We start from the raw sequence: 56049 nt of genomic DNA on the forward strand, positions 1-56049 counted from the left end.
GCGTTCGTCTTCGCTCAGCACCAGTTCCACCTTCGGTCGTCCCATCGCCATGCTGATGTCTCCCGTTCCGTTGACGTCAACATGCTACGTGAACATAGATCAGTTAACAACGGAACGGGATACTAGCTCATGACACAAGGTCACTATACGAGAACCGGGCGTTCGTTCGCCTTGCCCCATGCACCGACTTTGTTGTCGGCTACCTTGCGCAGCTGATTGTTGAGGCCACAGAAGAGGGCCGTCGGTTCAGAAAGTACGAATGCCTCCGCAACATTCGGCAGATAGTTCGCAACGCTCGAGAGATGACCGAACTATCGCCAAGCACCATGGAGTTGCTGTTTCGGCTCTACAAGTACTATATCTTCTCGGACAGGGAAGAAATTCAGTGGTGTGTGAGTACGTATCTGAAAGATCGAATGCTTGAGCCAGACCAAGTTGCATGGCTGATTTCAAATGCGTCCAGCTCAACACACCTAGTTAACCGGTTGCTTCGATACCCCAAACCGAATTCTGCGATTGTCGACTGGGCACAACGTGCGTTGGAACTAGAATTATTCCCCGAAAGAGCGGCAGAGTTGCTCAGTCTGCTGATTAACAATGATCTACCAGAGTCCGCCGGACACTTATCAGCGGAGACCGTTTTGTGGGCAATCTACTACTCTCGCGCCAACCTCTCTGATAAGTCCCGCCTCCTGCGGCACACTGTCACCCAGGCAAGCGCCGATGCGGCATTAACGATCGCCATGCGCTTGAGCCTGCCTGAGGTCGTCCGTCATATTGGCAGCATTGTGCCCCCGGACGCAGCGCGATAGACTCGCGCCTCCAGCCCTTGACGAATCGCGATGTACCTGACTGGTCGCCAACACCTGCCTGAATGAGTGCACGAAGAAGTTTGGCTCGTTCCCACAAGACGTTTTGCCTCCTGCGATAATCCGCTGATCAAGCAACGACGCCTACCCAATGAAATGGCCTTCCTTGGCACCAGGCGGACACCAATCGCGCGATGAACACGGAGAGTAACGCCCGCGATCCTGGAGCGTTCGTTTGGCGGCGCGATGAGCTCGGCATTCGCGGGCTTCTAAGTGCGGTTGCTACCACCACGGCGACAACCCTGGATGCTATCCGTGCGCTCGCTTGCGGACCCAAAGCGGTCGTTCATCTGGCGACGTGGTCAAGGACGGCAATGGGTCGATTGCCCACATTCGCATTGGCGATAACCGCACACGATTGGCATTCAAACTGAGCCCTTAAGGATGCGGCCACAAGTGGCCGTTCGTCGTCCGCGCGTAGAGCGCTAACGACCGTGTGCCATACAGCTTAAGAAAAGTTGCGGTCGGGGTATTTCCCACAATTGAAATAGTTCGGGATCGACCGGCCTTAGCGATTCGTAGGGTACAAATCGTCCAAATTACCGACCTGGAGCATCAGGCAAGGGCACGCACGTCCCTATACCTAACGGCCAATCCCCGACAATCCCCATTTCTGAGATGCCAGCCCGACTACACTGGTCTTGAAGCCTTGCTTCTCGTCATCGGGAGTAGAGCACAGTCCCCTTCGTACCGGTGGTCGAACGTGAGTCGTCTTGCCCAACAAGACACAGCGAAGGGGAGAAAGACGAGAAACCCAAGGCATCAAAGAAGCGCGGGCCGCATGGGCGGCAACCCATACGACCCGCTGACCACCACCAACTCAACACAGGAGTCGGCAATGGCTAACGCCAATAGTAAGTCACGTCCCAAGAAGCTCAAACAGTATCCCGAGGTTGAACTGATCCTCGACAACAAGCCTGACCTTCCGCAGCAGGGCCAGCCGTACATGCCATGGATGCGCGCGATCGACGCGCATTTCGAGATGTTCGGATTCCAACCGGGCGATCGCGTATATCTCGTGTTCAATTTCGATCTTCGGATCGTCACCATCAAACCTGATCGTGGCGCGCTGGACTGGCGAGAGCAGCCCTACGGCGCGGCCGCCCAAAAAAAGGAACAGGCATAAGCAGCAAGGGCCGCTTCGCGCGGCCCTTGCTGCTGGATTACTGTTTCCGCGCGAACACAACCGAGAGCAGGGGCTAATGCGAGCACAGCGTCCGTGTAGATGCTCACCTTTAACGATTGTCACGACCGCTGTACGCAGAGGAATCCGCACAACCGCAAACCCTAACCCGCCCGCACCTTCACGATCTTCCCCCGCTGCAACACAAATTCAACGCGCTCCCCCTGACCGGCAACCACCTCAATATCCTCAAGCGGATTCCCATCCAGCACGACCAGATCCGCGATCGCTCCCGCCGCAACCATCCCGAGCTGCCCCTGCATGTTGACGATCTCCGCCGCTACGGTCGTCGCCGACCTGAGCGCTTCCAGATTCCCGAGCACCTCCGCCCGGATCCTGAACTCCCCACACTGAAACGCGTGCATTTCCCCGAGCAGATCCGACCCGAACCCCATCTTCACGCCGGCGTTCGCATAGATTTCCAGCGACTCACGTCCCTTCTGTTGAACAGAAGCCACCTTTGCCACCGATTCGGGCGGCATCCCGAACTCCGCGCCGTGTTTGGCAAGCGCGTCATAAGTGACAAGCGTGGGCACTACAAACGCGCCATGCTCGTGCATCAGTCTCGCCGCCGCCTCATCCACGAGATTCCCATGCTCGATCGTCCTCACCCCACAGCGCACCGCCCGCGCAATCGCCCGCCCCGTATACGCATGCGCCATCACATAAGTATTCGCGGCCTCGGCTTCATCGACGATCGCCCGGATCTCATCCTCCGAATACTGCGTGTTTGCAATCGGATCGGTCGGCGAAGCCACACCACCTGACGCCATGATCTTGATCTGCGTCGCGCCTTTCTGAATTTCTTCTCGCACGGCAAGCCGCACACCTTCGACCCCGTCCACCACCCGAGCAATCGCCCCTGTCCTGAAACAGCACGAACAAGGCTCCAGCAAGTCCCCGCGAGGCCGAAAGTCCCCATGCCCGCCGGTCTGCGACAACGCCTTTCCCGACGGAAAAATCCGCGGCCCCGACACCAGCCCGGTTTCGACCGCCTGCATCAAACTCCAGTCCGCGCCGCCTGCATCGCGCACGCTGGTGAACCCGCGCGACAACATCGCATCGAGAATCGGCAACGACCGAATCGCGGCAAGAATATTCGGCTGCGTCGCATTCGCGCCGAGATTCGCATTCGAAGCCAGCACATGCACATGGCAATCGATGAACCCCGGCATCACGGTCTTGCCGCGCACGTCGATCACATGCGCATTCGGAAAATCCACCGGCCGATCGGTGACTTCGACAATCCTGTCGCCGTCGATCACGACATGATGATGGTCGAGCAGCACGCCCCGTTCGAGATCGAGTACGTTGCCGCCTTGAAGCACGGTAATGGTCATGGAGAGAGGTCCTTAGCGATTGACGGAAGCGGCCCGCTTTGCGTCCTTCACGAAGCGCGTTCCGATGAAGCTGACGGCCGCCGCGAGGGTCACGTAGAAGGCAGGGGCCATGTTGCTGCCGGTGCGGGCGATGAGCCACGTGATCAGGAACGGCGCGAAGCCGCCGAAGATCGTGACCGCGAAGTTGTAGGCGACGGACAGCCCGGTCGACAGCACCTTGGTCGGGAACAGTTCGGCGAACGCCGCGAGGATCGGCCCCGTGTAGGTCGCGATCAGCACGCCGAACACGGCCTGGAACACGATCAGCGACGTGAACCCGGGCGCATGGTTGATCCACGCGAACATCGGCCACGCGAGCACGAGGATGGCAAGCGCCGATCCGGACAGGAACACGCGCCGTCCCCACACGTCGGCAAGCCGGCCGACGATCGGCGAGCAGCACATGATCATCAGCCCGCCGACCATGCCGGCCGCGAAACCGGTCGATTGCGGCAGATGCAGCGTGCGCACGGAATAAGTCGGCATGTAGAAGAGCAGCACGTAGGTGCAGACGGTCCACAGAATGACCATCGAAAAGCTCGCGAACGTCTCACGCGGGTAGGTGGACAGCACTTCCTTCAGCGGCGAGCTCTCTTTCGCCTGCGCTTCGACGGCACTGAATGCGGGCGTCTCGTCGATATGGCTGCGGATGAAGTAGCCGACGGGCCCGACGATGATCCCGAGCAGGAACGGCAGTCGCCAGCCCCAGCTATGCAGCGCCTGCGCGTCGAGCGACGTCGTGACGAAGGTGCCGGTCGCGGCGCCGAGCAGCACGGCGAAGCCGATGCTCGACTGGATCCAGCTCGAGTAGTACGCGCGCTTCTCCGGCGGCGCGTATTCGGTGAGGAACGCGGTGGCGCCGCCCATCTCGCCGCCGGCCGAGAAACCTTGCAGCAGCCGCGCGACGACGATCAGCAGCGGCGCGGCGATACCGGCCTGTTCGTAGGTCGGCGCGAGCCCGATGAGCGCGGTGCCGGCTGCCATCATGAGGATGGTGAGCGACAGCGCGGCCTTGCGCCCGACCTTGTCGGCGTAGATGCCGAGCACGATGCCGCCGACGGGCCGCATGAAGAAGCCGACGCCGAACGTCGCGACGGTCAGCAGCACGGACGTCAGTTCGTTGCCGGTCGGAAAGAACAGTTTCGCGATGATGACCGCGAAGAAGCTGTAGACGGTGAAATCGAACCACTCGAGACCGTTGCCGATCACGGTCGCGACGATGGCGCGGCGACGCTGCTGCACGGCCGCATCGACGGCAGGCGCGGCGCGCGGGGAAAGCGTTCCTTGCATGGTCTCTTCCTTTGCCAGAAGACGGGACGGGTGCCCCGCGTGAACCCCATGCTAAGGACAGCGCGATTTTTTTCTGAAACGAAAGATTTGCATGCACGCATGCGCTGGACGCATGCGTCGCGTTCAGGGTAGGTCAGGGCGCCGTCTGCCGCTCCGCCTGTTCGAACAACCAGCGTGTGAACAGGCGTGCGGCCTGGTTCTGCGCGCGGTCGTTGGGCGAGATCACGTAGTAGCCGCCGCCGTGGCTCGCGGATGCGTCGGTCACGCGCACGAGCAGCCCGGCCTCGATGCATGCGTCGATCATGTAGCGCCAGCCGAGCGACACGCCCTGGCCGAGAATCGTCATCTGCACGATCTGCGGATACGAGTTGATCATGATGTCCTGCGGCTGCGCCTTTTGCCGGTCGACGTCGTTCTGGTCGAACCATTCGGACCACGACATCCACTGACGCTGCCCATCCTCGAGGCGCAGCAGCGTCTCGTTCGCGAGATCGGCCGCGTCGAGCGTGCGGCCGGCCAGGTACCCCGGTGCGCAGACGGGAAACACCTCCTCGTCGAACAGACGGCGCGCGGTGTATTCGGCGGGCGCCTGCTGGCGCACGTAGTAGACGCCCACGTCGAACTCCGCCGGCGACATCGACGCGAGCCCGTCGCGCACGATCAGCCGCAGCTTGATGTTCGGATACGCGGCGCGAAACGCGGGCAGGCGCGGCGTGAGCCACAGCAGCGCCACGCCGGACGAGCACGCGATCGTCAGTTCGAGATCGCCGTAGGGCTTCATCACGTCGTGGGTGGCTTCCGCGCATTGCGTGAGGAGATGGTGCACCTGCGCCGCGTATTGCTCGCCGGCGATCGTCAGCCGCAGCGAACGATGTTCGCGCACGAACAGCGAGCGGCCGAGGAATTCCTCGAGCTGCTGGATCTGCCGGCTGATCGCGCTTTGGGTCAGGTGCAACTCGGCGGCCGCGCGCGTGAAGCTCGCGTGCCGCACCGCGGCTTCGAACGCGACGAGGCACTGGAGGGGCGGCAGGGGCGTGATGCGCATGGCGGGCGTGGGGGTCGTGTGGCTCGCGACATCATAAGCGGGGATCGCGAGCGAATCGCAAACTCGCGCATGGGTGAAAGCCCGACCCTCGGGTTGTCGCCTGCCGCTTCAACGCGGGCTTTCGTCGAGCGTCTCGCTATCGTCGATGCGAAAAACGATCGGCCCTCGCGGATAGTTCTTGATATCCGGAGAGAAGTCGTACTTCCCCTCGCCGCAATAATATAAAAACGAAACGATCCAGATCGCGAAGGAGAAGATCAGGGAGAGGCGCCCCCAGATGAAGAAGGCCAGCAGGCCGAGCGCGGTAAGAATGGCGAAAAAGACGACGGCCTTGCGCCACGGCGTTCTGAGTTTCTGCCAGGTCTCCGGGTGAATGCCGGCGGCAATGAAGGTATTGCGATTGAAGCGCAGCCCCTGATGCGCGAGGCCGCACAGAATGGCGACGAGCAGGTCGTGACGATTCTTGAAGCCCGCGCAGCGAATGGCATCGTCGGCGTCGGTCGGGATGAGGTTCATGCGCAGCGTATAGGCCGCGACGGGTTCGCGCGTGGCGCGTCGCCAGAACTGGAAGTTCGCGGGGCTCCTGGTGACGCCGGACGCCGTGTTGTATTCGACGTCATAGGGTCGGTCGGGGTTGGCAACGGCTTCGCGCCATTCGACGCACCGTTCTTTCGGGATGGCAGCCGGTTCCGGGCGCGTGCCGAGGCCATAGCGAAAGCCGGTCGAGTCGACCTCGAACCAGGCGCCGGCATGTCTCGCGCCACGAATGAAAATCTTCAAGGCCCACGCGAGCACGCCCAGCAGCACGAGCCACAGGACGAACACGATGAAGCCTTTGTTGAAAAAGGAGCCGTCGTAAAACGGACTGACGAGCAACCCCGTGAACATCGTGCCGAACATCAGCGTCAGGCCGATATTGATCAGGTAGGTGGTGAACAGGTCGGGAACGCCTTCGCAGGCAGGGATGCTGCGCAGGTGCGCCGGCAGCGAGATGACGCGCGGCTGCGATTCCGCGTCCCCATCCGGTCGAGCCGATGCGCTGTCGAGTTCGGGCGAGGCGGAGTCGTCGGAAGGTGTCGTCATGGTGCGCGGATGAGGCGGTCGAGACCGGTTGGATTGGTCATATGGTAGTCGATCTGGCGGGCGTGTCTGCCCACTACCCGGAGGCCGGTAGACGGTAAAAAGCGATACGGCCGGCGCGGACTGAAAGGCGATCACAAGCCGAAAGGGCACTGTCGCGCTGCCGTATTCATGCGAAGATTGACCGCACAACACACTCGCCCGAGAACGACGTGACCCTATTCAATCCTGAGAGCAAACCGGACGCCGCCCATCCGCCGTGGATGCCCGTCGCGATGGCCGAACTCGGCATCCGCCGCCACCCACCCGGCAGCATCAACCCGCGCATCGTCGAATACAACAACCAGACGAACCTGGTCGGCTACGACGACAAGATTTCCTGGTGTTCGTCGTTCGTCAACTGGTGCATGAAGCACGCCGGCATTCGCGGCACGGGCTCCGCGCTCGCGCGTTCGTGGCTCGAATGGGGCCGCCCGTTGGAACGCCCCGTCTACGGCTGCATCGCGATCCTGACCCGCGACGACCCCACGAGCTGGAAAGGGCATGTCGGTTTCTACCTGCGTCACGACGATGAACAGGTGTATCTCTTCGGCGGCAACCAGCTGGAAGAAGTCCGTGAACTCGCGTACCCGTTGAACGAAGTGATCGGCTACCGCTGGCCCGACGCCGGATGATCACATCGCTGCAGCACACCCAACAACATTGGGTCCAAGCATTTGGCAACGCCATCTTGAAAGACTCGGCGCTAAAACTCACGAAGCCACGTGTTCCGTCGTTTCGGGAGGTTACCCCGTGCTCGCTTGTCACGCATGTCGGAACGATGCTCGCGATGACCATGTTTTGGTCAGGTCTTGCAAGCGCAGCACCGCAGTCCACTCTACGCCTTGCATTGCCTGGGGGAGCAGCAGTGATCTATAGCAATGCTGCGAACCCTCAGGCACCTTTGTCCAACCGATCTTGGAAGCGCGCGGTATTTGTGTTCCCGGATGGAACGACGTTCGGTCTGTTGCCGCGTACCGGCCAAACGAATACGGAAGGTACCGAGATTGAGCCGCCGAAGACCGCTGACATTTCGCCGTCCGGGCAATATGTTGTCATCGGGCGAGTGGAGACTGGAACAGTATGGCAAGGGCAAGGGAAACCCGAATCTGTCCTGAGCCGGGAATATTGCCCAGTCGTCGAGGTACGCACAGGGTGCATTACCTCAGATCAAACGGGTGAAATTTGCGGGCAAGGTTGGACTGCTGGTCAGCCTGCCCAATGGGGAACGGACGAGCAAACTTCCACGATGCTGAAGAGCGATCGTCCATCGGCAAGTAACGTCCTCCGCTACATCGAAGCAGGGCATCCGGCGGATTGGGTTCTTCGCGACGATTCTGGGGCCGACAATGTGCTTCGTTGTGACCCGTTATCGTCGAGTAACCGTGCATCCTATCGAAAGATAGCAGCAGCTTTGCGCACGAAAAGTGCAACGAGTGATGCACGTTTGATCGAAGCGGCGCTTTCGAAAGGCCTCGGCGGCTCTCTTGATACGCGAGAGTCGAAAGACGCGGATGCCGAACGCCGGACCGCTATCGTATCGGTCGCAAAAGCGACTCTGTTCACAGCCCCCGACGACGCGACCGCCAGTCGAGCCTATCTCGTCCAGAATGATGTCGTAACCGTACTGAAGCAATCTCCGGCTGGGTGTGCCTATGTGGACTACGTTAGCGCATCCGGTAAGCATGTGCTTCGTTGGATCAAAGCCGATCAGATCTCGATCAAGCAATGATGCAAGTTGCCACGCCCCGCTCGAGAATATGAGCTTCATTCAAGACTGTCGAAGTGAAATTTCGAACGGGTTGGAGCATTGAGCAGTTTCGGGAGCAGGTGTATCGCCTCAGTGGCAATCAACGGGAAGAAATACGCGAACTCGGCTACCCGTTGAACGAAGTGATCGGCTATCGTTGGCCCGACGCCGCATGACCACATAGCAACAGCACACGCAATACCACAAACATGACGAAACCAGCCGCTGCTAACCTGTCACACAACCGCATCAACCAGCAGCCGCGAGCATCCGCACCCACAAGGAGCCTGCAGTGCAAACCGGTCATCTCCGCCTCTACGCCGATACGCAATACGCGAGCCCTTACGCAATGTCGGTCTTCGTCGCGCTCGAGGAAAAAGCGCTGCCTTACGAACTGGTGACCGTCGATCTCGGCAACCGCGCGCATTTCGCGCCCGACTACGCGGCGACGTCGCTGACGCAACGCGTGCCGACGCTCGTGCACGACGATTTCGCGCTGTCGGAATCGTCGGCGATTACCGAGTATCTCGACGAGACCTTCCCGGGCACGCGGCTCTATCCGGTCGAGCCGCGCCAGCGCGCACGCGCACGACAGGTGCAGGCGTGGCTGCGCAGCGACCTGATGCCGGTTCGGACGGAGCGGTCGACCGAAGTGCTGTTCTACGGGCCGTCGAGCGAGCCGCTGTCGAGCTTGGCGCAGGCCGCCGCACAGAAGCTGTTCGCGGCTGCCGACAAGCTGCTCGCGCCGGGCGCGGCCAACCTGTTCGGCGAGTGGAGCATTGCCGATGTCGATCTGGCGGTGATGCTGAACCGTCTGGTGCTGAATGACGATCCGGTGCCGCAGCGCCTCGCCGACTATGCGCGTGCGCAGTGGGAGCGGGCGTCGGTGCAGCGCTGGGTGAAGCTGAAGCGGCCGCCGCTGTAAATCGCGGGGGCAGGGGGCGGCGGCGCGGTCGTTTGCGCCGCACGCCGATGCGTCGTATCGCGGTCCGCCCAGCCCACGTCGGGAGGCAGCATACCCGCGTGATGTCATTCCGCCCACCGACTCTGAGTGGGAGTGATTCCCGATGAAGAAAATATGTTTGGCTGTCGTGGTCATGGCCGCTTACAGCATCGGATGGGCGGCATCTCCGGGTGAGAGCTTGGTTAAAAGCTGCCTTCTGGCGCAGTCCGTTTCTCAGTCCGTCGCGATCGAGGGCATCAACACGCACGAGGTGTCACAAGAGGACGCCTACGCAGCCGGCTATAACGCAAGCTATCTCGTCAAACATGACCGTGTCGACGTCGGCTACGCGGAAGGGAAGTCGACGCAGGCGTTGATCTATTCTGGAAAACTCTACCGATTGCCCACTGCCATGCCCATTGGAAATAATGGCGGAATCAAGCCAGCGGCATTCAATCCCGCGCTGGCAGAGTGGAGCATCGCAAGAGAAGGCCGTCAGCGTTATCTATGTGTGAGCTTCAATTTTGACGGGCTTGGGAGAAGTGGGTCATTCCAGAATGTTCGTGGTGGATATCTCCTGGATTCGGTGAGTAGAGTGTTGTATTTCTTTGTTCGCAATGTGGATGGGTAATTTTTGTATTTTCCTTGGAGGAGAGATGAGGTTTTTGATTGTTTTTATTCTTTTCTTCGGGATTGGAAAGGTTTTTGCAGAGGATAAGTCGTCTTCCCAGTCTCTATCGGTTGTGTCGGGCGGAAAGACGCTTGTCTTTGTTTGTGATCGTGCACGATCGGAAGTCATGGTGTTTGATGGTGATGGAGCGGGAAAAGCGAGCGATTTGGTAGCGAATCAAAAATTGGATGATTCGGATAGTTGCAGTGGCGGTCTGTGGCTTGTGAACGAGCTAACCGGCACTGATACGAAGTTGGTCATGGTAAATCTCGGTAGGTCGGGGGTTAACGCCAAAATGAACGTTTATGCGGTTCGAGGCGGGGACGTGAAGTTTTCAGGGTATTTGCCGGTGGGAGCAGATTATGTGGGAGGGAGCCGGTATTCCTACGATTTTGACCAGGCAGATGGTCGGTGGCGGGATTTTTATGAGGTGTCTGACGGAAAAATCCGCTTGTCGAAAGAAATCTGGCTTGTGCAGTCTGGTGGGGTGTGTGTTGACAAAGCAGGAGGCGTAATGGATGGAGCGGAGTGTAAGGGGAAGACGATGCACGCCAGCGAAAATAGGCCGTTATGTGTCCTTTATGAAGGGCGAAATGGAAAAATTGCTCCAATTGAAGCGTGTTCACAGTTGATCGATCGCCCATGAGCGTGCCATTCCGCATGCACCCATAATTGGCATGCTAGAGTAGATCGGCTTTCCCCCTTTACCCCAATCCTCTCGAACCGCCATGAGCTATCTTCCCCAACTCGCCGCAGTCGGCGGCGTGATGTTGCTGGCGTGCGTCAGCCCCGGCCCCGACCTGATCGCCGTTTCGTCCCACGCACTCGGCAATCGCCGAGCGGGCCTACTGGCCGCGCTGGGCATCGCGTCGTCGCATGCGGTCTGGGCAGCGATGGCGATTTTCGGGCTCGGGCTGATCGTCGCGAAGCTTGCGTGGCTGTACGAGGCGATTCGCATCGCCGGTGCCGCGTACCTGATCTATCTGGGCATCAAGACGCTGTCGGGCCTGCGCCAGTCGGCACAGCAGGCTGAAGCCGCGAGCCAGCCGGTCATTCGCGGCGGCGTGCACGCCTACCGGAAAGGGCTGCTGGTCGGCCTGACCAACCCGAAAGCCGCGGCGTTCTTCGGCAGCCTGTTCGTCACGCTGCTGCCCGCGCATGCGCCGGCATGGGTGCATGGCGCGACGCTGGCCGTGGTCGTCGCCGTATCGGTGACGTGGTTCTGCACGATCGCCGTGCTGTTCTCGACGAACCGTGTGCAGACGGGCTACGCGAAACTGCGCAAGCCGATCGACGCGGTGATGGGGACGATCCTGCTGGGGCTCGGCGCAAAGCTGGCACTCGACCGATAACGCTGTAATGAATGTGCTTGGCCCGATCCTCATCGGGCTCCTGCTGGCTGCCGGCGTGTTCGTTTCGATCCGGTTCTGGCACAAGCCGATCACGCGTATCGCCACCGTTATCGCAGGGCTGGGCATTGCGTGGGCGGCGGTTTATCTGATCGCGTTGTCGTCGGTTCAATGTCTGGGATCGTGTGGGTGAAGAGCGGGGCGCCGGCAAGTGTGAACAGCCGACCGGCCCAGCCAATGACGATCACTCCCCAGCCGCTGCCTCGATCGCGTCCGTGTCCCACTTCCCGCGTCGCGTGGCCTCGGCCAGCATACCCAGCGTCAGCGGGTAGCGCTTTGGCGGTCGGAGCCGCTTCACGAATAGCCCAATGAGTGACGACAGCAGTTCCTGACCTTCCGGGCCAAAGTAGCGTCGGTACGGGAACCCTTCGGCGTCGACGTTGAATGTCTCGGCCCACTTGTCGATGAACTCGACCCCGTCGAGGCCAGTGACGCCGAGATCCTCCTCAAGCCGTGATTCGGGCTGAAGGTTCAGCTTGCCGCCGAACAACGGCCGGCCAAGCTCCTGACGGGTAAAGGCTTCGAAACGTTCCCAGGTATCGTCTTTCATGGCTCAGAGCACTCGATCTTCGGGCTTCACGAGCCGGTTGCAGGTCGTCACGGTGTTGCGCATGATCAGGAAGGCATCGCGAGCCAGAAACACCTCGCCTACGACGGGAATCGTCCGGCCGACCCATGCGCCGAGGCGGTGGGTGAAGGCGATCCGAATACCGGACAACCCCACGCCCATGATCATCGGCAGGCGAAACGGTCGTGTCTGCGGGAACGGCTTGCGGGCCGCAAGCGAGGCGACGGAGGTGCCCGGTGTAGCCCCGGCGGACTTGCCGGGGACAGGGACGTCAGCCTGACCGAGCAGCATTGCCGACGCGGCTGCCAGATCGTCCAGGCCCAGCTGCTTGCGCGTCTCGTCGAACGTCACCAGGGCAAAGACGTCGACGGGCCGTAGATTCTGCTAAGTGCCGTAGGTGTACCGGTTTTCACTCATTCATTGTTCTCCTGATCCGGCAAGGGCGCTGCTCTCTCAGCGTGTGCCTCTTGCGAGGGCGATACTTTAACGCATCGCCTGCAACAGCCCGGCCGGCGCCATATCGTGATCCCGCTCAGTTCTTCGCCACAGCCTCCACCTCCGGCCCACCCGCCGCCTCATTCCTGCTCCACCCACCCCCAAGCGACCGATACAGCGCCACCGCCGCCAGCGCATGCTCGCGCTTGACCTGATTCAGCGAATCCGAATCCCGCAGATACACCTCCTGCGCGGACAGCACATCCAGAAAATCCGTCGCGCCACCCTTGTAGAGCTGATTCGCCAACCCGAGCGCCTTGTCCGACGCAGCAAGCGCGCTACCCAGCTTCCGCGTCGCCTCATCGGAACTGACGAGATTCGCGCGCGCGTCCTCGACTTCGCGCAGCGCTTGCAGCATCGTCTGCCGTAACCCGAGTTCCGACTCCCGCATCCGGCTTTCGCTCTGCGAGATATCGGCGGTAATTCGCCCCGCGTTGAAGATCGGGCTCGTCGCACTCAACGCCGCGCTGAACAGGTTATCGGTCAACGTCGGCAACCCAAGATACGAAGCCGCCAGAATCCCGTCCGTCAGGTTCAACGAGAACTTCGGATACCGCTCGGCCTTCGCCACGCCCACTTGCGCCGCACGCCGCTCGACTTGCGCATAAGCCGTCAGCACATCGGGCCGCCGTAACAACGCCTGCGAGGGCAGTGTTCCCGGCGCGCCAACCGGCGGCGCCGGAATCTCCCCGGCCTGCGCCAGCAAGAGCCGATCGACCGATTCCGGCGTGCGCCCCGAATACACGGCGATCAGATTGAGCTGATGCGCAATCTGCGCCTGCGTCGGCGGAATCCGCGCTTCGAGCGCGTCGAGCTGGTTCTGCGCACGCGTGACGTCAAGCTCAGTCGACAGCCCGAACGCCTGCCGCTTGCGCGTGAGTTCGAGCGCATGCTGCCGGATCTTGGCGTTGTCCTGCAGGATCTTCAATTCCTGCTGCGCCCAGCGCAGATCGACATACGCGGAAGCCGCATCCGCCGCGAGCGCGAGACGCATCGCATCTTCCGCATGCTTCTGCCCGACGAGCTCGGCCTGCGCGGCGAGCAGATCGAGCCGTTCGCCGCCGAACACGTCGGGCGACCAGCTCAGCGCGAGTCCCGCACCGGCCTGTCGCACATAGCCAAGCGGTGGCGGCGTGTTCTGGCGCGCGTCGGCCGCATGCGCGGTCGCGTCGAGTTCGGGCAGCAGCACCGCGCGCTTCTGCACGGTCAGCGCCTGCGCCTGCTTCACGCGTTCGGCGGCTGCCTGCAGATCGAGGTTGCCGTCGAGCACGGTGGCGATCAGCCGGTCGAGCACGGGATCGTGGAATTGCGCCCACCACGCGGCGGCGTCGATGTCCGCGCGCGGCACATCGGTATCCCAACCATCCGGCGCGAGCGTGCGAACCGAATCCTGAAGCGCCGGATGCTGCGCGGGCTGCACCGCGCATCCTGCGGCGAGTGCGCTGACGGCGAGGGCGACGAGAAATTTTTTCATGATGGCGATGACCTCAACCTCAGTGCGCGTCCGGCGGCGGCGCGTTCAGGGAAATGGGTTTGGAGAAGACGACAGCGAGCAGCGCGACGACGAAGCACAGCGACAACGCGTAGTACGCATCCGCATAGGTAAGCGTCAACGCTTCGCGATAGATCAGGTGGTGCAGGTTCGCGAGCCCGGCTTGCGCGGTATCCAGCGTATTGCCGGCCACCGACGACCAGTACGCGGCCTGGCGATCGAGCAGCGATGCGATCTGCGGCTGGCCGGCGCTCACGTGCTCGTTCAGACGCAGGTAATGAAAATTCAGCCGGTCGTTGAGCATCGTCGCGCTCACCGCGATGCCGATTGCCCCGCCGAGATTGCGCATCAGGTTGAACAGGCCGCTGGCCGATTTCAGGCGCGACTGCGGCAGCGAGCCGAGCGCCATCGTCACGATCGGCGGCACGCTGAACTGCTGGCCGATGCCACGCAGCGCCTGCGGCAGCAGCAGTTCGCGCCAGCCCCAGTCGTGCGTGATGGGCGTGTACAGGTAGCAGCCGAGGCCGAAGCAGATCAGCCCGAACACGAGCAGCGCGCGCAGGCTGAAATAGCGCGCGGCGAACGCATACGCACCGAGCGCGACCAGCTGGAACGCGCCGACCGACAGCAGCGCCATGCCGATCTGCAGCGAGCTGAACGCGCGCACCTGCGCAAGAAACAGCGGCGTCAGGAACACGGTCACGAAGATCCCGATGCCGGTCACGAACGACAGCAGGCTGCCGATCCCGAAGTTGCGCACGGCGAGCGCGCGCAGGTCGACGACCGGATCCTTCGCGGTCAGCGCATGCACGATGAACAGGAAACCGCAGATGCCGGATATCCACGCGCAGATCACGATCACGTCGTCGCCGAACCAGTTCTTGCGCGGGCCTTCCTCCAGCACGTATTCGAGGCAGCCGAGGAAGCCCGACATCAGCACGATGCCGAGATAGTCGCCGCGCTTGATGAGGCTGAGGTCGGGTTCGTCGATGTGCACGTAGCGCGGCACGAGTGCGGCCACCGCGATGCCCGGCACGAGGTTCAGGTAGAACAGCCAGTGCCACGACCATTGATCGGTGATCCAGCCGCCGATCACGGGGCCGATCGCCGGCGCGAGCGATGCGAGCGCGCCGATAGTCGTCGACGCGATCAGCCGCTGCTTGCCGGGGAACAGCACGAACGCGGTGGTGAACACGGTCGGGATCATCGCGGCGCCGAGCGCGCCCTGCAGCCCGCGAAACAGGATCATCGAGTTGATGTCCCACGCGAGCCCGCACAGCATGCTCGTGATCGTGAAGCCGACGGCCGACGCGACGAACAGCCAGCGCGTCGACATCACCTTCGACAGCCAGCCGGACATCGGGATCACGATGATCTCGGCGATCAGGTAGGCGGTCTGCACCCACGACAATTCATCCTGGCTGGCAGAGAGGCCGCCGCCGATGTCGCGCAGCGACGACGCGACGATCTGGATGTCGAGCGTCGCCATGAAGAAGCCGACGCACATCAGCGCGAACGCGAATACGCGCTGCTTCGTCGGTTGCGACGCCGGGTCGCCGGAAAACGCGGTGGTCATCGTCGTCTCCCGTTCAGCTCGCGCGGCCGGTATGCACGGTCACGACGGCGGACAGGCCGGGGCGCAGCACATGGTCGAGGCCCGGCTGCGGATCGAGATGCACACGCACGGGCACGCGCTGGACGATCTTCGTGAAGTTGCCGGTCGCGTTCTCGGGCGGCAGCACGCTGAAGGTCGCGCCCGTGGCGGGCGCGAGGCTGTCGACGCGACCGTGCAGGCGCGTGCTCGACGCATCGAGCGACACGTCGACGCGATCGCCCGCGTGCATCTTGCGCAACTGGTCTTCCTTGAAGTTCGCGTCGATCCATAGCCCGGAAGCCGGCACGACCGTCAGCAGCGGCACGCCGACGTTCGCGAGCATCCCGACGCGGCCCGTGCGGTTGCCGACGTAGCCGTCGACCGGCGAGCGGATCGTCGTGTATTCGACGTTGAGCGCGGCGACGCGCTGCGCGGCAAGTGCGGTGTTCACGCGGGCTTGCGCATCGGCGAGCTGCGCGCCGAGCACGTCGAGCTGCCGCTTCGACGCGAGCAGCGCGGCGTCGCTGCGCTCGACGGCGGCGCCGGCCTTCGAGTAATCGGCGTCCGCGCGTTCGACGATCTGGTTCGACACGGCGTCGGATTTCACGAGCTCGCGGTAGCGCACGCGATCCGATGCGGCACGCGTGAGCTCGGCCGACGACGCGTTCTTGTCGGCTGCCTGCTGGCCGATCACCGCGTATTGCAACTGCTGCTTCGCCGCGAGTTCGGTCACGGCGGAGCGCGCGCTGTCGACTTCGGCGCTGGCCTGCGCGAGCTTCGCGTCGTAGTCGCGCGCATCGACCTGCACGAGCACGTCGCCGGCCTTCACGCGCTGGTTGTCGGTCACGAGGATCTTGTCGACGAAGCCGTTGACCTTCGGCGCGAGCACCGTCACGTCGCCGCCGACATACGCATCGTCGGTGCTCTCCTGGAAACGCAGCACGAACAGCCAGTCAAGCGCGGCGGCGGCAACGACGATGACGACGGCACCCACCGCGATGCGCATCCACGGCACGCGGCGCTGTTGCTTCGCGGGCCGGTCGAGTGTGGCTGCTTCACGGGATGAGGCAGCGGCTTGGGTCGTTTCCATCGATTCACCTATGTATATGCACTTATCAAGTCGATCGACGAAGTGTCGTCGATCGGGGAAGGGGCTAGCGTTCCGGCAGGTTGTGCGTGATCCGAAACAATTCGTCTCTCAGGCGGGCCGCCTGCGTCGGCCCGAACCGCTGCTCGAACGCTTCCTGCGCGGCGAGCCAGTGCACCTGCGCGTCGGCGACCTTCGTTTCACCGTGCGCGGTCAGCGCGAACGTCTGGCGGCGGCACGGCGGCTCGATCCGGCCCGCCACCAGCGCCGCGCCGACGAGCGGCTTGAGCGCGCGCAGCAGCGCGGTGCGTTCGATCACCAGCACGGCCGACAGCGTCGCCATCGTCAGGCCCGGCCGGTCGCGCAGCAGCGCGAGAATGCTGTATTGCGACGGCGTCACGCCCGCCCGCGACAGATACCGCTCGTAGAACTGCGAGATCCGGCGGGCGGCTTGCCGGACCGCGAAGCAATCGTCATCGGTGAGCGTCGTCTTGTGCATGTACACATGTTAGGGGGCAATACGGCGCGAAGCGAGCGGCGGGGCGGGATCAGATTGTTGTCATGGCTGTACCAATCGGCGTCAGGCCGCCGCCGGCACGATCCAGCCTTCGCGGTCGCAGTAGGCGGCCGTGTAGTCGATGAACGCCTTGACCTTCGCGGGCAGCAGCACGCGGTTCGCGTAGGCGAGCTTGATCTCGACGAACGCGTCGACGAGATCGGCGTTCGGCAGCAACTGCACGAGCGCGCCCGATGCGAGTTCGGCCTGAACGAGCGTTTTCGGCACGACGCCGATCCCGAAGTCGTGCATCACCATCTCGCGATTGAAGACGGGGCTGTTCGACGAGATGTCGAAGCGAAACGGCACGGTCAGCAGGTCGCCATCGACGCGGAACGACAGCGCGGGCCGGCGCAGCGACGGCGACATCGGCACGAACGGATGGTCGGCGAGATCGGCTGGCGCGGCCGGGTGCGGATGGGTGCGCAGGTAGGCGGGCGTCGCGACGATCACGAGCGGGATCCGCTCGACCAGCCGCACGACGGTCGATTCGTTCGTCAGCATGTACGGCACGACGATGGCGATGTCGTAGCCTTCGCCGACGAGATCGATGGGCCGCTCGGTCAGCGTCACGTCGAGGCGCACCTTCGGGTGCGCGGCCTTGAAGCCGGCGATCAGCGGCACCAGCCGGTTCAGCGTGGCCGTCGTGTGCGCGACGAGCCGCAGCAGGCCTTCGGGCTCGCGTGTCGGCGCCTGCGCTTCCGCTTCGAGCGAGTCGAGTTCGTCGAGCACGGCCGCGCAGCGCTCGTAGATGCGCTCGGCCGTTTCGGTCAACGACACCTGGCGCGTGGTCCGGTGCAGCAGCCGGCTGCCGAAACGCGCTTCCAGATCCGCGACCGCACGCGACACGACAGGCCGCGCGAGGCCGTGCATGTCGGCGGCGCGCGTGAAGCTGCGCATCTCCACCACCGACCGGAAAATCCGCAGCTTGTCGATGTAGTCCATGTCCGTCTCCTTGACGCGAGGGCCGGCCACCGGCCTTGTTACGGCGGAGTGTACATTGACTTTATGCATATGCACATATAAATTGCCAAGCATGAACGACACTTCGATTGCCCAGGCGTGCAACTGCCTCGCGCTGCGTCAGGCGGCGCGCTTCGTCACGCAACTGTACGAACGCCATCTGGCTCCGGTTGGCGTCACGCCCGCCCAGTTCTCGATCATGGCGAACCTGACGCGCACGCCCGGCCTGCTGATGAGCGAACTCGCCGATGCGCTCGTGATGGATCGCACGACGCTGCTGCGCGCACTGAAGCCGCTGCAGCGCGACGGCTTCGTCGCGACGGCCGCGTCCGAGCATGATGCGCGCGCGCATGCGCTGAGCCTCACGAAGCTGGGCGAGCGCACGTTCGCGCAGGCGTTGGTCGCATGGCAGGCCGCGCAGGACGAATTCGAGACGCAGTTCGGCCGCGACCGCGCGAAGGCGTTGCGCGACGAACTGTTCAGTGTGACCGCGGAACGCTAGACGGCGCGGCGGCAAACTGGAGCGGAATTCGAGCCATTGCCCACTTCGGTGGCGCTCAAGAGCGGAAATTGGTTTTTGAAAATGTCCGGATCGATGGCGATCTGGACAGTTTTTATTTCCAGTTGTAGAGTCCCCTGACGGATTTCACGGGCCGGCGCCGCCGGCACGCGTCAGAGGAGCCACCGATGCTGCAGTTGAGTGACCGCGACAGCGCGATGCTGCGCGGGGATTTCGGCGAGGGCGTCGCGCGCGCGATGCGGATCGTCGCGCGCACGGCGCAAGTGATGTCCGCGCCGCACCTGATCGACATCACGTCCGCGCATATCGACGGCTGTCTGTACCACGGCCAGACCAGCCTCGACTTCGTCGAGTATTTCGTCGACACCGGCGCGAAGGTCGCGGTACCGACCACGCTGAACGTCGGGTCGCTCGACCTGATCCATCCCGAGCTGTACCACGGCGACCGCACGATCCAGCGCGACGCGCAGCGCCTGATGGATGCGCATCTGCAGCTCGGCTGCGAATCGAGCTTCACGTGCGCGCCGTACCAGCTGAAGAACCGTCCCGCGAAAGGCGAGCAGATCGCCTGGGCCGAATCGAACGCGATCGTGTTCGCGAACTCGGTGCTCGGCGCGCGGACGAGCCGGTACGGCGATTTTCTTGACCTGGCCGCGGCGATCACCGGGCGTGCACCGTATGCGGGGCTGCATGTCGAAGCGAACCGTGCCGCACGGATTGTGTTCAACGCGCCGGACTTCAGCCACCTGCCGTCGCGCGACATCTATTTCGCCGCGCTTGGGCTGCTGATCGGCAGGATCGCGGGCGCGGTCGTGCCGGCGATCGTCGGGCTGCCGGCGGACACCACCGAAGACGAACTCAAGGCGCTGGGCGCGGCCGCCGCGTCGAGCGGTGCCGTCGCGTTGTTCCATGCGGTCGGCGTGACCCCCGAGGCGCCCACGCTCGATGCCGCGTTGCACGGGCAAGCGGCGCAACGCACGGTCGACGTCACGATGGCCGATCTCGACGCGATTCGTCACACGCTGAACCACGGCGCGGCCGGCGACGCGCTCGTCGCGGTGGCGCTCGGCACGCCGCATTTCTCGCTGGCCGAATTTCGCACGCTCGATACCTTGCTCGATGCATTCGACGGCAAGCCGGCCTGCGATTTCTACGTGAACACGAGCCGGTTCATCCTGTGGGAACTGGAGGAGGCCGGCCTCGCGGAGAAATTCGCTGCGCGCGGCATTCAGATCGTCGTCGATACCTGTACGTACATCACGCCGGTGATGAAGCAACTGTCGGGGCTCGTGATGACCAATTCGGGGAAATGGGCGTCGTATGCGCCCGCGAACATCGGCGTGACGGTCGCGTACGGCAGCATGCGCGAATGCGTGCGTTCGGCATATGAAGGAAAGGTGCGATTCGATGACTGAAGCGACGGGCAAGCTGTTGACGGGCGATACGCTCGTGCCGGGCAGCGCATGCGCGCGGCCGTTCGTGCTCGACAAGCCGCTCAGCTTCTGGGGCGGTTACGACTCCGGCGCGGGAAAGATCGTCGATCGCGGACATCCGCAGGCCGGCGCGAGCCTCGCCGGCAAGGTGATGGTGATGCCGCACGCGAAGGGCTCGAGCTCGAGCAGCAGCGTGCTTGCGGAAGCCGTGCGCAACGGCACGGGGCCGGTCGGGATCGTGCTGAAGGAGCGCGACCTGATCATCTCGATCGGCGCGATCGTGGCCGCCGAACTGTATGCGATCGCGGTGCCGGTGGTGTGCGTGACCGATGACGTGTACGACGCGATCGTCGCCGCGGCCGGCGACGTGCGGATCGAAGCGGCCGAGGGTGACGGCGGTGCGAGGATTTGCGTCGGCCACTGACGCGTTGCGTGCTTGTCGAGTCAGATGATGTGAACGTGCGGTGTATCTTCGTTCGCGAGCGACAGCGCGTGTCTTGCGGCATTCATTTCGCGCTTGCCGCCGGGCTGCCTGAGTCGCCGGATCTCGGGCCATATGACGATGCCGAACACGGTACGCAGGATCGTGCTCAGCGCGAAGAAACTGACCCCGGCCACACCGAACCACACGGACGCGTCCAGCGCCCCCTCCGTGCTACGTCTCAACGCGGACACCATGACGATCGTGAGGGGCATGGCGATCATCGAGACGACATCGATGCGGGCTGCGGCACCTTTCGCTGTGCGAACGAGATACACCGAGCCGTCGGTTACGTTCCGGATACCGAAGATGGCACGGCGATCCTGACTTTGGGCGTACGCGACATCCAGCCGGTCGCCCGCGACGACGAACAGGCTGTGCGTGCTGTTCGTCCTGAGCGTGAGCGGCGCGTCGAACGTGTCGAGCTGCAGCGTGATTTCCTGGACGCTTTGCGTGGACGGGCCCAGGTTGACGCTCCAGAACTTCGTACCGATCCTCTTCTGGCTCACGGACGTCACGCAGCCGGATGCGATCTGCATGGTGCGATCGCTCATGCGTTGCTCCGTTATGGGGCGGGAGAGTGCGCCGGTGGGCGCCGCTTGGGCGTGGGAATGATCATACCGATGAAGTCGCGGGCGGGGGCGTCGTGCCGTTCGCGGTTTCCCCATTACTCGCGTGCGGCACCCGCGGCGGCCTCCCGGTAAGCGCTCGGCGTCTGCCCGGCCCAGCGCCGGAACGCGCGCGTGAAATTCGCCGGATCGGTGAATTGCAGCCGCTCGGCGATGGTTTTCAGGTCGAGATCCGACGCGGCGAGCAACTGCTTCGCGTCGCGAAACCGCGCTTCGTCGAGCAATTGCCGATAGCCCGAACCGGCTTCCTCCAGCCGGCGCCGCAGCGTGCGCGTCGACACGAGCAGCGCATCGGCGAGCGTCTCCGGCCCCGGGTAGGCGCCGGCCCCGCGTGCCAGCTCCGCGCGCACGCGTTCGACGAGATCGCCTTCCTCCTGGCGCACCTGCGCATACTCGCGCTCCACCTGCACGAGCGCCTGCCGGTGCGCGACTTCGTCGGCGAGCGGCAGCGGCCAATCGAGCACGTCGCGCGCGATCCACAGCGCGTTGGCGGCGCAGCCGAATTCGACCGGCGGCAACTGGCCGCGATAGCGGGCGAAATAGGGCGGCTCCGGCCACGCGAATTGCAGCTTGATCGGCGGCGACGCGCGCCCGGCCCATTGCGAGATGTTCTGCGCGAGCCCGGTCAACACGAACTCGAACATCACGTGATGCTGCAGCACGGGGCTGGCCTGCACGCCGTGCAGTTCGAGCGTCGCGCCGCGTGCGTCTTCCTCGTAGGTCAGCCGATATTGGCGGTTGCGCATCCGGAAGTAGCGCTGCGTGACGGACAGCGCCTCGCGGATGTCCCGCGCGGTCAGCGTCGCGTAGCCGAGAAAGCCGTGCACGGTCGGCTTCAACAGCAGCCCGAACGCGAGCCCGATGCCCGGATCGCCGCCGATCTCGATCGCATTGAGCACGAGCCGCCCCCATTGCGAAGGCGCGACGCGCGCGTCCGGTTCGGCCAGCACCGCGTCGCGCAGGCCCGTGCCGGCGCGCACGGCGGCCAGGTCGACGCCGCGCGCGGCCAGCGCCTGCAGCAGCAGGCGCGTATAGGCGACCGGAATCGTCGGCCGGCGCAGCCCGAGGCGGTCCTTGGCGAGAGGGGAAGTCATGTCGTTTTGGCCGGAAATGACAAGCATTATGGCTGTTTGCCCCCTCACGTTCAAGGCGGCGCGCGCCTACGATGTCACGCATCGCTCATTGGCACGCATTGGCACGAACATCATGACCACGACCTTTCCCCATCTGCTCGCCCCGCTCGATCTCGGCTTCACGACGCTGAAGAACCGCGTGCTGATGGGCTCGATGCACACGGGCCTCGAGGACAGCCGCAAGACGCTGCCGCGGCTCGCCGAATATTTCGCCGAACGCGCCCGCGGCGGCGTCGGCCTGATCGTGACGGGCGGCTTCGCGCCGAACGTGGCCGGCTGGACCAAGCCGTTCGGCGGCACGCTGATGACGTCGGCCGCCGCGCGGCGGCATCGTCAGATCACGGAGGCCGTGCACGCGGAAGACGGCAAGATCGCGCTGCAGATCCTGCATACGGGCCGCTACGGTTATCACCCGTTCGCGGTCGCGCCGTCGAAGATCAAGTCGCCGATCTCGCCGTTCGCGCCGCACGAACTGAGCGCGGGCGGCGTCGAGCGGCAGATCCGCGCGTTCGTCCGCTGCGCGAAGCTCGCGCGTGAGGCCGGGTATGACGGCGTCGAGATCATGGGCTCCGAGGGCTACCTGATCAACCAGTTCATCTCGATGCATACGAACAAGCGCACCGACCAGTGGGGCGGTTCGTACGAGAACCGCATCCGGCTGCCGATCGAGATCATCGAGCGCACGCGCGAAGCGGTCGGCCGCGACTTCATCCTGATCTACCGGCTGTCGATGCTCGACCTGATTCCGGACGGCAGCGACTGGAGCGAAACCGTGCAGCTCGCGAAGGCCGTCGAGCGCGCGGGCGCAACGATCATCAACACGGGGATCGGCTGGCACGAGGCGCGCGTGCCGACGATCGCGACGTCGGTGCCGCGCGGCGCGTTCGCGTGGGTGACGAAGAAGATGAAGGGCGAGGTCGGCATTCCGCTCGTGACCACCAACCGGATCAACCGTCCCGAAGTGGCCGAGCAGATCCTCGCGGACGGCTGCGCGGACATGGTGTCGATGGCGCGCCCGCTGCTCGCGGATGCGGAGTTCGTGGTCAAGGCCGCGCAGGGCCGTGCCGACGAGATCAATACCTGTATCGGCTGCAACCAGGCGTGTCTCGATCATGCGTTCAAGAACAAGATCGCGTCGTGCCTGCTGAATCCGCGCGCATGCCACGAGACGGAGCTGAAATACACGCCCGCCGCGCAACCGAAGCGCATCGCGGTGGTCGGCGCGGGGCCGGCCGGGCTCGCATGCTCGACCGTGCTCGCGCAGCGCGGCCATCAGGTCGACCTGTTCGACGGTGCGGCCGAGATCGGCGGCCAGTTCAACATGGCGAAGCGGATTCCGGGCAAGGAAGAGTTTCACGAAGCGCTGAGCTACTTCGGCCGCCAGGTCGAGCTGACCGGCGTGAACCTGCACCTGAACCGCCGCGTCGACGCGAGCGACCTGATCGCGGGCAGCTACGACGAGATCGTGCTCGCGACCGGCGTCGCGCCGCGCGACCCGAAGATTCCGGGGCAGGACGGGCCGAACGTGCTCAGCTACATCGACGTGCTCGCGGGCAGGCAGCCGGTCGGCCGGCGTGTCGTGGTGGTCGGCGCGGGCGGGATCGGCTTCGATGTCGCCGAGTATCTGGTGCAGGAGGGTGAATCGCCGGCGCTCGATCTGGACGAGTGGAAGGCCGAGTGGGGCGTGACCGACCCGGCCGCGACGCGTGGCGGCGTGACGCGTGCGCAGGTGACGGCGCCGGCGCGAGACGTGACGCTGCTGCAGCGCAAGGCCGCGCCGCTCGGCAAGGGGCTCGGCAAGACGACCGGCTGGATTCACCGCGCGACGCTGAAGATGAAGCAGGTGAAGATGATCGGCGGCGTGAACTATGAACTGATCGACGCGCGCGGCTTGCACGTGTCGTACGGCGAGCAGCGTACCGATCACGAGCTGATCGAGGCCGACACGATCGTGCTCTGCACGGGGCAGGAGCCGCAGCGCGCGCTGCTCGCGCCGCTGCAGGCGGCCGGGCGCTCGGTGCACCTGATCGGCGGCGCGGAACTGGCCGCCGAACTCGACGCGAAGCGCGCGATCGATCAGGGCTCACGGCTCGCGGCGCGGTTGTAACGGGTGGCTGCTGCGGCGTTCGTGACGATGTTCGTCGCTTGACGGCGCGACGAACCACAATTTGCCATCTGATCCGCCGGTCCGCCGGTCCGCCGGTCCGCCGATACGCCGATACGCCGATACGCCGATACGCCGATACGCCGATACGCCGATACGCCGATACGCCGATACGCCGATACGCCGATACGCCGATACGCCGATACGCCGATGCGCCGATGCGCCGATACGCCGATACGCGCGCGCATGTGGCCAATGTAGCGGGTGTCCCGCGCCACCACGCAACGTGGCGGCACGATCCCGGCAAGCGCGAGCGGCCGGCGTCGGCGCCGTTCAGGCCGCTTCGGCCCGTTCTTCCTCTTCCGCGTCGAGCATTGCCTTGACGATCAGGTAGATGGCCGGCAGGTCGTCATCGTCGCGGCGCCAGTCGACCGGCTCCTCGACGTCCGCGGCGACCAGGCGGCTGTCGCGCAGCCGGATGAACGCGTCGACGACGGCCGGCTCGTTGCGGTTCAGGAAGCCGGCATTCGAGAATGCCAGCTCTTCGACGTTCAGCAGCGCCTGCCAGCTCATCGTGCGGACGGCCGCAGGATGGGTGCGGCGCCGCAGGCCGAGCGCCCGCTGCGCGGGGCCGCCGGCGACACGCTGCAGATCGACGACCGCCCGCTGTGCGGCGCGTTCGAAGTGGACGGGGTTGAAGCCGGGTTGCTCGGGATCGAATGCGGATGCCTGGAACATGGTCGCCTCACAAAGGTCCGTCCGTCTGTGATGACGGAATTCGGGTCAAATGGTGCAAAAGCACTGTAAATATATACAGTGTTTGGCGCGGTTTCAAGCCCCGGATGAAGGATTTTGTGCGATGGCCATCGACGCGGGCGGCCGCACCGGGCGGGCGAGCGATCTACACCGCTGCCGCGATCGTCTCCCGCAACCACCGGTGGGCCGGATCGCGATGCACGCGTTCGTGCCACAGCATCGACATTTCGTAGCCGGGCACGTCGACGGGCGCTTCCACGACCCGCAACGCGGGCACGTCGCGCACCAGCCGCTCGGGCACCATCGCGACGAGATCGGTGCTGGCGACGGCCGACATCACGAACAGGAAGTGTGGCACCGACAGCACGACGCGCCGCGTGGCACCCACCTTTGCGAGCGCTTCGTCCGTCACGCCGAAGAAGCCGGCGCCGTCGGGCGACGTGATCACGTGCTCGAGCGTACCGAACTGCGCGAGCGTGGGGCGCCGCTTCAGCTTCGGGTGACCGGCGCGGCCGATGAGCACATAACGCTCGACGAACAGCGGCAGCCGCCGCATGCCGGCCGGCGATTCGTCGGTCGTGTGAAAGGCGAGGTCGATGCCGTTTCGTTCGGTATCCTGCTCGATTCTCGGCGGGACGAGCTCGACGATCGCGAGCCGCGTACCGGGGGCGGTCGAACGCAGCGCGTTTAGCGCGGGCAGGACGATCGTTGATTCGCCGTAGTCGGTCGCCGCCACGCGCCACGTGTTCTGCGCGGTGGCGGGATCGAACGGCGTGGCGGGGATCACCGCGCGTTCGATCGCTTCGATGGCGTCCCGCAACGGCTCGCGCAGCGCCTCCGCGCGCGCAGTCGGCCGCATCCCGCGCGGCCCCGGCAGCAGCAGCGGATCGCCGAACAGGTCGCGCAGCTTCTGCAACTGCACGCTTACCGACGGCTGCGACAAGTTCAGCTTCTCGGCCGTGCGCGTGACGTTGTGCTCGGCGAGCAGCACGTCCAGCGTGACGAGCAGATTGAGATCGAGTCGCCTGAGATTATTCATGGCTATACCTGGAATATCAGGAATTCATTTCGAATATACCTTCGATCGCGGCATCCTGCAGTCATTCAATCAACGGAGTACCGAACATGAATGTGCTGATCGTCTATGCCCATCCCGAACCGCGTTCGCTGACCGGCTCGTTGCGCGACTTCACCGTCGAGCATCTCGAAGCGGCCGGCCATACGGTGCAGGTGAGCGACCTGTATGCGATGAACTGGAAGGCGGCATTCGACGCGGACGACATGACCGGGCGTGAGCCGGACGCGCGTTTCGATCCGTCGAACGACTCGAAGCACGCGTTCGCAACCGGCACGCAGCGCGACGACATCGTGCGCGAGCAGGACAAGCTGAGGTGGGCCGATGCGGTGATCCTGCAGTTCCCGCTGTGGTGGTTCTCGATGCCGGCGATCATGAAGGGCTGGTTCGAGCGCGTGTATGCGTGCGGCTTTGCCTACGGGGTGGGCGAGCATTCCGACACGCATTGGGGCAATCGTTATGGCGAGGGTTCGTTCGTCGGCAAGCGCGCGATGGTGATCGTCGCGGCAGGCGGATGGCAGTCGCATTACAGCCCGCGTGGCATCAACGGACCGATCGACGACGTGCTGTTCCCGATCCAGCACGGGATGCTGTATTACCCGGGCTTCTCCGTGCTGCCGCCGTTCGTGATCTACCGGTCGGGGAAGATGAACGAAGCACGCTTCGACGAAACGCGTGCGGCGCTCGGCCAGCGTCTGGATGAGCTTTGGACCACGCAGCCGATCCCGTTCCGGCGCCAGAACATGGGCGATTACGAGATTCCGGCGTTGACGCTGAAGGACGAAATCGCACCGGGGAAGGTGGGGTATGCGGCGCATCTGACACACGAGGCTTGATGTCGGATGGCAGGCCCGCGCGCGCACGCGCACGCGCACGCGACGCGCGGGCATATCGACACATGCGCTCGAATCAAGTAGTTTCCGGGGATCGACGCGATTCGTCTGCACAATAGGCCGGCGTGGCCCGCGCAGCGAATCGGTCTCGACGGAGAACTACAACCATGTCTTTCGAACAACCGGGCCAGGCAGAACCGATCGATGACCCGCGCGCGCCGCTGCTGATCGCACTCGAAGCCGGCGGCTATCTGACGGAGGAGCAGGCGGCACGCGTCACCCAGCGTCTGCGGGACGCACCGGCCGAGCTTCCCGATACCGATTCCGTGCGTGTCATGCTCGACTGGCTGATCGCCGAGGGCTACACGACGGCGGACGCCGAGGCGAAAGCGACGCATGAGCTGCTGGACGGCCACTATGCGACCGGCAACGCGAAACTCATCCTGATGACGGTGCTGGAGGAGATCGATCCGCCCCGCTTCGAACAGCGTCGGAACGAAACGGTCGCATCGATGCAGCGCGAGCAAAAGAAGAAGCAGATGCTGATCGGCTTCGGCGGCCTGGCTGCCGCGCTCGCGGTGGGCGCCTACCTGTTGTGGCCCGCATCGGCGCCCGCGTGCGGCGCATCGAGCACGACCAAGGCGCTGAATTCGCTGTTGTTCGACGCGCGCAGGGACATGATGCTCAAGAACCCGATGCAGATGCTCGACCAGGGCAGCAAGTCGTTTCCGCACGTCAGCAACCCGCGTGAAGTCGGCTACGACGAGGCCAATCGCGCGCGCGGCTGCCTGGTGGATGTGAGTATCGCCGACGAGCAAGCGACGATCGGCTATGTGGTCCGGCACGACGACAAGGACAAGAGCGCCTTTGTCGTGCAGATGTTCCCGCCCGAATACGTGAAGGTTCGCTACAGTGCGCAGGGCCTCAATCCGAAGCTCGGCGCACCGCTCGGCCGCGACGTCATCAGCACGGCTTTCATGGCGGGCGTCGCGCAATTCGACAAGGCGGTGTCGGCGCGGATGCCGAGCTACGGCAAGCCGATGTTCGGCGACGACAAACCGACGACGCTGACGAGCAACGTGCTGGGCGTCATGCCGGCCGCCGACTGCCGGCAGATCGACGGCGACCACGTGTCGTGTCCGCTGCTGATCGATTATCGCGACCGGCTGCTCGGCGCGATCGGCGCGCCGTCGATGCTGCAGTTGAAGGGCGATTTCACGTTCGTCAAGGACGGCAGCGGCTGGAAAACCGCCGACGATTTCGACAAGACGCTGATGGAGGCGATCGTCGCGCGACGCGTCGCGAAGGTGTACGGCGATGAAGCCGCCGACAAGATGGATGCGCAGAAGTAAGCCGCGCGGCAACTCGATTCACCGCTGCGGATGGCGCAATGAAACGGGCGGCCTGCGAGGCAATCGCAGGCCGCCCGTCTTCCTTGTCAGTGCTCGGCCGCTTGTTTAGCGATCGTCTTCCCGTACCGAAGACGGATGCCGGCACAGCGCCCGCACTTCCATCTCCATATACGGGAACAGCGGCAGCTGGCTCAGCAGGTCATGCAGTTGCTGCACGCTTTCGACGTCGAAGATGCTGACGTTCGCATACTGCCCGGCGATCCGCCACAGATGCCGCCAGGTCCCTTCGTTCATCAACCGCTGGCACATCGCCTTTTCTTCCGCCTTCAGCGTGGCCGCCTTGACCGGATCCATGTCCGTCGGCAGACGGACGGTCATTTCCACATGAAACAGCATCCTGCACTCCTTGCGTTATCGGTTCGTCGAATCGGAAGGCCGCTCACGCCTGCGCGCGGGCCCGCTCGACTTCGCTGCCCGGCACGTCCTGCTTTTCCTTGAGCAGCGAGAAATCGAAGTCGATCAGCGCGAACTGCCCGTCGACGCCATACGCCTTGCCTTCCGCGCCTTCGGCCTGCTTCACCGGCGGGATCAACCCGTCGCGCGTCGCGAAGGCGAAGTCGTCCCACAGATGCGGATCGCCATCGATGTTGATCTGCGTCGTCAGCTTACGATAACCGTCTGCCGAAACGAAGAAGTGAATGTGTGCCGGACGATGGCCGTGGCGGCCGAGCTGGTCGAGCAGTTGCTCGGTCTTGCTGCCCGGCGGCACGCTGTAGCCGACCGGCAGCACGCTGCGGAAGCTGTAGCGGCCGTCGGCATCGGTGCGGATCGAGCGACGCAGGTTGAACGCGGGCTGCGACTGATCGAAGTACGAGTAGTTGCCGAGATGGTTCGCGTGCCACACCTCGACCAGCGCGTTCGCGAGCGGCGCGCCGTCCTGGCCGAGCACCTGGCCGCGCATGATGAGCGTCTGGCCCGGATCGGTACCGTCGTCCAGACGCGCATGGCCGACCGATTCCGGCGCACCGGCGACATACAGCGGCCCTTCGATCGTGCGCGGCGTGCCGCCCTGGATGCCGGCCTTTTCCTCGGCTTCGTCCATGCGCACGTCGAGGAAGCGCTCGAGGCCGAGGCCCGCGGCGATCAGCCCGAATTCGCGGCCGGCTTCGTTCAGGTAGTTCAGCGCCGTCCAGAATTCGCTCGGCTGCACGTCGAAGTCCTCGATCGTGTAGCAGATGTCCTGCACGATCCGGTTGACGATCGCGCGCACGCGCGGGTTGCCCGGCTTTTCTGCGGCGTCGTCGAAGGTCTTCAGCAGTGCGTCGATGGCTTGCTTGTTCATCTGTGTCTCCGGTTTCGGTTGTCGTGTGGGGTCAGCGGGCGTCGCGTCGCATCCGTTCGATGCGGGCCCAGTCGAAGGTGATGCCGAGGCCGGGCGCTGCCGGCAGGTGCAGCTTGAAATCCTCGTAACGCAGCGGCTCGACGAGGATTTCCTCGGTGAGCAGCAGCGGGCCGAACAGTTCGGTGCCCCATTTCAGCGAGTCGAACGTGCTGAACAGTTGCGCGGACGCCATCGTGCCGGCCGCGCCCTCGAGCATCGTGCCGCCGTACAGTTCGATACCGGCCGCCGCGGCGATCGACGCGACGCTCGCCGCGCCCTGCAGGCCGCCCGATTGCGCGATCTTCACCGCGAACACGTCGGCCGCGCGGTCCTGCGCGAGCGCGAACGCATCGACGGGGCCGTGCAGCGCCTCGTCGGCCATGATCGGCACCTGCGCAAGTTGCGTGAGGCGTTTCAGCCCCGCGCGGTTGGTCGCGGCGATCGGCTGCTCGACGAGGCTCACGCCAGCTTCCGCAAGCCGTGCGCCGGCCCAGATCGCATCGGTTTCGCTCCATGCCTGGTTGACGTCGACGCGCACGTCGCCACGCTCGCCGAGCGCGCGCTTGATCGCGATCACATGCGCGACGTCGTCGGCCACGGCGTTCGAGCCGATCTTCAGCTTGAACGCGCGGTGGCGACGGGCGTCGAGCATCGCTTCGGCTTCCGCGATGTCGCGCTGCGTGTCGCCGCTCGCCAGCGTCCATGCGACGTCCACCGCATCGGTCCGGCGGCCGCCGAACAGCTCGGACAGCGGCACGCCGAGGCGGCGCGCCTGCGCGTCGAACAGCGCGGTCTCGATCGCGCATTTTGCGAAGCGGTTGCCCTGGAACAGCTTGCGGGCGCGCGCCAGCGCGGCTCCCGGACGCGTCGCGTCCATGCCCTGCAGCAGCGGTGCAAAGTAGGTGTCGATGTTGACCTTGATGCTTTCGGGGCTCTCCTCGCCATACGCGAGACCGCCGATGGTCGTTGCCTCGCCGACGCCTTCGATACCGTCCGTGCATCGAACACGCACCAGCACGAGGGTCTGGCAATTCATCGTGGCGACCGACAATTTGTGGGGCCGAATCGTCGGCACGTCGACGAGCAGCGTCTCGATGCGTTCGATGGTGGCGGCAGTTGCTATCATGCGATTCCTCCTGTTGGTGCACATGGTAGGAATTCCCGCCCCGCGTCGTCCAACACTCTTTCCGACTACTTCCATACCTTTGAGGCATGAAATGGAATTGCGTCAGCTCCGCTACTTCATCGCCGTCGCTGAGGAAATGAACATCACGCGGGCGGCCGAGCGGCTGCACATGACGCAGCCGCCGCTGAGCCGCCAGCTCCAGGCGATCGAGGACGAGATCGGGTTGCCGCTGTTCGAGCGCGGTGCGCGGCCGCTGAAACTGACGGATGCGGGGCGCGTGTTTTACGCGCAGGCGAAGCGCCTCGTCGACCAGGCCGACGAGCTCGGCCCGCTGACGCGGCGGCTCGCGCAGCTGTCGGAGCGGATCGTGATCGGCTTCGTGCCGTCGACGCTGTACGGCGCGCTGCCGGACGTGATCCGCGCGTTTCGCGAGGCGCAGCCGGACGTCGAGCTGTCGCTGATCGAAATGTTCACGCTCGAACAGCTCGGCGCGTTGAAGGGCGGGCGGATCGACGTGGGGTTCGGCCGGCTGCGGTTCGACGACGATCAACTGGTGCGCGAGGCGCTGATCGAGGAAAAGCTGATCGCGGCGCTGCCGGTCGGGCATCCGCTCGCCGATCCGGCCCGGCCGCTGACGCTCGCGGATATCGCGAACGAGACGCTGATCGTCTATCCGAGCACGCCGCGGCCGAGCTTTGCCGATCAGCAGCTGTCCGCGCTGCGCGACGGCGGGCTGGTGCCGACGGCCGTTCACGAGGTGCGCGAGCTGCAGACGGCGCTCGGGCTCGTGGCCGCGCAGGTCGGCGTGTCGCTGGTGCCGGAGAGTGTGGAGGGGGTGCGTGTGAAGGGCGTGGTCTACCGGCGGTTGCCGGAGCCGGCCGCGACGTCGCCGATCATCATGAGCCGCCGGCTGCACGGCGAAAGCGCCGCCACGGCGGCGTTTTGCGCGATTGCGCGGGAGATGATCGTGCCGGTGGCGTAACGATCGTCATTGTTTCTGAAAATCGCAACTAACGGTCTGTCTCGGCAGGCACAGGCAAATGCGGGGAGGGCGTCACGGTTTCAGGTCGTGCCGTGCAACGTCGCGACCGGCCAGGCAAGCCGCCGGGCGCGCGAGCATACGCGGCGCTAGCGCTTCCCGTCGAGCGTTTCCGACGGCGATTCCCCGAACTTTTCCCGATACGCGATTGCGAATCGGCCGAGGTGCGTAAACCCGCAATCGAGCGCGACATCGGCGATCCGCCGGCCGGACGTTGCGCCGCGTAGCAGCTCACGCGCATGGTCGAGCCGCGTCGCGCGCAGGTATTGCATCGGGCTCATGCCGCGGAACTGCAGGAACGCGTCGCGCAGCGTCCGTTCCGGCACGTTGGCGGCCTGGACGATATCGGCGAGTTGCAGCGGCTGCGCGTAGTGCGCGTTCACGAATTCCTGCGCGCGCCGCACGAAACCCGGCACCGGGTCGCGGTGCGACGCGTGCAGCACGGACGGCGGGTGGCCTTCGATCAGCAGGTCGATCAGCAGGTGTTCGAGCTGCGATGCGACGCGCGGGTTCGCGTTCGCGCGTTCGAGCAGTTCGGGCGAGCGCGCGACGAGCATCAGCTGCTGGCGCCATGCGGCGAGCGCGGCATCGCTGACATGCAGCACCGGATCGAGCGTTGCGCGCGGGTCGCCCGTCAGCGAGCCGACGGTCGCCGCGTCGATGCGCAGCACGAACTGCTCGCAATCGGCGGACAGCACCGCGTCGAAGCGCTCGCCGGGTGCGCACAGCACGCCCGTCTGGCCGTCGACGCCGAGTTGCCGGCCCATCGCACGCACCTCGGCCTGGCCGGACAGGCAGAACATCAGCAGGTAATAGCCGTCGACCGCGTCGACCTGCACGCGCATCGCGTCGCCGAACGCGATCGTGCCGATCCCGAGCCCGCCCAGCTTGACGAAATCCATGTGCGACGCACCATGCGTGCGGCCGCTCGGCAGCAGCGCATGCGGCTGCATCACGCGCGAGATCCGCTCGCGCGTCTCGTCGAGATCGCGGGATTCGAACAGCCGGTGCGCGCGCAGCGCGAGCGGCTCGAACGACGTTGGGGACATGGGCCTCAGCCTTGGTATGAGCGACGTGCGCTTCGATCCGATCAATGGGTCGCGATCGCGCGCCGGGTCGCGTGTGCCGTCATGCTAGCGCAGAAATCCGCCGAAAGTGGATATTGCGCCGCCGCAATCGCACTTTCCGGATAGACGGCGAATATTAGCTTTTCAAAAATCGGCTCCATGCATTCAACGAAACGGATCGACCAGGAGTCCGACATGGAGCAGACAGAATCGCCCGTCGTTTTCGCCGCGCGCGGTGACGCGTCCGACGTGACCTTTCCGCACGACGACGGCTCGCGCGTGCCGTATAAGGTGTTCAGCTCGCGCGCGGTCTACGATCGCGAACAGGAACGCATCTTCCGCGGCCCGACGTGGAACTTCGTCGCGCTGGAAGCGGAAATCCCGAACGCCGGCGACTTCAAGAGCACGTTCGTCGGCGATACGCCGGTGGTCGTCACGCGTACCGAGGACGGCACGCTTTCCGCGTGGGTGAACCGCTGCGCGCACCGCGGCGCGCAGGTGTGCCGCAAGTCGCGCGGCAACGCGAGCTCGCACACGTGCGTCTATCACCAGTGGAGCTTCGACAATTCGGGCAACCTGCTCGGCGTGCCGTTCCGGCGCGGCCAGAAGGGGATGTCCGGGATGCCGGCCGACTTCGACCCGAAGCAGCACGGGCTGCGCAAGCTGCGCGTCGACAGCTATCGCGGGCTCGTGTTCGCCACCTTCAGCGACGACGTGATGCCGCTGCCCGACTATCTCGGCGAGCAGATGCGCCCGTGGATCGACCGGATCTTCCACAAGCCGATCGAGTATCTCGGCTGTACGCGCCAGTATTCGAAGTCGAACTGGAAGCTGTACATGGAGAACGTGAAGGATCCGTATCACGCGAGCATGCTGCACCTGTTCCATACGACCTTCAACATCTTCCGCGTCGGGATGAAGGCGCGCTCGATTCCGGACGCGAACCACGGGCTGCACAGCATCATCACGGTGACGAAGACCGGCGACGACACGTCGGCCGCGTACAAGCAGCAGAACATCCGTTCGTTCGACGAAGGCTTCCATCTGGAGGACGAATCGATCCTCGATCTCGTATCGGAATACGACGAGGACTGCACGAACCATATCCAGCCGATCTTCCCGCAGCTCGTGATCCAGCAGATTCACAACACGCTGGTCGCACGCCAGATCCTGCCGAAAGGCCCCGACAACTTCGAACTGATCTTCCACTTCTTCGGCTACGCGGACGATACGCCCGAGCTGCGCGCGCTGCGCATCAAGCAGGCGAACCTCGTCGGGCCCGCGGGCTATATCTCGATGGAGGACACGGAGGCGACCGAGCTCGTGCAGCGCGGCACGGTGCGCGACGGCGACGCGACGTCGGTGATCGAGATGTCGCGCGGCAATCCGGACCAGCAGGACACGGTGATCACCGAAAGCCTGATCCGCAAGTTCTGGGTCGGCTACCAGAAGCTGATGGGCTATTGAAGCGGGAGCGCGGAATGATGGAAAACCTGACGGAAGACATGAAGACGTGGTTCGAGATTTACATGCTCCAGAACCGCTATATCGGGCACCTCGACAACAACCGGCTCGAAGCATGGCCGACGATGTTCACCGAGGACTGCACGTACGAAATCGTGCCGAAGGAAAACGCCGACCTCGGGCTGCCGGTCGGGATCGTCCACTGCACGAACCAGCGGATGCTGCGCGACCGCGTGGTGTCGCTGCGGCACGCGAACATCTACGAAGAGCATACGTACCGGCACATGACGTCGGGCCTGACGATCGTTGCGGAACGTGACGGCGAGATCGACACGGAAAGCAACTACGTCGTCGTGCAGACGCGCAGCAACGGCGAGTCGAACGTGTACCAGGCCGGCAAGTACTACGACACGGTCGTGCGCACGCCGGACGGGCTGCGCTACAAGACCAAGCGGGTGATCTACGACACGTCGCGCGTGCAGACGCTGCTCGCCACCCCGATCTGATACGGAAGCAAGGAACAGACATGACCGAAGCAACGCTCGCCGAGTGGCATCCGCTCGGCGCTTTCGACGAATTCTCCGAAGACGAACCGGCGGCGCGGGTCGCCGGCCAGAAGCCGATCGCCGTGTTCCGGATCGGCGACGAACTGTTCGCGATGCACGACCTCTGCACGCACGGCCATGCGCGGCTGTCCGAAGGCTATGTGGAGGACGGCTGCGTCGAATGCCCGCTGCACCAGGGGCTGATCGACATCCGCACCGGCGCGCCGAAATGCGCGCCGATCACCGAACCGGTGCGGACCTATCCGATCCGGATCGTCGCCGGGCAGGTGGAAGTCAATGTCGGCTGATCCGTTCGTGATCGTCGGCGCTGGCCATGCGGCGCGGCGCACGGCCGAAGCGCTGCGCGAACGCGACGCCGCGGCGCGCATCGTGATGATCGGCGCGGAACGCGAGCTGCCGTACGACCGGCCCGCGTTGTCGAAGGATGCACTGCTGAGCGACGGCGGCGAGCAGCGTGCGTTCGTGCGCGATGCCGAGTGGTACGACGCGCAGCGCATCGAGCTGCGGCTCGGCACGCGTGTCGATGCGATCGAGCGGGAGGCGCAGCGTGTGCGGCTCGACGACGGCGCGACGCTGCCCTATGCGCGGCTCGTGCTCGCGACGGGCTCGCGGGTGCGCACGTTCGGCGGGGCGGTCGACGAAGGCGTCAAGCCGCATTACGTCCGCTCCATCGACGATGCGCGTGCGTTGCGCGCGCAGCTTTCGCCGGGCCGTCGCGTGGCGGTGCTCGGCGGCGGTTTCATCGGCCTCGAGGTCGCCGCGGCGGCGCGTCAGCTCGGTTGCGACGTGACGGTGATCGATCCGGCGCCGCGCTTGCTGCAGCGTGCGTTGCCGGAGGTGGTCGGCGCGTACGCGCATCGGTTGCACGATGCACGCGGCGTGATCTTCCAGATGGCGACGCTGCCGAGCGCGATCCGTCGCGCACCGGGCGGCGGCGCGATCGTCGAGACCGATCGTGGCGACGTGCCGGCTGACCTCGTCGTGGTCGGCATCGGTGTGGTGCCCAATGCCGAGCTGGCACAGGCGGCGGGGCTCGAGGTCGACAACGGAATACGCGTCGACGCAGGCTGCCGCACGGTCGATCCCGCGATCTTCGCGGCGGGCGAGGTGACGATGCACTTCAATCCGCTGCTCGGGCGTCACGTGCGGATCGAATCGTGGCAGGTCGCCGAAAACCAGCCGGCCGTCGCGGCCGCGAACCTGCTCGGCGCCGACGAGACTTATGCCGAGTTGCCGTGGCTGTGGTCCGATCAGTACGACTGCAACCTGCAGATGCTCGGGCTGTTCGGCAGCGAACTTACGACCGTCGTGCGCGGCGATCCCGCGAACGGGCCGTTCACGGTGTTCGGGCTGGGCGACGACGGCAGGATCGTCGCGGTGGCCGCGGCGAACCTGGGGCGCGACATCGGTGCATCGCGCCGGCTGATCGCGGCGAGCGCGGTGCCGGACCCGGTGAAGCTCGCCGATCCGGCTGTGAACCTGAAGACGTTTCTGTAGCACGCGCATGGTGATCCGGCCCGGCTGGCGGTGACGGCGCCGGCCGGCATCGTGCGCGCCCCGCCGGTTCGTTCCGGTGGGTTGCTGCCGGAGCGATGCGCGTCGCAATGTTTGTCGGCAACACCGCAACCGGTGCATATTAGCGGCATCGTTCGCCCGACCGTTGCCCATGACGCCAGACAAAGCCCTCGAACTGAAACGCAGCAAGCGCCGTGCGCTGTGGCTGCTGCTGGCCGCCGTCGCGGTGTTCGTCACGACGATCCTGCTGCCGCGCGGCACGTGGGTCGACGGCTTCAAGGCCGTGGCCGAAGCCGCGATGGTCGGCGCGCTCGCCGACTGGTTCGCGGTGGTCGCGCTGTTCCGCCGCGTGCCGATCCCGTTCGTGTCGCGCCATACCGAGATCATTCCGAAGAACAAGGACAAGATCGCCGACAACCTCGCGGTATTCGTGCGCGAGAAGTTCCTCGGCCCCGACGCGCTTGCCGCGCAGATCCGCCAGCACGATCCCGCGCAGAAACTCGGCGCGTGGCTCGGTGAGCCGGCGAACACCGAGGCGCTCGGCGGCTATGTGACGAAGCTGATGAGCTTCGCGCTCGACATGACCGACGACGCACGGATCCAGTCGTTCGTGCACGACGCGTTTCGCGCGGTGATCGACCGGGTCGACCTGTCGCAATCGGCCGGCGCGGTCCTCGACACGCTGACGAAGGACGGCCGTCACCAGGCGCTGCTCGACGACGCGATCGAGCAGGTGGTCGACGTGCTCGACAAGGAGGAGAACCGCGAGGTGATCGCCGGCTTCATCGTCGAATGGCTGAAGACGCAGTACCCGAAGGTCGAGAAGATCATGCCGACGCAGTGGTTCGGCGAGAACGGCGCGCGGATGCTCGCGAACGCGGTGAGTCGCGTGCTGGAAGGCGTGGCGGCCGACCCCGAGCACGAGCTGCGGCAGCGCTTCGACCGGACGGTCGTGCGGCTGACCGAGCGGTTGAAACACGACCCGGCGTTCATCGCGAAGGGCGAGGAGATCAAGCACTATATCCGCGACGGCGCTGCGTTCAACGAGTACGTGCGCGACTTGTGGGATCAGTTGCGCGCGTGGCTGAAGGCCGATCTCGCGCGCCCCGATTCGGCGCTGCACCGGCAGGCCGCGACGCTCGGCGGCTGGCTCGGCGCGCGGCTGGCGGAGAGCCCGGCATTGCGCGCGTCGCTGAACGAGCACGTCGAGAAGGCGGTGCACGAGATGGCGCCGGATTTCGCGGATTTCCTGATGCGTCACATTCGCGACACGGTGCGCAACTGGGATGCGCGCGAGATGTCGCGGCAGATCGAGCTGAATATCGGCAAGGATCTGCAATACATCCGCATCAACGGCACGCTGGTCGGCGGGCTGATCGGGCTCGGGCTGTATCTGGTGTCGCTGGTGCCACGCTGGGCGGCCGGCTGGCTGCACTGACGCGGCCACGGGTATCGCGCGGCGGGCGCGCCGGGCCGTGCCCGCGCATCATGCGTGCGCTTTTGCGCCGTGCAGTTGCAGGCCGAGCGCCTTGATGACCTTCAGGATCGTGCCGAAGCTCGGATTGCCATCGTGCGACAGCGCCTTGTACAGCCCCTCGCGCGACAGGCCCGCATCGCGTGCGACCTGCGACATGCCGCGCGCGCGCGCGATCACGCCGAGCGCGTGCGCGATGAAGGCCGGATCGTCGCCGGCTTCCTGCAGGCACGCTTCGAAGTAGTCGGCCATGTCGTCTTCGGTTTTCAGGTGGTCGGCCGAATCCCATGGCCGGGTGCTGATCTTGTCCATCGATTACTCCATGTCGAGATGCGCGAGCATCGCGTGGGCGGCACGGATGTCGGCCTGTTGCGTCGATTTATCGCCGCCGCAGAGCAGGACGACCCAGATCGTTCCGCGCCGGACGTAGTAGACGCGATAGCCGGGGCCATGATCGATCCGCATCTCGACGACCGGCGAGCCGGCGGACTTCCAGTCGCCCGGATTGCCCATCGAGAGGCGGTCGATGCGTGCCTGGATGCGTCGCTTCGCGACGCGATCCGGCAGGCCGGCAAACCAGGCGTCGAAGACGTCGGTGGTCCGGATGCTGAACGTAGGCGCACTGTAGGGCATGGATTCTAGTATGTCAACCATGGTTCACATGTCTGATGGGTTGATTGCGTTGTCGCTACAGTAGGGCCGCGCGCTTCGTTTGCGGGCTAAATGGCCGTTCGGCCGAAGTCGGGATCTTCCGAATCCGTCTACAATCAAAAACGTCTTTGCCGCCCGTGCGCGCCTGCCGCGCGCGGGCGGATCCGTTTGTCCTCCGGTATCCGGAGGCGCCGCCGCGCAGCGCGTGTTGCACGGCGGGCAGTGCCGTGGTTTGTGTCCAGTAGGTAAAGCGTCCGCGTGCCGTAGGCCGGCGCGCGTTCTGAACGCTGCGTGTCCGTAGGCCGGGCAGGCGGCATCAACCGAGAGTCCCCATGAAAGCATCGGATCTGTTCGTGAAGGCGCTGGAAGCCGAAGGCGTCGAGTACGTGTTCGGCATTCCCGGCGAAGAAAACCTCGATCTGCTCGAATCGCTGCGGCGATCGAAGATCAAGCTCGTGCTGACCCGGCACGAGCAGGCGGCCGGGTTCATGGCCGCCACCTACGGCCGCCTGACGGGCCGCACCGGCGTGTGTATCGCCACGCTCGGGCCTGGCGCAACCAACTTCGTGACGGCCGCCGCGTATGCGCAGCTCGGCGGCATGCCGATGCTGATGATCACCGGGCAGAAGCCGATCAAGTCCAGCAAGCAGGGCCACTTCCAGATCGTCGACGTGGTCGACATGATGCAGCCGCTCACGAAGTTCACGCGGCAGATCGTGTCGATCGGCAACATCCCGTCGGCCATACGCGAGGCGTTCCGCCGCGCGGAGGAAGAACGCCCGGGCGCCGCGCACCTCGAGCTGCCGGAAGACATCGCACACGAGGAGGGCGACGGCAAGCCGATTCCGCGCAGCTACAGCCGCCGGCCGGTGGCCGAGGAGAAGGCGGTCGCGCATGCGGTCGACGCGATCCAGGCCGCGCGCCATCCGCTGCTGATGATCGGCGCGGGCGGCAACCGCAAGACCACCTGCAAGATGCTGCTCGAATTCGTCGACAAGACGGGTATCCCGTTCTTCACGACGCAGATGGGCAAGGGCGTGATCGACGAGACGCACCCGCTGTGGCTCGGCAACGCGACGCTGTCCGACGGCGATTTCGTGCACCGCGCGATCGAACAGGCGGACTGCATCATCAACGTCGGCCACGACGTGATCGAGAAGCCGCCGTTCTTCATGCGTACCGACGACAAGACCGTGATCCACGTGAACTTCCTCGGCGCGCAGGTCGACCCCGTCTACTTTCCGCAGATCGAGGTGGTCGGCGACATCGCGAACGCGGTGTGGCAGATGAAAGAGGCGCTCGCGCCGCAGCCGCACTGGGATTTCACGCGCTTCGCGATGATCAAGGAGCATTTCGACGCCCATCTGGAGAAGGGCCAGCACGATCCGCGCTTCCCGATGTACCCGGTGCGGATCGTCAACGATCTGTACAACGCATTGCCGGTCGACGGCATCGTCTGTCTCGACAACGGGATGTACAAGATCTGGTTCGCGCGCTACTGGCGCGCGCACGAGCCGAATTCGCTGCTGCTCGACAACGCGCTCGCGTCGATGGGCGCCGGCCTGCCGTCGGCGATCGCGACCAAGATCGTGCATCCGCAGCGCAAAGTGATCGCCGTGTGCGGCGACGGCGGCTTCATGATGAATTCGCAGGAGCTCGAAACGGCCGTGCGGCTGAAGCTCGACATCGTCGTGATGATCCTGCGCGACGACGCGTTCGGGATGATCCGCTGGAAGCAGGAGAACATGAACTTCCCCGATTTCGCGATGACGCTGCAGAATCCCGATTTCGTGTCGTATGCGCAAAGCTACGGCGCGCACGGGCATCGCGTCGAATCGGCCGACGATCTCGAGCCGCTGCTGCGCGAGTGCTTCTCGTCGCCGGGCGTGCACGTGATCGACGTGCCGATCGACTACTCGGACAACGAGCGCGTGCTGAACCGCGAGATCAAGCGCCTGTCGGCGCAACTCTGAATGTCCCGTTCACAGGAAGGAGTCGTTCCATGTTGAAGGAAACCTATCCGTACTACCTCGCCAACGAAGCCGTCTACGCGAACACCGATCTGGAAGTGACGGACAAGTTCAGCGGCAAGGTCGCGACGCGCGTCGCGCTGGCCGACGCGAAGGCCATCGACGCAGCGATCGGCGCGGCGGTCGATGCCGCGAAGCCGATGCGCGAGTTGCCGGCCTACAAGCGGCAGGCCGTGCTTGACCATTGCGTTACGCGCTTTCGCGAGCGCTTCGACGAGCTGGCCGAGGCGCTGTGCATCGAGGCCGGCAAGCCGATCAACGATTCGAAGGGCGAAGTGACGCGGCTGATCGACACGTTCCGCGTGGCGTCGGAAGAATCGGTGCGAATCGACGGCGAGATCATCAACCTCGAAATCTCCGCGCGTGCGCAGGGCTATACGGGCTACACGAAGCGCGTGCCGGTCGGCCCGTGCTCGTTCATCTCGCCGTTCAACTTTCCGCTGAACCTCGCCGCGCACAAGGTCGCGCCCGCGCTCGCGGCCGGTTGTCCGTTCGTGCTGAAGCCCGCAAGCCGCACGCCGATCGGCGCGCTGATCATCGGCGAGGTGCTCGCGGAAACCGATCTGCCGAAGGGGGCGTTCTCGGTGCTGCCCGCGCACCGCGACGGCGCCGACCTGTTCACGACCGACGAGCGTTTCAAGCTGCTGTCGTTCACGGGTTCGCCGGCCGTCGGCTGGGCGCTGAAGGAGAAGGCCGGCAAGAAGAAAGTCGTGCTGGAACTCGGCGGCAACGCGGCTGCGATCGTCGATGCGGACCAGCGCGACCGGCTCGACTACGTGGTCGAGCGTCTGGCGTTCGGCGCGTACTACCAGTCGGGCCAGAGCTGCATCGGCGTGCAGCGGATCCTCGTGCATGCCGATCTTTACGACGCGCTGCGCGAGAAGCTGATCGCGAAGACGCGTTCGCTGAAAATGGGCGATCCGAAGGATCCGTCGACGTTCGTCGGCCCGATGATCTCCGAATCCGAATCGCGCCGGCTGTCGGGCTGGATGGATGCGGCCGTCGCGGCGGGCGCGAAGATCGTCGCGGGGGGCAAGGTTGATGGCGCGATGTTCGAGGCGACGCTGCTGGAAAACGTCGGGCATGAGCAGGACCTGTACCGGAAGGAGGCGTTCGGCCCCGTTGCGATCCTCGAGAAGTTCGACCGGTTCGACGATGCGCTCGCGCGCGTGAACGACAGCGATTTCGGGCTACAGGCCGGTGTGTTTACCGATTCGCTGACGCACGCACAGCGCGCGTGGGACGAGCTGGAGGTCGGCGGCGTCGTGATCAACGACGTGCCATCGTTCCGCGTCGACAACATGCCCTATGGCGGCGTTAAGGATTCGGGCCTCGGCCGCGAAGGGATCCGTTACGCGATCGAGGACATGACCGAGCCTCGGCTGATGGTCGTGCGGCGCCGGTAACGCGCGGGCAGCAGCAGGGTGCCGCGACGGCACGCGGGCGGGCGATCGGGCCGGCCCGCGTGCCGTTTTTCATGGCGGTGTACGTATCGGGCCGGCACCGGGCGTGCGCCGTGCCCGTGCTGCGTGGTCGGCAGCCCGACCGCGCTCGACTGCGGGCCCCGCCTCGTGATGTAATCGCGCGAAACTGCCGACCGGGGTACGACGCCGGAAAGCGCAATTCATTCTTCACGAGGTCGATTCATGTCTCCCGTCTCGGCATTCAAGCTGGTTTTGTTGTCATTCCTCGCGATCGTCGCGCTCGAATGCATCGCCAAGCGGCTGCGGCTACCGCCCGCTGCCGCGCTGCTGATCGGCGGCATCGGCATCGCGTTCATCCCCGGCCTGCCGCCGATCAATCTCGATCCCGAACTGGTGCTGCTGGTGTTCCTGCCGCCGCTGCTGATGGACGGTGCGTATTTCTCGGTGTGGGAGGAGTTCAAGCGCAATGTCGGCGGCATCCTGCTGCTTGCGATCGGCGCGGTCGTGTTCACGACGTTTGCGGTCGGCTTCGCCGTGCACTGGGTGGCGCCGTCGCTGCCGTGGGCCGCGTGCTTCGCGCTCGGTGCGATCGTGTCGCCGCCCGACGCCGTTGCAGCGAAGGCCGTGCTGGAACGCGTCGCGCTGCCGCGCAGGCTGATGGTGCTGCTCGAAGGCGAGAGCCTGCTGAACGACGCGGCCGGCCTCGTGCTGTTCCGCTTCGCGGTCGCGGCCGCGCTCACCGGCGCGTTCAGCCTCGAGCACGCGGTCGTGCGCTTCGCGGAGCTCGGGCTCGGCGGCGTGGCGATCGGCTTCGCGGTCGGCAAGCTCGTCGTGTGGTTCCTGAAGCAGCTCGAAGACGACTACCTCGTGATCACCGTCGCGGTGATTGCCGGCTGGATCGCCTATATCGCGGGCGAAATGGTCGAGGTGTCCGGCGTGATCGCCACCGTCACGGCCGGCATGATCGTCGGCTGGCATCAGCACGAGGTGTTCTCGGCGGCCGTGCGCACGCGCGGCACCGCATTCTGGCAGGTCATCGTGTTCCTGCTCGAAGCGATGGTGTTCGTGCTGATCGGGCTGTCGCTGCGCGGCGCGATCCACCGGCTCGGCGGCTTCGAGCAGGTGCTCGCCACGATGGTGCCGCCGATGCTCGCGGTGCTGGCGGCGGTGATCGTGTCGCGTTTCGTGTGGATCTACGCGGTCGAGGCATTGAAGTGGCCCGTGCGCGGGATCGCGCGGCGCGGCGAAGCGCCCGACTGGAAGGCCGCGACGATCATGAGCTGGGCCGGGATGCGCGGTGTCGTCACGCTGGCGATCGCGCTGTCGCTGCCCGAGGCGATGCCCGGCCGCGACGTGATCCTGGTCGCGTCGTTCGCGGTGATCCTCGTCACCGTGCTGCTGCAGGGCACGACGATCGGGCCGCTGATCCGGTTGCTGCGCCTGCCGCAGCGCGAAGAGCGCGAGGCACATCACCTGACCGAGCCGCAGACATGGGCGTACGTCGAGGCTGCCCAGCTCGCGGCGATCCAGCCGCTCGTGCGCGACGAGAACGGGGTCGTGATTCATCCGCGCCTGCTCGAGCAGTACACGTATCGCGCGGAGCTGACCGAGCGGGCGAAGGACGAGCCCGCGTATCCGGCAGAAGTGCGTACCGCGCACTACGATGTCGTGCTGGCCGCGATCCGGGCCGGGCGCGCGGAACTGTTGCGCCTGCACCGTTCGGGGCACATCCACGACGAGATGCTGCACGCGCTCGAACGCGACCTCGATCTACAGGAAGTGTCCGCGCAGCACGCGCGCGGGTAAGGCCGCACACCACCGTCATAGCGCCGTCGCGTGGCCGGCTCCGGCCGGCGCGACGCGCGCGGGCCGATCGTTGCCCGGCGCGCAATTTTTTCTTCCGCCTGCGCGCCGATTCGGCGCTTTTTCATCCGGCCCCTAATGCGACGGGCAGCCGGCCTTGCAGCGCATGCAAACCTTATGGCGCCGGTCTCGCAAACGTTATCGTCTTTCGAATCCGGAAATGATCTGATTTAACTGTTTCCGGCTCCTTCGTCATATTTGGCAAAACTAAACCGGAAGGAGATAGATGCTGTGTTCTAATTTCATTTAGAATCAGCCGGTTATGTTTATTGAGAGAAAGGATGCGGAGGTAATGCGGCCGCCAACGGGGAGAAATCGGCGTCCGAAGCCCCGCTAGGCAGTGCCGACAGGCCAAATCGGCGGAATCGGGCGGGATTTTCAACCGTCGAAATAAGATAGCGTCCAAGCCGGATAAACAACTCCCATGAAAGAATCGATTGGAGAATCGGCGTTTGAAACTGTATTTATGAAAGAATCGAGCGGTGATAATGCCTCGGATTGTCTTGAATCGGGGTTATCGGTCCTTCTCGTCGACGATCAACCGTTCGTCGGCGAGGTGATCCGCCGCGCGCTGCGCAGCGAACACGACATCGACCTGCACGTGTGCACTGACGCACACCGGGCGATGGCGGTCGCGCGCGACGTGAAGCCGACGGTCATCCTGCAGGATCTCGTGATGCCGGAGATCGACGGCCTCGATCTCGTCCGCGCGTGGCGCGCGGATGCCGGCACCGCACGCGTGCCGATCATCGTGCTGTCCGCGAAGGAGGAGCCGATCGTCAAGCGCGAGGCGTTCATTGCCGGCGCGAACGACTATCTGGTGAAGCTCCCCGACGCGATGGAGCTGGCCGCCCGTATCCGCTATCACTCGAATTCGTACCTGATGTCGCGGCAGCGCGACGAGGCGCTCGATTTCCTGTCGCACGACATGCGTTCGCCGCAGACGTCGATCCTTGCGCTGCTCGACGTCTACCGGGCCGAGCATGGCGACATGCCGGCGATCATGGAGCGCATTGCCGGCCATGCCCGGCGCGCGCTCGCGTTGGCCGATGGTTTCATCCACCTGACCCGCGCGCAGTCCGAGCGCCGCGCGCACGAGGTCGTGAGTCTCAACGAGATCGTGCTCGACGCCGTCGACCAGCTGTGGGAGAAGGCGGCCGGGCTCGGCAGCCGGGTCGCCGCGCAAGTGCCCGATACCGAGTGCGTGACGATGGGCGACCGCATGATGCTCACGCGCGCGGTCGCGAACCTGATCGACAACGGGCTGAAGTACGGCCCGGCCGGCACGGACGTGCACTGCACGCTGGGCGGCGAGGACGGCGCCTGGCTGATCGGCGTCGAGGATACCGGCGCCGGGATCGCACCGGAGCAGCGCACGGCCGCGACCGAGTCGTTCGTGCAGCTCGAATCCGTGCATGGCGCGGCGCGCAGCGGCTTCGGCCTCGGGCTCGCGTTCGTCCGCGCGACGGCGGCGCGGCATCGCGGCCAGATCCTGATGCGCAATACGGCGCGCGGCTTCATGGTCGCGCTTCGGCTGCCGGCGCAAGCGGAGCGGTGATTTCGCGGCGCGGCCTGCCGGCGCCGCGCTGCCCGCAGACCCCGATGCGCTCGTGGCGCGCCGTCCGGCGCACAGGCGGGCGCGAATTTTTTCAACGCTGATTTTAGAAAGCCCATAACGAACATGGCCACCGTGACGCCCCGCGCGACCAATGAAAGCCTGCATCCGACGATCGGCGCTGCCCGGCTGACGCTCGGCAATCGCATCCTGCTCAGCTTCGGCGTACTGTTCGTGCTGATGCTGGTGACAGCCGGCGTGTCGTACGAGCGACTGCGCGCGATCAATACCGAAGCCATCAGCATCGAGCGCGACTCGCTGCCCGGCGTCTACCTCGCGTCGACGCTGCGCGGTTCGGTCAACGAATCGTTCACGCTGCTGCAGCAGGCGACCTTCGTCGACACCGAGCCCGAAACCGTGCAACGCGATCTCGCGAAGATCTCCGACGCGCTGAAGGACATCGAGTCGCTGACGGCCGACTACCAGAGCACGACGTTCCGCGACGACGACCGGCAGCGCTTCGCGGCGTTCCGCGGCGCGTACGACCACTACGTGCCGCTGCTGAACGAAGCCGTGCAGAAGGGCCGCGTGTCGCGCGAGGATGCCGTCGCCGCGTACGCGAAAACGCTGCCCGCGTGGACCGAGGTCGTGCGCAACGCGAACGTGCTGGTGCAGGAAAACCGCAAGTTCGCCGAGCAATCCGCGAAGCTGATCCGCGAATCCGTGCAGGATACCGAGGTCGTGCTCGCGGTCGCGGTGGCGTTCGTGCTGCTGTCCGCGCTCGCGCTCGGCTACGTGCTGTACCGTTCGGTGACCGTACCGATGGCGCGGCTCGTCGAGGTGCACGACGTGATGCGCACCGGCAACCTGACGCGCCGCCTCGACCTGCGCCGCCGCGACGAATTCGGCACGCTCGAGACGGGTTTCAACCGGATGGCCGACGAGCTGACCGAGCTCGTGGCGCGCGCCCAGCAGTCGTCGCTGCAGGTCACGACGTCGGTGGCCGAGATCGCGGCGACGTCGCGCGAGCAGCAGGCAACCGCGAACGAAACCGCGGCGACGACGACCGAGATCGGCGCGACCTCGCGCGAGATCTTCGCAACGTCGCGCGACCTGCTGCGCACGATGAACGAGGTCGCCGGCGTGGCCGAGCAGTCGGCGACGCTCGCGGGCGTGAGCCAGAGCGGGCTCACGCGGATGGGCGAGACGATGCGCAGCGTGATGGACGCGGCCGGTTCGGTGAACGCGAAGCTCGCGATCCTCAACGAGAAGGCGCTGAACATCAACCAGGTGGTCGCGACGATCACCAAGGTGGCCGACCAGACCAACCTGCTGTCGCTGAACGCGGCGATCGAGGCCGAGAAGGCCGGCGAGTACGGCCGCGGCTTCGCGGTCGTCGCGACCGAGATCCGCCGCCTTGCCGACCAGACGGCGGTGGCGACCTACGACATCGAGCAGACGGTGAAGGAAATCCAGTCGGCGGTGTCGGCGGGCGTGATGGGGATGGACAAGTTCTCCGAGGAAGTGCGCCGCGGCATGCTCGACGTGCAGCAGGTCGGCGGGCAGCTGTCGCAGATCATCGCCGAGGTGCAGACGCTCGCGCCGCGCTTCCAGATGGTCAACGAAGGGATGCAGACGCAGGCGAACGGCGCCGAGCAGATCACGCAGGCGCTGTCGCAACTGTCGGAGGCCGCGCAGCAGACGGCCGAGTCGCTGCGTCAGTCGTCGCAGGCGATCGACGACCTGACGCTCGTCGCGAACCAGTTGCGCACCAGCGTGTCGCGTTTCAAGGTCGACGCGTGACGCGCGCCGACACGCAGAACGGCGCCCACGCGCTGTTCCTGATGTTCGAGCTCGACGGCGAACGCTATGCGCTCGACGCGGCCGGCATCGACGAGGTGCTGCCGCTCGCGGTCACGAAGGCTGTGCCCGGCGCGCCCGACTGGATCGCCGGGCTGCTGATGCGTGGCGGCCAGCCGGTGCCGGTGATCGACGTGCCGATGCTGGCGCTCGGGCGCCGCGCGCATGCGTTGCGTTCGACGCGGCTCGTGATGGTTCGCTACCGCGCGGACGAGGCCGGCGGCGAGCGCACGATCGGGCTGATCGTCGAGCGCGCGACGCAGACGATGCGGATCGACCGCGCCGCGTTTCGCACGAGCGGCATCTCGACCGCGCGCACGCGCTGGCTCGGGCCGGTCGCGAACACGCCCGACGGCGTCGTGCAACAGGTGTCGGTATCCGACCTGATCGACGACGTCGCGCGCCTGTATCTGTTCGACGGCCTGCCGGGCCACGGGGGAGAGTCTGCATGAAAGAGTCCGAATCGCGATTTCGCGGCTGGCTGCTGCGCGAGACCGGCATCGACCCCGATTCGCTCGGTAACGATTTCCTGAGCCGCGCGCTGACGGAACGCGTGCATGCGCTGCAGGCGGACGGCGAGCGCCTGCCGTCGGCGGCGCGGCCTCCCGTGACGCAGGACGCGCTCGACGCCTACTGGCAGCAGCTCAACGCGTCGGCCGACGAACGGCGTGCGCTGATCGAGCTGTTCGTCGTGCCCGAGACCTGGTTCTTCCGCGACCGCGAGGCGTTCGCGACGCTCGCGCGGCTCGCGGTGGAGCGGCTCGCCGCGCTGCCCGGCCGCGTGATCCGCGTGCTGAGCGCGCCGTGCTCGACGGGCGAGGAGCCGTATTCGGCGGCGATGGCGCTGCTCGACGCGGGGCTCGACCCGGCCAGCTTCACGATCGACGCGATCGACCTCAGCGCGCGCGCGATCGAGCAGGCGCGGCTCGGCTGCTACGGGCGCAATGCGTTCCGCGGCACCGCGACGGAATTTCGTGCGCGGCACTTCATGCCGACCCGCGATGGCTGGCTGCTCGACGAGCGCGTGCGCGCGTGCGTTCAGTTCAGTCAGGCGAACCTCGTCGAACCGGCCGTCGATACCGGCATTCGCTACGATTTCGTGTTCTGCCGCAACGTGCTGATCTACTTCGATCGCGATGCGCAGGATCGCGTGATCCGCTCGCTCGACGCGCGTCTTGCCGGCGACGGCATGCTGTTCGTCGGGCCGGCCGAAACGGGTGTTGCGATGCGGCACGGGATGCGCTCGGCGCGCGTGCCGCTGGCATTCGCGTTTCATCGCGAGCCCGCCGGCGCGCCGGCCGACGGATGCGCGGCCCGCCCGGTGGCGTCGTTGTCGGCGGCGGCGTCGAATCGGCGCACGGAGCGTTTCACGGTCGCGCCGCTCGCGGCGACGCGCTCGGTGCTGGCGGTCGCGCCGCCGGCCTGGCTCGGCGGCGCACGCCAGCCGTTCGCGGCGCCGCAGCCGGCCATGCACGCGGCCGCGTTCGACGCACGGGCCGACCTGCCGGTGGCCGTGGCCGAACCGGTTGTGCCGGTCGCCGAAAGCGCCGCGCCGACGCTGGAAGAGGCGCAGGCGCTGGCGAATGCCGGCGCGTTCGACGAGGCCGAGCGCGTGCTCGCGCAGTTCTCGGCGCGCGTCGGGCCGCATGCCGATGCGTTCTACCTGAACGGGCTGATCGCGGACGCGCGCGGACGCGCCGCGGAAGCCGGCGACTTCTACCGGAAGGCGCTGTACCTGCGGCCCACGCACCACGAAGCGCTGACCCATCTTGCGACGCTGCTCGACGTCGGCGGCGATCGCGCGGGCGCGCAATGGCTGCTCGAGCGTGCACGGCGCTCGGCCGGCTGACAACACCAAGGTTGGGGACCGATATCGCGATGACCAGAGGAATTCATGAACCGCGCCGCCGCTGCCACTGACGAGACGACGATCGACGTCGACGATTGCTGGAACCGGATCGGCACGCGCGGCGACCGCTCGTGCGAGCGGCTGAACGACTGCCTGCGCTGCCTGAACTGCCCGGTGTACGCATATCACGCGGCGAAGCTGCTCGAGCGTCCGCTCGACGGGTCCGAGATGGCCGACGCCACGCGCCGGATGAGCGCGTCCGGCGCGCCGCACGTGCGCGATGCCGACACCGATACGCACCATGCGGCGCTGGCGTTCCGGGTGGCCGACGAATGGCTCGCGCTGCCGATCGGCGTGCTGCGCGAGATTGCCGGCACGCGCCCGATTCATTCGCTGCCGCATCGCCGCAATTCGGCCGTGCGCGGCGTGGTCAACATCCGCGGCACGCTGCGCATCGCGATCTCGATCGGCGCGCTGCTCGGCCTCGACGCCGGCAAGGGCGGCAACGGCGGCGGCGATGGCCGCTTCACGCGGCTGCTGGTGGCGGCGCACCAGGGCGAGCCGGTCGTGTTTCCGGTCGACGAAGTCGAAGGCGTGCTGCGCTTCGGCGCATCCGACTGGGTGCCGGTGCCGGCGACGGTCGGGCGCGCGAGCGCCGGCCTGTCGCGCGGTGTGCTGTCGTGGCGCGGCAAGTCGGTGGGCCTGCTCGACGACGACCGCCTGTTCGACGCCGTGACACGGAGCATGCGATGAGCGGCGATGACGACCTGAGCCACCTGTCGCTGCTCGAGCTGTATCGCGAGGAGACGCGCACGCAGACCCAGGCGCTGTCCGAGCGGCTGCTCGCGCTCGAATCGGGCGAGCCCGATTCCGTCGCGCTCGAGGCATGCATGCGTGCCGCGCATTCGCTGAAGGGCGCCGCGCGCATCGTCGGCGTGCCGCTCGGCGTCGAGATTGCGGGGCGGATGGAAGAGTGCTTCGTCGCCGCGCAGTCCGGCACGATCGCACTGACGGCCACGCACGTCGACGTATTGCTGGCCGGTGTCGATTTGCTGGTGCGCGTCGGCGATCCGCAGGGGCCGCCCGTGTCGCAGACGGAGATCGACGTGTTCGCGGCAGCGCTGACGGGTGCCGACGGCGCGCAGACGATGCAGGCGCCGGCCGCCGTCCCGCCGCCGATGCCGCCGTCGATCGTGCCGCCGTATCGCGAGCACGACGGTGCCGCGAACGAGCCCGTCGGGGCCGGCGCCACCGTGCCGCCGCTCGCCGTGTCGGGCACGGTGCCCGATCCGGCCCAGGCCGGCCGCGTGGCCGGCGCCGGCGCGATGCGCCGCGTGCGGGCGGATACGCTGAACCGGCTGCTGAGTTTGTCCGGCGAATCGCTGGTCGAATCGCGCTGGCTCAAGCCGTTCGCCGAATCGATGCTGCGCGTGAAGCGCGCGCAGCGCGACGCGGCCCGCTCGCTCGATTTGATGTACGAACAATTCGCCGACGATCTCGACGCGGGCATGCTCGCGTCGATGAACGAAGTGCGGCACATGCTGAACGACCTTCAGCGTTCGCTCGCCGAGCGCATGGACGAATTCGACCGTTTCGAGCGGCGCAGCACGCATATCGCCGAGCAGCTTTACGACGAGGCGCTGCAGTGCCGGATGCGGCCGTTCGGCGATGCGACGCGCGCGTACCCGCGCATCGTCCGCGATCTCGCGCGCTCGCTCGGCAAGCAGGTGCGTTTCTCGATCGTCGGCGAGGGCACGCAGGTCGACCGCGACATCCTCGACCTGCTCGACGCGCCGCTCGGCCACCTGCTGCGCAACGCCATCGATCACGGCGTCGATTCGCCGGAAGCACGGCGCGCGCGCGGCAAGCCGGCCGAGGCGAGCGTGACGCTGGAGGCGCGCCACAGCGCCGGCTCGCTGCTGGTCAGCGTGATCGATGACGGCCCGGGCGTCGACATGGACGCGCTGCGCGCGGCCGTCGTGCGCCAGCGCCTGACCGACGACGAGACGGCCGCGCGGCTGTCCGATCCCGAGCTGCTCGAATTCCTGTTGCTGCCGGGCTTCTCGATGCGCGATGCGGTGACCGACGTGTCGGGCCGCGGCGTCGGCCTCGACGCGGTGCAGGAGATGGTGCGCGGCGTGCGTGGCGCGGTGCGGATCTTCAACGAGCCGGGCGCGGGGATGCGCTTCGTGCTGCAGTTGCCGCTCACGCTGTCGGTGATCCGCAGCCTGCTCGTCGAGGTCGGCGGCGAACCGTATGCGTTCCCGCTCGCGCACGTGCGCCGCACGCTCGAACTTCCGCACGACAATATCGACGTGCTCGAAGGGCAGCCGCATTTCCCGTTCGACGGCCGGCGCGCGGGCCTGGTCGCCGCGCACCAGCTGCTCGACGCGGGCGAACCCGATGCGGCGCGCACGAGCACGGCGGTGGTGGTCGTCGGCGGCGAGCCCGAGCTGTACGGCGTCGCGGTCGACCGCTTCCTCGGCGAACGGATGCTCGTCGTGCAGCCGCTCGACAGCCGTTTGCACAAGATCCAGAACATCGCGGCCGGCGCGCTGCTCGAGAACGGCGACCCGGTGTTGATCGTCGACGTCGAAGACATGATCCGCTCGGTCGACAAGCTCGTGCGCGGCGGGCAACTCGCGCGGCTCACGCGCGACCCGCAACTTGCGCTGGCCGACCGGCGCCGCCGCGTGCTCGTCGTCGACGATTCGCTGACGGTGCGCGAGCTCGAACGCAAGTTGCTGGAAAAGCGCGGCTACGACGTGACGGTCGCGGTCGATGGGATGGAGGGCTGGAACGCGGTGCGCAGCGATGCGTTCGATCTGGTCGTCACGGATGTCGACATGCCGCGCATGGATGGCATCGAGCTCGTCACGCTGATCAAGAACGATCCAATGCTCAAGCGCGTGCCGGTGATGATCGTGTCGTACAAGGATCGCGACGAGGATCGCCGGCGCGGGCTCGATGCGGGCGCCGATTACTACCTCGCGAAGAGCAGCTTCCACGACGAGGCGTTGCTCGATGCCGTGCACGACCTGATCGGAGATGCGCGCGGATGAACATCGGCATCGTCAACGACCTGCCGCTGGCCGTGGAGGCGCTGCGCCGCGTGATCGCGCTGCGCACGGACCACCGCGTGCTGTGGGTCGCGACCGACGGCGACGAGGCGGTGGATTTCTGCGTCGCGCATCCGCCCGATGTCGTGCTGATGGATCTCGTGATGCCGAAGGTCGACGGCGTCGCCGCGACGCGCCGGATCATGGCGCGCGCGCCGTGCGCGATCCTGATCGTGACGGCGAGCGTCAGCGCGAACACGTCGTCGGTCTACGAGGCGATGGGCGCCGGGGCGCTCGACGCGGTCGACACGCCGACGCTTGCGCTCGGACTGTCGGCCGACGCGTCGCCGCAGGCGCTGCTCGCGAAGATCGACCAGATCGGCCGGCTGCTCGAAAGCCGCACCGCGGTGCTCGTGCCGCCGGGGCCGACGCCCGAGCGCGGCCAGCCGACGCTCGTCGCGATCGGCGCGTCGGCGGGCGGGCCAACCGCGCTGACCGCGCTGTTGCGGGCGCTGCCGGCCGACTTTCCGGCGGCGATCGTGATCGTCCAGCACGTCGACCAGGCGTTCGCGCTCGGGATGGCCGAGTGGCTCGACGGCTATACGCGGCTGCCGGTGCGCGTCGCCCGGCAGGGCAGCGTGCCGCAGGCCGGCGAGGTGCTGCTCGCGGCGACCAACGATCACCTGTATCTGTCGCCGCGCGGCGTGCTCGGCTATACGCGGCATCCGGCCGAGACACCGTACCGGCCATCGATCGACGTGTTCTTCAACAGCGTCGCCGACGGCTGGCAGGGCGAGGCGGTCGGCGTGCTGCTGACGGGCATGGGGCGCGACGGTGCGCTCGGCCTGAAGGCGATGCGCGCGAAGGGCTGCCACACGATCGCGCAGGACGAGGCGACCAGCGCCGTCTACGGGATGCCGAAGGCGGCCGCGGCGATCGGTGCGGCGTCGGCGATCCTGCCGCTCGAGCGGATCGCGCCCCAGCTGATTTCGCGGATCGCGCGCCCGCTGCGCGACTGACGGCGCTCGCGGGGCGCACGACGCCGTCCTGCCCGGTTTCGATGCGTCGGTGGCCGCATTGCGGGCGTCGCGCGGCGTCGCGTACAATGGCGGCCAGCGGAGATGGCATGCCTCCCTGTGGTCGTACGCGGCGCGTTGCGCACGGTGCGACCCTCAACCGCCGGTTCGCCCGGCTGATGATGCCTGCGTGTTCCTGGGTCGTCAGGAGGTCGCAGGCCGTCCATGCGGGTTTCTACCGCCCAGGTTTTGATGTTCCGTCGAATCTGGAAATCATGTTTTTCACGACTTCTGCCGATCTTCTCGCGACCGTGCGCTATGTGTGCCGCTGGCTCGCGCTCTCGGCCCTGCTTGGCACGCTGGCCGGCACGGCTTCCGCGTTGTTCCTGATCGCGCTCGACTGGGCGACCGGCACGCGCGTGGCACACCCATGGCTGCTGTGGGGGCTGCCGGCCGCCGGTTTCGCGACCGGCTGGATCTACCATCGCTTCGGCCAGTCCGTCGCGCGCGGCAACAACCTGCTGATCGACGAGATTCACGACCCGAAGGCGCTCGTGCCGAAGCGGATGGCGCCGCTCGTGCTCGTCGCGACCGTCGTCACGCACCTGTTCGGCGGCTCGGCCGGCCGCGAGGGCACGGCCGTGCAGATGGGCGGTGCGCTCGCCGATCGCGTCACGCAGGTGTTCCGCCTCGATCGCGAGCATCGCCGCGTGCTGCTGATGGGCGGCATCGCGGCCGGGTTCGCGTCGGTGTTCGGCACACCGCTCGCGGGTGCCGTGTTCGGGCTCGAGGTGCTCGCGATCGGGCGCGTGCGGTACGACGCGCTGCTGACCTGCGTCGCCTCAGCGATCGTCGCGGACGTCGTCTGCCGCGCGTGGGGCGTGCATCACACGGCCTATGCGATTCCGTTCGTGCCGGCCGTGTCGGCGACGGGGCTCGCCGTGACGGTCGTCGCGGGCATTGCGTTCGGCGTGGCCGGGCGGCTGTTCGCGTTTGCGACGCATGCGCTGACCGCGTGGTTCCGGCGCGTCGTCCGCTATGCGCCGCTGCAGCCGGTGCTCGGCGGCCTGCTGGTCGCCGTGGCCGCCACCGTGCTGAACGTGCCGCAGTATCTCGGCCTCGGTATCCCGACGATCGAGGCCGCGTTTCACGGCCCGCTGCCGCTCTACGATTTCGCGGGCAAGTTCGCGTTCACCGTCGTCACGCTCGCGTCGGGGTTCAAGGGCGGCGAAGTGACGCCGCTGTTCTACATCGGGGCGACGCTTGGCAACGCGCTCGGCCAGGTGCTGGCGCTGCCGGTGCCGGTGCTCGCGGGGCTCGGCTTCGTCGCGGTATTCGCCGGCGCGGCGAATACGCCGATCGCGTCGACGATCATGGCGATCGAACTGTTTGGCGCGGATATCGGCGTGTATGCGATCGTCGCGTGCGTCGTCGCGTATCTGTTCTCGGGGCACGCGGGGATTTATCGCGCGCAGCGTGTGGCGGTGGGGAAGGGCGCGCAGGCGGAGGCGGAATGACGCGGGCGCGGAAGGCTGAATCGTCGCGGTGCGTGCGGGAGCGCGATGCATGCGATGCCGGAGGGGCAACGTGTCGTTGTGGGTACATCTGATCGGGCCGGGCGGCGCCGGCAAGACCACGGTCGGGGAGATCGTCGCGGCGCGCCTGAACTGGCGGTTCGTCGATGTGGATCGGTGCTTCCTGGCCGCGCACGGGAACATCGCCGATTTCATCCGGGAGCGCGGCTATGCCGAGTATGCGTCGCACAACGTCCGGCTGTACGAGCAACTCAGGCGTGACACGTCGGCGCCCACGATCTGCGCGGTGTCGTCCGGTTTCATGCTGTATCCGGCCGATGTCACGCCAGCCTATCCGGCACTTCGCCGTGACATCGAGGCGGGCGGATTCACCGCGCTCCTGCTGCCGTCGTTCGACCTCGAACGCTGCGCGAACCTGATCGTGGGCCGGCAGGTGTCCCGGCCGTATCTGCATGCGAACGAAGCCGACGAGATGCGCAAGATCCGCGCTCGATTCCCTGTGTTCATGCGCCTGAACTGCAAGCGGTTTGCGAGCGACGGCCCACCCGAACATGTGGCGGCCGACATCGAACGCTTTATCGTGGCGTCGATGGCTTCGCGCGAACACGGTTCGCATCCGGTCGCGGGCGGTACGCGGTGATCCAGCGGATCACCGCGTACCGGCACCCGTTACGGCTTCGGCAGGCGCGCGACATGGCGCGCCAGCACTTCCTCGATATCGATGCCTTTTTCCGCCAGCAATGCGGTCACGACGCCGTTCAGTTCGCCGAGCGTTTCCTTGACCGATTCCCGGATCGTATCGACGACCACCTGCGTGCTGCGCTCGATCTCGATGTTGACCGTGTCG

The 56049-nt window shown here is 65.8% G+C and carries 56 protein-coding genes, 1 pseudogene and 1 riboswitch (1 of these 58 only partly in view); of the genes and pseudogenes, 33 read left to right on the forward strand and 24 right to left on the reverse strand.

Going from position 1 to position 56049, the window contains the following annotated elements; translation table 11 throughout:
- Positions 1–302 precede the first annotated feature (302 nt).
- Positions 303–812, forward strand: a complete 510-nt coding sequence (locus tag QZM67_RS20205) for a hypothetical protein (protein WP_301806106.1) — start codon at positions 303–305, stop codon at positions 810–812.
- Positions 813–1707: 895 nt separating this feature from the next.
- The gene (locus QZM67_RS20210) at positions 1708–1995 is read left to right on the forward strand and encodes a hypothetical protein (protein WP_301806107.1); all 288 of its coding nucleotides are present in this window, start codon (positions 1708–1710) and stop codon (positions 1993–1995) included.
- 161 nt (positions 1996–2156) lie between these two features.
- Here the strand turns inward: QZM67_RS20210 and QZM67_RS20215 are convergent, their stop codons facing one another.
- From QZM67_RS20215 to QZM67_RS20230, 4 genes are all read right to left on the reverse strand, one after another.
- The gene (locus QZM67_RS20215; RefSeq protein WP_301806108.1) at positions 2157–3392 is read right to left on the reverse strand and encodes an amidohydrolase family protein; all 1236 of its coding nucleotides are present in this window, start codon (positions 3390–3392) and stop codon (positions 2157–2159) included.
- Positions 3393–3404: 12 nt separating this feature from the next.
- Entirely contained in the window at positions 3405–4721 is a 1317-nt protein-coding gene (locus QZM67_RS20220; protein WP_301806109.1) for an MFS transporter, read from the reverse strand.
- Between the two features lie 133 nt (positions 4722–4854).
- Positions 4855–5766 carry a LysR substrate-binding domain-containing protein gene (locus tag QZM67_RS20225; protein ID WP_301806110.1) on the reverse strand — a complete coding sequence of 304 codons (912 nt, stop codon included), beginning with the start codon at positions 5764–5766 and terminating at the stop codon, positions 4855–4857.
- A gap of 108 nt (positions 5767–5874) precedes the next feature.
- Positions 5875–6849 carry a hypothetical protein gene (locus tag QZM67_RS20230; RefSeq protein ID WP_301806113.1) on the reverse strand — a complete coding sequence of 325 codons (975 nt, stop codon included), beginning with the start codon at positions 6847–6849 and terminating at the stop codon, positions 5875–5877.
- Between the two features lie 260 nt (positions 6850–7109).
- Between QZM67_RS20230 and QZM67_RS20235 the strand changes: the two genes are divergently transcribed.
- From QZM67_RS20235 to QZM67_RS20265, 7 genes are all read left to right on the forward strand, one after another.
- Entirely contained in the window at positions 7110–7520 is a 411-nt protein-coding gene (locus QZM67_RS20235; RefSeq protein ID WP_301806436.1) for a TIGR02594 family protein, read from the forward strand.
- Positions 7517–8617 carry a hypothetical protein gene (locus QZM67_RS20240; protein WP_301806114.1) on the forward strand — a complete coding sequence of 367 codons (1101 nt, stop codon included), beginning with the start codon at positions 7517–7519 and terminating at the stop codon, positions 8615–8617. Before QZM67_RS20235 ends, QZM67_RS20240 begins: the two co-directional genes overlap by 4 nt.
- 310 nt (positions 8618–8927) lie before the next feature.
- Positions 8928–9560, forward strand: coding sequence for a glutathione transferase (yfcF, locus tag QZM67_RS20245; protein ID WP_301806115.1), 633 nt, complete (start codon positions 8928–8930; stop codon positions 9558–9560).
- Positions 9561–9702: 142 nt separating this feature from the next.
- The gene (locus QZM67_RS20250; protein ID WP_301806117.1) at positions 9703–10209 is read left to right on the forward strand and encodes a hypothetical protein; all 507 of its coding nucleotides are present in this window, start codon (positions 9703–9705) and stop codon (positions 10207–10209) included.
- A 25-nt stretch (positions 10210–10234) separates the two neighbouring features.
- Positions 10235–10894, forward strand: a complete 660-nt coding sequence (locus tag QZM67_RS20255) for a hypothetical protein (RefSeq protein WP_301806118.1) — start codon at positions 10235–10237, stop codon at positions 10892–10894.
- 82 nt (positions 10895–10976) lie between these two features.
- Positions 10977–11600, forward strand: a complete 624-nt coding sequence (locus tag QZM67_RS20260; protein ID WP_043177994.1) for a LysE family transporter — start codon at positions 10977–10979, stop codon at positions 11598–11600.
- Positions 11601–11607: 7 nt separating this feature from the next.
- Entirely contained in the window at positions 11608–11790 is a 183-nt protein-coding gene (locus QZM67_RS20265; protein WP_175024929.1) for a hypothetical protein, read from the forward strand.
- Positions 11791–11841: 51 nt separating this feature from the next.
- Here QZM67_RS20265 and QZM67_RS20270 read toward each other — a convergent pair whose 3' ends face one another.
- The 7 genes and pseudogenes from QZM67_RS20270 to QZM67_RS20300 form a co-directional block, all read right to left on the reverse strand.
- Entirely contained in the window at positions 11842–12207 is a 366-nt protein-coding gene (locus tag QZM67_RS20270; protein WP_301806119.1) for a DUF1493 family protein, read from the reverse strand.
- Between the two features lie 3 nt (positions 12208–12210).
- Positions 12211–12642: pseudogene (locus QZM67_RS20275) on the reverse strand (STM2901 family protein).
- Positions 12643–12757: 115 nt separating this feature from the next.
- Complete coding sequence (locus QZM67_RS20280; protein WP_301806124.1) at positions 12758–14194, reverse strand: efflux transporter outer membrane subunit; 1437 nt, start codon at positions 14192–14194, stop codon at positions 12758–12760.
- Between the two features lie 19 nt (positions 14195–14213).
- The gene (locus QZM67_RS20285) at positions 14214–15788 is read right to left on the reverse strand and encodes a DHA2 family efflux MFS transporter permease subunit (protein WP_301806126.1); all 1575 of its coding nucleotides are present in this window, start codon (positions 15786–15788) and stop codon (positions 14214–14216) included.
- Between the two features lie 13 nt (positions 15789–15801).
- Positions 15802–16896, reverse strand: coding sequence for an HlyD family secretion protein (locus QZM67_RS20290; protein WP_301806127.1), 1095 nt, complete (start codon positions 16894–16896; stop codon positions 15802–15804).
- A 64-nt stretch (positions 16897–16960) separates the two neighbouring features.
- Positions 16961–17392, reverse strand: coding sequence for a MarR family winged helix-turn-helix transcriptional regulator (locus QZM67_RS20295; protein ID WP_301806129.1), 432 nt, complete (start codon positions 17390–17392; stop codon positions 16961–16963).
- An 81-nt stretch (positions 17393–17473) separates the two neighbouring features.
- Entirely contained in the window at positions 17474–18394 is a 921-nt protein-coding gene (locus QZM67_RS20300) for a LysR family transcriptional regulator (RefSeq protein ID WP_301806131.1), read from the reverse strand.
- Between the two features lie 91 nt (positions 18395–18485).
- Between QZM67_RS20300 and QZM67_RS20305 the strand changes: the two genes are divergently transcribed.
- The 3 genes from QZM67_RS20305 (at position 18486) to QZM67_RS20315 (ending at position 20789) form a co-directional block, all read left to right on the forward strand.
- Positions 18486–18914, forward strand: coding sequence for a MarR family winged helix-turn-helix transcriptional regulator (locus QZM67_RS20305; protein ID WP_175024922.1), 429 nt, complete (start codon positions 18486–18488; stop codon positions 18912–18914).
- A 185-nt stretch (positions 18915–19099) separates the two neighbouring features.
- Positions 19100–20347 (forward strand): aconitase X, encoded by a 1248-nt coding sequence (locus tag QZM67_RS20310; RefSeq protein WP_301806133.1) that lies wholly within the window; start codon positions 19100–19102, stop codon positions 20345–20347.
- Positions 20340–20789: a DUF126 domain-containing protein gene (locus QZM67_RS20315; protein ID WP_175024920.1), complete on the forward strand. Its 450-nt coding sequence runs from the start codon at positions 20340–20342 to the stop codon at positions 20787–20789. The genes QZM67_RS20310 and QZM67_RS20315 overlap by 8 nt, the downstream gene beginning before the upstream one ends.
- Before the next feature lie 20 nt (positions 20790–20809).
- Here QZM67_RS20315 and QZM67_RS20320 read toward each other — a convergent pair whose 3' ends face one another.
- Positions 20810–21400 carry a hypothetical protein gene (locus tag QZM67_RS20320; protein WP_301806135.1) on the reverse strand — a complete coding sequence of 197 codons (591 nt, stop codon included), beginning with the start codon at positions 21398–21400 and terminating at the stop codon, positions 20810–20812.
- A 113-nt stretch (positions 21401–21513) separates the two neighbouring features.
- The gene (locus QZM67_RS20325; RefSeq protein ID WP_301806136.1) at positions 21514–22596 is read right to left on the reverse strand and encodes an AraC family transcriptional regulator; all 1083 of its coding nucleotides are present in this window, start codon (positions 22594–22596) and stop codon (positions 21514–21516) included.
- Positions 22597–22681: 85 nt separating this feature from the next.
- On the opposite strand from QZM67_RS20325, the gene QZM67_RS20330 reads away from it, so the two are divergent.
- Positions 22682–24715: an NADPH-dependent 2,4-dienoyl-CoA reductase gene (locus QZM67_RS20330; protein WP_301806155.1), complete on the forward strand. Its 2034-nt coding sequence runs from the start codon at positions 22682–22684 to the stop codon at positions 24713–24715.
- On the opposite strand, the gene QZM67_RS20335 is transcribed toward QZM67_RS20330, so the two are convergent.
- The 3 genes from QZM67_RS20335 to QZM67_RS20345 all read right to left on the reverse strand — a co-directional run bounded on the left by QZM67_RS20335 (position 24685) and on the right by QZM67_RS20345 (position 26507).
- Complete coding sequence (locus QZM67_RS20335; RefSeq protein ID WP_301806157.1) at positions 24685–24990, reverse strand: hypothetical protein; 306 nt, start codon at positions 24988–24990, stop codon at positions 24685–24687. The genes QZM67_RS20330 and QZM67_RS20335 overlap by 31 nt on opposite strands.
- Before the next feature lie 55 nt (positions 24991–25045).
- Positions 25046–25450: a DUF2471 family protein gene (locus QZM67_RS20340; RefSeq protein WP_011355927.1), complete on the reverse strand. Its 405-nt coding sequence runs from the start codon at positions 25448–25450 to the stop codon at positions 25046–25048.
- Positions 25451–25613: 163 nt separating this feature from the next.
- Positions 25614–26507, reverse strand: coding sequence for a LysR family transcriptional regulator (locus QZM67_RS20345; protein WP_301806159.1), 894 nt, complete (start codon positions 26505–26507; stop codon positions 25614–25616).
- An 86-nt stretch (positions 26508–26593) separates the two neighbouring features.
- Between QZM67_RS20345 and QZM67_RS20350 the strand changes: the two genes are divergently transcribed.
- Both QZM67_RS20350 and QZM67_RS20355 read left to right on the forward strand, forming a co-directional pair.
- The gene (locus tag QZM67_RS20350) at positions 26594–27379 is read left to right on the forward strand and encodes an NAD(P)H-dependent oxidoreductase (RefSeq protein WP_301806160.1); all 786 of its coding nucleotides are present in this window, start codon (positions 26594–26596) and stop codon (positions 27377–27379) included.
- Positions 27380–27543: 164 nt separating this feature from the next.
- Positions 27544–28728: a hypothetical protein gene (locus QZM67_RS20355; RefSeq protein ID WP_301806162.1), complete on the forward strand. Its 1185-nt coding sequence runs from the start codon at positions 27544–27546 to the stop codon at positions 28726–28728.
- 105 nt (positions 28729–28833) lie between these two features.
- Here QZM67_RS20355 and catC read toward each other — a convergent pair whose 3' ends face one another.
- Genes catC through QZM67_RS20370 form a run of 3 tightly spaced genes read right to left on the reverse strand, consistent with a single transcriptional unit; the run spans position 28834 to position 31235 of the window.
- Positions 28834–29124, reverse strand: coding sequence for a muconolactone Delta-isomerase (gene catC / locus QZM67_RS20360; RefSeq protein WP_011355923.1), 291 nt, complete (start codon positions 29122–29124; stop codon positions 28834–28836).
- 43 nt (positions 29125–29167) lie between these two features.
- On the reverse strand, positions 29168–30070 hold the full coding sequence (catA, locus tag QZM67_RS20365; RefSeq protein WP_301806164.1) for a catechol 1,2-dioxygenase: 903 nt from the start codon (positions 30068–30070) through the stop codon (positions 29168–29170).
- Positions 30071–30101: 31 nt separating this feature from the next.
- Positions 30102–31235 (reverse strand): muconate/chloromuconate family cycloisomerase, encoded by a 1134-nt coding sequence (locus QZM67_RS20370; RefSeq protein WP_043177967.1) that lies wholly within the window; start codon positions 31233–31235, stop codon positions 30102–30104.
- Between the two features lie 91 nt (positions 31236–31326).
- Between QZM67_RS20370 and QZM67_RS20375 the strand changes: the two genes are divergently transcribed.
- Entirely contained in the window at positions 31327–32217 is an 891-nt protein-coding gene (locus tag QZM67_RS20375; RefSeq protein WP_301806166.1) for a LysR family transcriptional regulator, read from the forward strand.
- A gap of 146 nt (positions 32218–32363) precedes the next feature.
- Here the strand turns inward: QZM67_RS20375 and andR are convergent, their stop codons facing one another.
- Entirely contained in the window at positions 32364–33323 is a 960-nt protein-coding gene (gene andR, locus QZM67_RS20380) for an anthranilate 1,2-dioxygenase regulatory protein AndR (protein WP_301806167.1), read from the reverse strand.
- Positions 33324–33364: 41 nt separating this feature from the next.
- Positions 33365–33538, reverse strand: coding sequence for a hypothetical protein (locus tag QZM67_RS20385; RefSeq protein ID WP_301806168.1), 174 nt, complete (start codon positions 33536–33538; stop codon positions 33365–33367).
- On the opposite strand from QZM67_RS20385, the gene andAc reads away from it, so the two are divergent.
- The 5 genes from andAc (at position 33537) to QZM67_RS20410 (ending at position 38324) form a co-directional block, all read left to right on the forward strand.
- Complete coding sequence (gene andAc / locus QZM67_RS20390; protein ID WP_089453466.1) at positions 33537–34808, forward strand: anthranilate 1,2-dioxygenase large subunit AndAc; 1272 nt, start codon at positions 33537–33539, stop codon at positions 34806–34808. The two genes, QZM67_RS20385 and andAc, sit on opposite strands and share 2 nt — an antisense overlap.
- Before the next feature lie 14 nt (positions 34809–34822).
- Positions 34823–35311 (forward strand): anthranilate 1,2-dioxygenase small subunit AndAd, encoded by a 489-nt coding sequence (gene andAd / locus QZM67_RS20395; protein WP_011355917.1) that lies wholly within the window; start codon positions 34823–34825, stop codon positions 35309–35311.
- A gap of 20 nt (positions 35312–35331) precedes the next feature.
- Entirely contained in the window at positions 35332–35658 is a 327-nt protein-coding gene (gene andAb / locus QZM67_RS20400; protein ID WP_175024911.1) for an anthranilate 1,2-dioxygenase ferredoxin subunit AndAb, read from the forward strand.
- Positions 35648–36868: an anthranilate 1,2-dioxygenase system ferredoxin--NAD(+) reductase gene (andAa, locus tag QZM67_RS20405; RefSeq protein ID WP_301806170.1), complete on the forward strand. Its 1221-nt coding sequence runs from the start codon at positions 35648–35650 to the stop codon at positions 36866–36868. The genes andAb and andAa overlap by 11 nt, the downstream gene beginning before the upstream one ends.
- A 169-nt stretch (positions 36869–37037) precedes the next feature.
- Positions 37038–38324, forward strand: a complete 1287-nt coding sequence (locus tag QZM67_RS20410) for a DUF445 domain-containing protein (protein WP_301806172.1) — start codon at positions 37038–37040, stop codon at positions 38322–38324.
- Between the two features lie 48 nt (positions 38325–38372).
- On the opposite strand, the gene QZM67_RS20415 is transcribed toward QZM67_RS20410, so the two are convergent.
- Both QZM67_RS20415 and QZM67_RS20420 read right to left on the reverse strand, forming a co-directional pair.
- Entirely contained in the window at positions 38373–38672 is a 300-nt protein-coding gene (locus QZM67_RS20415) for an addiction module antidote protein (protein ID WP_021157290.1), read from the reverse strand.
- Positions 38673–38675: 3 nt separating this feature from the next.
- The gene (locus QZM67_RS20420) at positions 38676–38993 is read right to left on the reverse strand and encodes a type II toxin-antitoxin system RelE/ParE family toxin (RefSeq protein ID WP_301806174.1); all 318 of its coding nucleotides are present in this window, start codon (positions 38991–38993) and stop codon (positions 38676–38678) included.
- Positions 38994–39343: 350 nt separating this feature from the next.
- Between QZM67_RS20420 and QZM67_RS20425 the strand changes: the two genes are divergently transcribed.
- The 12 genes from QZM67_RS20425 (at position 39344) to QZM67_RS20480 (ending at position 55842) form a co-directional block, all read left to right on the forward strand.
- Positions 39344–40984, forward strand: coding sequence for an acetolactate synthase large subunit (locus QZM67_RS20425; protein ID WP_175024907.1), 1641 nt, complete (start codon positions 39344–39346; stop codon positions 40982–40984).
- 29 nt (positions 40985–41013) lie between these two features.
- Complete coding sequence (locus QZM67_RS20430) at positions 41014–42447, forward strand: aldehyde dehydrogenase family protein (protein WP_301806176.1); 1434 nt, start codon at positions 41014–41016, stop codon at positions 42445–42447.
- A 240-nt stretch (positions 42448–42687) separates the two neighbouring features.
- Positions 42688–44271 (forward strand): Na+/H+ antiporter, encoded by a 1584-nt coding sequence (locus QZM67_RS20435; protein ID WP_301806177.1) that lies wholly within the window; start codon positions 42688–42690, stop codon positions 44269–44271.
- Between the two features lie 481 nt (positions 44272–44752).
- Entirely contained in the window at positions 44753–45886 is a 1134-nt protein-coding gene (locus tag QZM67_RS20440; RefSeq protein WP_043177943.1) for a hybrid sensor histidine kinase/response regulator, read from the forward strand.
- Positions 45887–46009: 123 nt separating this feature from the next.
- Positions 46010–47686: a methyl-accepting chemotaxis protein gene (locus tag QZM67_RS20445; RefSeq protein WP_301806178.1), complete on the forward strand. Its 1677-nt coding sequence runs from the start codon at positions 46010–46012 to the stop codon at positions 47684–47686.
- A complete protein-coding gene (locus tag QZM67_RS20450) occupies positions 47683–48195 on the forward strand; it encodes a chemotaxis protein CheW (protein ID WP_043177938.1) in 513 nt (170 codons plus the stop codon). The genes QZM67_RS20445 and QZM67_RS20450 overlap by 4 nt, the downstream gene beginning before the upstream one ends.
- A complete protein-coding gene (locus QZM67_RS20455; protein ID WP_301806179.1) occupies positions 48192–49592 on the forward strand; it encodes a protein-glutamate O-methyltransferase CheR in 1401 nt (466 codons plus the stop codon). The genes QZM67_RS20450 and QZM67_RS20455 overlap by 4 nt, the downstream gene beginning before the upstream one ends.
- A 45-nt stretch (positions 49593–49637) precedes the next feature.
- Entirely contained in the window at positions 49638–50345 is a 708-nt protein-coding gene (locus tag QZM67_RS20460; RefSeq protein WP_301806180.1) for a chemotaxis protein CheW, read from the forward strand.
- Positions 50342–52654, forward strand: a complete 2313-nt coding sequence (locus QZM67_RS20465; protein WP_301806181.1) for a hybrid sensor histidine kinase/response regulator — start codon at positions 50342–50344, stop codon at positions 52652–52654. The genes QZM67_RS20460 and QZM67_RS20465 overlap by 4 nt, the downstream gene beginning before the upstream one ends.
- A complete protein-coding gene (locus QZM67_RS20470) occupies positions 52651–53670 on the forward strand; it encodes a chemotaxis response regulator protein-glutamate methylesterase (RefSeq protein ID WP_301806182.1) in 1020 nt (339 codons plus the stop codon). The genes QZM67_RS20465 and QZM67_RS20470 overlap by 4 nt, the downstream gene beginning before the upstream one ends.
- 89 nt (positions 53671–53759) lie before the next feature.
- Positions 53760–53863, forward strand: a riboswitch (Fluoride riboswitch).
- A 79-nt stretch (positions 53864–53942) separates the two neighbouring features.
- On the forward strand, positions 53943–55184 hold the full coding sequence (locus QZM67_RS20475; RefSeq protein WP_301806183.1) for a voltage-gated chloride channel family protein: 1242 nt from the start codon (positions 53943–53945) through the stop codon (positions 55182–55184).
- Positions 55185–55254: 70 nt separating this feature from the next.
- Entirely contained in the window at positions 55255–55842 is a 588-nt protein-coding gene (locus tag QZM67_RS20480) for a shikimate kinase (protein ID WP_301806184.1), read from the forward strand.
- Between the two features lie 29 nt (positions 55843–55871).
- Here QZM67_RS20480 and QZM67_RS20485 read toward each other — a convergent pair whose 3' ends face one another.
- Positions 55872–56049 carry the 3' portion of a riboflavin synthase subunit alpha gene (locus QZM67_RS20485; RefSeq protein WP_175025044.1) on the reverse strand. Its footprint extends 536 nt past the window's final position, so the window shows 178 of its 714 coding nt (coding positions 537–714); the start codon falls outside the window, past its right edge — the gene reads right to left on this strand; its stop codon occupies positions 55872–55874.

This window comes from Burkholderia sp. AU45251 (assembly GCF_030482905.1).
Lineage (GTDB): Bacteria > Pseudomonadota > Gammaproteobacteria > Burkholderiales > Burkholderiaceae > Burkholderia > Burkholderia aenigmatica.

What these genes read in the sequence shown, in the direction of transcription:
- QZM67_RS20280 (WP_301806124.1), bottom strand. Translation starts at nt 14,194, where the DNA reads ATGAAAAAATTTCTCGTCGCCCTCGCCGTCAGCGCACTCGCCGCAGGA.
- QZM67_RS20350 (WP_301806160.1), top strand. Translation starts at nt 26,594, where the DNA reads ATGAATGTGCTGATCGTCTATGCCCATCCCGAACCGCGTTCGCTGACC.
- QZM67_RS20475 (WP_301806183.1), top strand. Translation starts at nt 53,943, where the DNA reads ATGTTTTTCACGACTTCTGCCGATCTTCTCGCGACCGTGCGCTATGTG.
- QZM67_RS20230 (WP_301806113.1), bottom strand. Translation starts at nt 6,849, where the DNA reads ATGACGACACCTTCCGACGACTCCGCCTCGCCCGAACTCGACAGCGCA.
- QZM67_RS20320 (WP_301806135.1), bottom strand. Translation starts at nt 21,400, where the DNA reads ATGAGCGATCGCACCATGCAGATCGCATCCGGCTGCGTGACGTCCGTG.
- QZM67_RS20465 (WP_301806181.1), top strand. Translation starts at nt 50,342, where the DNA reads ATGAGCGGCGATGACGACCTGAGCCACCTGTCGCTGCTCGAGCTGTAT.
- QZM67_RS20265 (WP_175024929.1), top strand. Translation starts at nt 11,608, where the DNA reads ATGAATGTGCTTGGCCCGATCCTCATCGGGCTCCTGCTGGCTGCCGGC.
- andAa (WP_301806170.1), top strand. Translation starts at nt 35,648, where the DNA reads ATGTCGGCTGATCCGTTCGTGATCGTCGGCGCTGGCCATGCGGCGCGG.
- andAc (WP_089453466.1), top strand. Translation starts at nt 33,537, where the DNA reads ATGGAGCAGACAGAATCGCCCGTCGTTTTCGCCGCGCGCGGTGACGCG.
- QZM67_RS20345 (WP_301806159.1), bottom strand. Translation starts at nt 26,507, where the DNA reads ATGAATAATCTCAGGCGACTCGATCTCAATCTGCTCGTCACGCTGGAC.
- QZM67_RS20410 (WP_301806172.1), top strand. Translation starts at nt 37,038, where the DNA reads ATGACGCCAGACAAAGCCCTCGAACTGAAACGCAGCAAGCGCCGTGCG.
- catA (WP_301806164.1), bottom strand. Translation starts at nt 30,070, where the DNA reads ATGAACAAGCAAGCCATCGACGCACTGCTGAAGACCTTCGACGACGCC.
- QZM67_RS20290 (WP_301806127.1), bottom strand. Translation starts at nt 16,896, where the DNA reads ATGGAAACGACCCAAGCCGCTGCCTCATCCCGTGAAGCAGCCACACTC.
- QZM67_RS20315 (WP_175024920.1), top strand. Translation starts at nt 20,340, where the DNA reads ATGACTGAAGCGACGGGCAAGCTGTTGACGGGCGATACGCTCGTGCCG.
- andAd (WP_011355917.1), top strand. Translation starts at nt 34,823, where the DNA reads ATGATGGAAAACCTGACGGAAGACATGAAGACGTGGTTCGAGATTTAC.
- QZM67_RS20305 (WP_175024922.1), top strand. Translation starts at nt 18,486, where the DNA reads ATGAACGACACTTCGATTGCCCAGGCGTGCAACTGCCTCGCGCTGCGT.
- QZM67_RS20260 (WP_043177994.1), top strand. Translation starts at nt 10,977, where the DNA reads ATGAGCTATCTTCCCCAACTCGCCGCAGTCGGCGGCGTGATGTTGCTG.
- QZM67_RS20285 (WP_301806126.1), bottom strand. Translation starts at nt 15,788, where the DNA reads ATGACCACCGCGTTTTCCGGCGACCCGGCGTCGCAACCGACGAAGCAG.
- QZM67_RS20240 (WP_301806114.1), top strand. Translation starts at nt 7,517, where the DNA reads ATGATCACATCGCTGCAGCACACCCAACAACATTGGGTCCAAGCATTT.
- QZM67_RS20375 (WP_301806166.1), top strand. Translation starts at nt 31,327, where the DNA reads ATGGAATTGCGTCAGCTCCGCTACTTCATCGCCGTCGCTGAGGAAATG.
- QZM67_RS20425 (WP_175024907.1), top strand. Translation starts at nt 39,344, where the DNA reads ATGAAAGCATCGGATCTGTTCGTGAAGGCGCTGGAAGCCGAAGGCGTC.
- QZM67_RS20235 (WP_301806436.1), top strand. Translation starts at nt 7,110, where the DNA reads ATGCCCGTCGCGATGGCCGAACTCGGCATCCGCCGCCACCCACCCGGC.
- QZM67_RS20445 (WP_301806178.1), top strand. Translation starts at nt 46,010, where the DNA reads ATGGCCACCGTGACGCCCCGCGCGACCAATGAAAGCCTGCATCCGACG.
- QZM67_RS20435 (WP_301806177.1), top strand. Translation starts at nt 42,688, where the DNA reads ATGTCTCCCGTCTCGGCATTCAAGCTGGTTTTGTTGTCATTCCTCGCG.
- QZM67_RS20300 (WP_301806131.1), bottom strand. Translation starts at nt 18,394, where the DNA reads ATGGACTACATCGACAAGCTGCGGATTTTCCGGTCGGTGGTGGAGATG.
- QZM67_RS20330 (WP_301806155.1), top strand. Translation starts at nt 22,682, where the DNA reads ATGACCACGACCTTTCCCCATCTGCTCGCCCCGCTCGATCTCGGCTTC.
- QZM67_RS20455 (WP_301806179.1), top strand. Translation starts at nt 48,192, where the DNA reads ATGAAAGAGTCCGAATCGCGATTTCGCGGCTGGCTGCTGCGCGAGACC.
- QZM67_RS20210 (WP_301806107.1), top strand. Translation starts at nt 1,708, where the DNA reads ATGGCTAACGCCAATAGTAAGTCACGTCCCAAGAAGCTCAAACAGTAT.
- QZM67_RS20385 (WP_301806168.1), bottom strand. Translation starts at nt 33,538, where the DNA reads ATGTCGGACTCCTGGTCGATCCGTTTCGTTGAATGCATGGAGCCGATT.
- catC (WP_011355923.1), bottom strand. Translation starts at nt 29,124, where the DNA reads ATGCTGTTTCATGTGGAAATGACCGTCCGTCTGCCGACGGACATGGAT.
- QZM67_RS20340 (WP_011355927.1), bottom strand. Translation starts at nt 25,450, where the DNA reads ATGTTCCAGGCATCCGCATTCGATCCCGAGCAACCCGGCTTCAACCCC.
- QZM67_RS20460 (WP_301806180.1), top strand. Translation starts at nt 49,638, where the DNA reads ATGAACCGCGCCGCCGCTGCCACTGACGAGACGACGATCGACGTCGAC.
- QZM67_RS20205 (WP_301806106.1), top strand. Translation starts at nt 303, where the DNA reads ATGACCGAACTATCGCCAAGCACCATGGAGTTGCTGTTTCGGCTCTAC.
- andR (WP_301806167.1), bottom strand. Translation starts at nt 33,323, where the DNA reads ATGTCCCCAACGTCGTTCGAGCCGCTCGCGCTGCGCGCGCACCGGCTG.
- QZM67_RS20250 (WP_301806117.1), top strand. Translation starts at nt 9,703, where the DNA reads ATGAAGAAAATATGTTTGGCTGTCGTGGTCATGGCCGCTTACAGCATC.
- QZM67_RS20295 (WP_301806129.1), bottom strand. Translation starts at nt 17,392, where the DNA reads ATGCACAAGACGACGCTCACCGATGACGATTGCTTCGCGGTCCGGCAA.
- QZM67_RS20310 (WP_301806133.1), top strand. Translation starts at nt 19,100, where the DNA reads ATGCTGCAGTTGAGTGACCGCGACAGCGCGATGCTGCGCGGGGATTTC.
- QZM67_RS20255 (WP_301806118.1), top strand. Translation starts at nt 10,235, where the DNA reads ATGAGGTTTTTGATTGTTTTTATTCTTTTCTTCGGGATTGGAAAGGTT.
- QZM67_RS20470 (WP_301806182.1), top strand. Translation starts at nt 52,651, where the DNA reads ATGAACATCGGCATCGTCAACGACCTGCCGCTGGCCGTGGAGGCGCTG.
- QZM67_RS20325 (WP_301806136.1), bottom strand. Translation starts at nt 22,596, where the DNA reads ATGCTTGTCATTTCCGGCCAAAACGACATGACTTCCCCTCTCGCCAAG.
- QZM67_RS20420 (WP_301806174.1), bottom strand. Translation starts at nt 38,993, where the DNA reads ATGCCCTACAGTGCGCCTACGTTCAGCATCCGGACCACCGACGTCTTC.
- QZM67_RS20270 (WP_301806119.1), bottom strand. Translation starts at nt 12,207, where the DNA reads ATGAAAGACGATACCTGGGAACGTTTCGAAGCCTTTACCCGTCAGGAG.
- QZM67_RS20225 (WP_301806110.1), bottom strand. Translation starts at nt 5,766, where the DNA reads ATGCGCATCACGCCCCTGCCGCCCCTCCAGTGCCTCGTCGCGTTCGAA.
- QZM67_RS20370 (WP_043177967.1), bottom strand. Translation starts at nt 31,235, where the DNA reads ATGATAGCAACTGCCGCCACCATCGAACGCATCGAGACGCTGCTCGTC.
- QZM67_RS20430 (WP_301806176.1), top strand. Translation starts at nt 41,014, where the DNA reads ATGTTGAAGGAAACCTATCCGTACTACCTCGCCAACGAAGCCGTCTAC.
- QZM67_RS20355 (WP_301806162.1), top strand. Translation starts at nt 27,544, where the DNA reads ATGTCTTTCGAACAACCGGGCCAGGCAGAACCGATCGATGACCCGCGC.
- andAb (WP_175024911.1), top strand. Translation starts at nt 35,332, where the DNA reads ATGACCGAAGCAACGCTCGCCGAGTGGCATCCGCTCGGCGCTTTCGAC.
- QZM67_RS20415 (WP_021157290.1), bottom strand. Translation starts at nt 38,672, where the DNA reads ATGGACAAGATCAGCACCCGGCCATGGGATTCGGCCGACCACCTGAAA.
- QZM67_RS20440 (WP_043177943.1), top strand. Translation starts at nt 44,753, where the DNA reads ATGAAAGAATCGATTGGAGAATCGGCGTTTGAAACTGTATTTATGAAA.
- QZM67_RS20215 (WP_301806108.1), bottom strand. Translation starts at nt 3,392, where the DNA reads ATGACCATTACCGTGCTTCAAGGCGGCAACGTACTCGATCTCGAACGG.
- QZM67_RS20220 (WP_301806109.1), bottom strand. Translation starts at nt 4,721, where the DNA reads ATGCAAGGAACGCTTTCCCCGCGCGCCGCGCCTGCCGTCGATGCGGCC.